Annotated in this window: 58 protein-coding genes (2 of these 58 cut by a window edge); 45 read left to right on the forward strand and 13 right to left on the reverse strand. The window is 44.4% G+C overall.

The annotated features are described in order from the left end of the window. Positions 1-343 carry the beginning of a 2-dehydropantoate 2-reductase gene (panE, locus tag AACV32_RS17095; RefSeq protein WP_170895508.1) on the reverse strand. Its footprint begins 548 nt before the window's first position, so the window shows 343 of its 891 coding nt (coding positions 1-343); its start codon is at positions 341-343; its stop codon lies beyond the left edge, outside the window. 104 nt (positions 344-447) lie between these two features. Beyond that, positions 448-1,236, reverse strand: a complete 789-nt coding sequence (locus tag AACV32_RS17100) for a nucleoside-specific channel-forming Tsx family protein (protein WP_170895509.1) — start codon at positions 1,234-1,236, stop codon at positions 448-450. 329 nt (positions 1,237-1,565) lie between these two features. Here AACV32_RS17100 and AACV32_RS17105 point away from each other — a divergent pair, with 329 nt between their 5' ends. The 3 genes from AACV32_RS17105 (at position 1,566) to AACV32_RS17115 (ending at position 3,586) form a co-directional block, all read left to right on the forward strand. Beyond that, entirely contained in the window at positions 1,566-2,141 is a 576-nt protein-coding gene (locus tag AACV32_RS17105) for an LON peptidase substrate-binding domain-containing protein (protein WP_170895534.1), read from the forward strand. A 162-nt stretch (positions 2,142-2,303) separates the two neighbouring features. Further along, positions 2,304-2,906, forward strand: coding sequence for an RNA polymerase sigma factor (locus AACV32_RS17110; RefSeq protein WP_013856164.1), 603 nt, complete (start codon positions 2,304-2,306; stop codon positions 2,904-2,906). Then, a complete protein-coding gene (locus tag AACV32_RS17115) occupies positions 2,903-3,586 on the forward strand; it encodes a ChrR family anti-sigma-E factor (protein WP_019282325.1) in 684 nt (227 codons plus the stop codon). The genes AACV32_RS17110 and AACV32_RS17115 overlap by 4 nt, the downstream gene beginning before the upstream one ends. Positions 3,587-3,641: 55 nt before the next feature. Here AACV32_RS17115 and AACV32_RS17120 read toward each other — a convergent pair whose 3' ends face one another. From AACV32_RS17120 to AACV32_RS17135, 4 genes are all read right to left on the reverse strand, one after another. Then, positions 3,642-5,033, reverse strand: coding sequence for an AmpG family muropeptide MFS transporter (locus tag AACV32_RS17120; RefSeq protein WP_026029152.1), 1,392 nt, complete (start codon positions 5,031-5,033; stop codon positions 3,642-3,644). A gap of 83 nt (positions 5,034-5,116) precedes the next feature. Continuing rightward, positions 5,117-5,662 carry a peptidylprolyl isomerase gene (locus AACV32_RS17125; RefSeq protein ID WP_013856167.1) on the reverse strand — a complete coding sequence of 182 codons (546 nt, stop codon included), beginning with the start codon at positions 5,660-5,662 and terminating at the stop codon, positions 5,117-5,119. Next, positions 5,662-6,231 carry a YajG family lipoprotein gene (locus AACV32_RS17130; RefSeq protein WP_026027920.1) on the reverse strand — a complete coding sequence of 190 codons (570 nt, stop codon included), beginning with the start codon at positions 6,229-6,231 and terminating at the stop codon, positions 5,662-5,664. The genes AACV32_RS17125 and AACV32_RS17130 overlap by 1 nt, the downstream gene beginning before the upstream one ends. Positions 6,232-6,255: 24 nt before the next feature. Then, a complete protein-coding gene (locus tag AACV32_RS17135; RefSeq protein ID WP_170895510.1) occupies positions 6,256-7,386 on the reverse strand; it encodes a methyltransferase in 1,131 nt (376 codons plus the stop codon). Positions 7,387-7,547: 161 nt separating this feature from the next. Between AACV32_RS17135 and AACV32_RS17140 the strand changes: the two genes are divergently transcribed. The 13 genes from AACV32_RS17140 (at position 7,548) to AACV32_RS17200 (ending at position 20,797) form a co-directional block, all read left to right on the forward strand. Further along, positions 7,548-7,856, forward strand: a complete 309-nt coding sequence (locus tag AACV32_RS17140; protein WP_026027643.1) for a BolA family protein — start codon at positions 7,548-7,550, stop codon at positions 7,854-7,856. A gap of 495 nt (positions 7,857-8,351) precedes the next feature. Then, on the forward strand, positions 8,352-9,692 hold the full coding sequence (locus AACV32_RS17145) for a Na(+)-translocating NADH-quinone reductase subunit A (RefSeq protein WP_170895511.1): 1,341 nt from the start codon (positions 8,352-8,354) through the stop codon (positions 9,690-9,692). A 5-nt stretch (positions 9,693-9,697) separates the two neighbouring features. Continuing rightward, the gene (locus AACV32_RS17150) at positions 9,698-10,942 is read left to right on the forward strand and encodes an NADH:ubiquinone reductase (Na(+)-transporting) subunit B (protein WP_013856172.1); all 1,245 of its coding nucleotides are present in this window, start codon (positions 9,698-9,700) and stop codon (positions 10,940-10,942) included. Then, positions 10,932-11,705 (forward strand): Na(+)-translocating NADH-quinone reductase subunit C, encoded by a 774-nt coding sequence (locus tag AACV32_RS17155; protein WP_094147720.1) that lies wholly within the window; start codon positions 10,932-10,934, stop codon positions 11,703-11,705. The genes AACV32_RS17150 and AACV32_RS17155 overlap by 11 nt, the downstream gene beginning before the upstream one ends. Beyond that, entirely contained in the window at positions 11,705-12,337 is a 633-nt protein-coding gene (locus AACV32_RS17160) for an NADH:ubiquinone reductase (Na(+)-transporting) subunit D (protein WP_013856174.1), read from the forward strand. The genes AACV32_RS17155 and AACV32_RS17160 overlap by 1 nt, the downstream gene beginning before the upstream one ends. 7 nt (positions 12,338-12,344) lie before the next feature. After that, positions 12,345-12,941, forward strand: coding sequence for an NADH:ubiquinone reductase (Na(+)-transporting) subunit E (gene nqrE / locus AACV32_RS17165; protein WP_013856175.1), 597 nt, complete (start codon positions 12,345-12,347; stop codon positions 12,939-12,941). A gap of 33 nt (positions 12,942-12,974) precedes the next feature. Beyond that, positions 12,975-14,198 (forward strand): NADH:ubiquinone reductase (Na(+)-transporting) subunit F, encoded by a 1,224-nt coding sequence (nqrF, locus tag AACV32_RS17170; protein WP_013856176.1) that lies wholly within the window; start codon positions 12,975-12,977, stop codon positions 14,196-14,198. A 178-nt stretch (positions 14,199-14,376) separates the two neighbouring features. After that, complete coding sequence (locus AACV32_RS17175) at positions 14,377-15,384, forward strand: FAD:protein FMN transferase (RefSeq protein ID WP_017046581.1); 1,008 nt, start codon at positions 14,377-14,379, stop codon at positions 15,382-15,384. A gap of 8 nt (positions 15,385-15,392) precedes the next feature. After that, entirely contained in the window at positions 15,393-15,626 is a 234-nt protein-coding gene (gene nqrM / locus AACV32_RS17180; protein WP_013856179.1) for a (Na+)-NQR maturation NqrM, read from the forward strand. Between the two features lie 116 nt (positions 15,627-15,742). Beyond that, a complete protein-coding gene (dinB, locus tag AACV32_RS17185) occupies positions 15,743-16,807 on the forward strand; it encodes a DNA polymerase IV (RefSeq protein ID WP_170895512.1) in 1,065 nt (354 codons plus the stop codon). 142 nt (positions 16,808-16,949) lie between these two features. Further along, the gene (locus AACV32_RS17190) at positions 16,950-17,693 is read left to right on the forward strand and encodes a YggN family protein (RefSeq protein WP_088729108.1); all 744 of its coding nucleotides are present in this window, start codon (positions 16,950-16,952) and stop codon (positions 17,691-17,693) included. Positions 17,694-17,758: 65 nt separating this feature from the next. After that, positions 17,759-19,315: a diguanylate cyclase gene (locus AACV32_RS17195; RefSeq protein ID WP_050990510.1), complete on the forward strand. Its 1,557-nt coding sequence runs from the start codon at positions 17,759-17,761 to the stop codon at positions 19,313-19,315. A gap of 126 nt (positions 19,316-19,441) precedes the next feature. Then, entirely contained in the window at positions 19,442-20,797 is a 1,356-nt protein-coding gene (locus AACV32_RS17200) for a sodium-dependent transporter (RefSeq protein WP_026029154.1), read from the forward strand. 106 nt (positions 20,798-20,903) lie between these two features. Here AACV32_RS17200 and AACV32_RS17205 read toward each other — a convergent pair whose 3' ends face one another. The 4 genes from AACV32_RS17205 to AACV32_RS17220 form a co-directional block, all read right to left on the reverse strand. Then, positions 20,904-22,001: a succinylglutamate desuccinylase/aspartoacylase family protein gene (locus AACV32_RS17205; RefSeq protein ID WP_088718002.1), complete on the reverse strand. Its 1,098-nt coding sequence runs from the start codon at positions 21,999-22,001 to the stop codon at positions 20,904-20,906. Continuing rightward, the gene (gene rimK, locus AACV32_RS17210) at positions 21,961-22,866 is read right to left on the reverse strand and encodes a 30S ribosomal protein S6--L-glutamate ligase (RefSeq protein ID WP_010320145.1); all 906 of its coding nucleotides are present in this window, start codon (positions 22,864-22,866) and stop codon (positions 21,961-21,963) included. The genes AACV32_RS17205 and rimK overlap by 41 nt, the downstream gene beginning before the upstream one ends. Beyond that, positions 22,866-23,306, reverse strand: a complete 441-nt coding sequence (locus AACV32_RS17215) for an ATP-dependent zinc protease family protein (protein ID WP_017049719.1) — start codon at positions 23,304-23,306, stop codon at positions 22,866-22,868. The genes rimK and AACV32_RS17215 overlap by 1 nt, the downstream gene beginning before the upstream one ends. Positions 23,307-23,601: 295 nt before the next feature. After that, positions 23,602-25,074, reverse strand: a complete 1,473-nt coding sequence (locus AACV32_RS17220) for an aminoacyl-histidine dipeptidase (protein WP_170895513.1) — start codon at positions 25,072-25,074, stop codon at positions 23,602-23,604. 886 nt (positions 25,075-25,960) lie between these two features. Between AACV32_RS17220 and AACV32_RS17225 the strand changes: the two genes are divergently transcribed. The 14 genes from AACV32_RS17225 to pgpA all read left to right on the forward strand — a co-directional run bounded on the left by AACV32_RS17225 (position 25,961) and on the right by pgpA (position 38,394). Further along, positions 25,961-27,256: an NCS2 family permease gene (locus AACV32_RS17225; RefSeq protein ID WP_017046589.1), complete on the forward strand. Its 1,296-nt coding sequence runs from the start codon at positions 25,961-25,963 to the stop codon at positions 27,254-27,256. A 39-nt stretch (positions 27,257-27,295) separates the two neighbouring features. Beyond that, the gene (gene tet(34), locus AACV32_RS17230) at positions 27,296-27,760 is read left to right on the forward strand and encodes an oxytetracycline resistance phosphoribosyltransferase domain-containing protein Tet(34) (protein ID WP_010320141.1); all 465 of its coding nucleotides are present in this window, start codon (positions 27,296-27,298) and stop codon (positions 27,758-27,760) included. 88 nt (positions 27,761-27,848) lie between these two features. After that, positions 27,849-29,096 (forward strand): esterase FrsA, encoded by a 1,248-nt coding sequence (gene frsA, locus AACV32_RS17235; RefSeq protein ID WP_017049717.1) that lies wholly within the window; start codon positions 27,849-27,851, stop codon positions 29,094-29,096. A 100-nt stretch (positions 29,097-29,196) separates the two neighbouring features. Continuing rightward, complete coding sequence (gene crl / locus AACV32_RS17240) at positions 29,197-29,586, forward strand: sigma factor-binding protein Crl (protein WP_026028531.1); 390 nt, start codon at positions 29,197-29,199, stop codon at positions 29,584-29,586. A 122-nt stretch (positions 29,587-29,708) separates the two neighbouring features. Further along, positions 29,709-30,848: a glutamate 5-kinase gene (gene proB, locus AACV32_RS17245; RefSeq protein ID WP_038148735.1), complete on the forward strand. Its 1,140-nt coding sequence runs from the start codon at positions 29,709-29,711 to the stop codon at positions 30,846-30,848. A gap of 10 nt (positions 30,849-30,858) precedes the next feature. Continuing rightward, entirely contained in the window at positions 30,859-32,109 is a 1,251-nt protein-coding gene (locus tag AACV32_RS17250) for a glutamate-5-semialdehyde dehydrogenase (RefSeq protein WP_170895514.1), read from the forward strand. Positions 32,110-32,240: 131 nt separating this feature from the next. After that, complete coding sequence (nrdR, locus tag AACV32_RS17255; protein ID WP_010320136.1) at positions 32,241-32,690, forward strand: transcriptional regulator NrdR; 450 nt, start codon at positions 32,241-32,243, stop codon at positions 32,688-32,690. 6 nt (positions 32,691-32,696) lie between these two features. Continuing rightward, a complete protein-coding gene (gene ribD / locus AACV32_RS17260; protein WP_017047324.1) occupies positions 32,697-33,794 on the forward strand; it encodes a bifunctional diaminohydroxyphosphoribosylaminopyrimidine deaminase/5-amino-6-(5-phosphoribosylamino)uracil reductase RibD in 1,098 nt (365 codons plus the stop codon). A 1-nt stretch (position 33,795) separates the two neighbouring features. Next, complete coding sequence (locus AACV32_RS17265; RefSeq protein ID WP_170895515.1) at positions 33,796-34,452, forward strand: riboflavin synthase; 657 nt, start codon at positions 33,796-33,798, stop codon at positions 34,450-34,452. 88 nt (positions 34,453-34,540) lie between these two features. Then, complete coding sequence (gene ribBA / locus AACV32_RS17270; protein ID WP_170895516.1) at positions 34,541-35,650, forward strand: bifunctional 3,4-dihydroxy-2-butanone-4-phosphate synthase/GTP cyclohydrolase II; 1,110 nt, start codon at positions 34,541-34,543, stop codon at positions 35,648-35,650. 208 nt (positions 35,651-35,858) lie between these two features. Further along, complete coding sequence (gene ribH, locus AACV32_RS17275; protein ID WP_026027639.1) at positions 35,859-36,329, forward strand: 6,7-dimethyl-8-ribityllumazine synthase; 471 nt, start codon at positions 35,859-35,861, stop codon at positions 36,327-36,329. After that, on the forward strand, positions 36,329-36,796 hold the full coding sequence (gene nusB, locus AACV32_RS17280) for a transcription antitermination factor NusB (protein WP_013856197.1): 468 nt from the start codon (positions 36,329-36,331) through the stop codon (positions 36,794-36,796). Before ribH ends, nusB begins: the two co-directional genes overlap by 1 nt. 123 nt (positions 36,797-36,919) lie before the next feature. Further along, on the forward strand, positions 36,920-37,894 hold the full coding sequence (gene thiL, locus AACV32_RS17285; protein ID WP_026027917.1) for a thiamine-phosphate kinase: 975 nt from the start codon (positions 36,920-36,922) through the stop codon (positions 37,892-37,894). After that, positions 37,891-38,394 carry a phosphatidylglycerophosphatase A gene (pgpA, locus tag AACV32_RS17290; protein WP_013856199.1) on the forward strand — a complete coding sequence of 168 codons (504 nt, stop codon included), beginning with the start codon at positions 37,891-37,893 and terminating at the stop codon, positions 38,392-38,394. The genes thiL and pgpA overlap by 4 nt, the downstream gene beginning before the upstream one ends. A gap of 144 nt (positions 38,395-38,538) precedes the next feature. Here pgpA and AACV32_RS17295 read toward each other — a convergent pair whose 3' ends face one another. From AACV32_RS17295 to map, 3 genes are all read right to left on the reverse strand, one after another. Continuing rightward, positions 38,539-38,922 carry a DUF3461 family protein gene (locus tag AACV32_RS17295; RefSeq protein WP_026027637.1) on the reverse strand — a complete coding sequence of 128 codons (384 nt, stop codon included), beginning with the start codon at positions 38,920-38,922 and terminating at the stop codon, positions 38,539-38,541. A 128-nt stretch (positions 38,923-39,050) separates the two neighbouring features. After that, positions 39,051-41,675, reverse strand: coding sequence for a bifunctional uridylyltransferase/uridylyl-removing protein GlnD (gene glnD, locus AACV32_RS17300; protein WP_170895517.1), 2,625 nt, complete (start codon positions 41,673-41,675; stop codon positions 39,051-39,053). Positions 41,676-41,792: 117 nt separating this feature from the next. Next, complete coding sequence (gene map / locus AACV32_RS17305) at positions 41,793-42,635, reverse strand: type I methionyl aminopeptidase (RefSeq protein ID WP_170895518.1); 843 nt, start codon at positions 42,633-42,635, stop codon at positions 41,793-41,795. 384 nt (positions 42,636-43,019) lie between these two features. Here map and rpsB point away from each other — a divergent pair, with 384 nt between their 5' ends. The 15 genes from rpsB to rnhB all read left to right on the forward strand — a co-directional run. Next, a complete protein-coding gene (gene rpsB, locus AACV32_RS17310; RefSeq protein WP_013856204.1) occupies positions 43,020-43,751 on the forward strand; it encodes a 30S ribosomal protein S2 in 732 nt (243 codons plus the stop codon). Positions 43,752-43,879: 128 nt separating this feature from the next. Beyond that, positions 43,880-44,725 (forward strand): translation elongation factor Ts, encoded by an 846-nt coding sequence (gene tsf / locus AACV32_RS17315; protein WP_013856205.1) that lies wholly within the window; start codon positions 43,880-43,882, stop codon positions 44,723-44,725. A 152-nt stretch (positions 44,726-44,877) separates the two neighbouring features. Continuing rightward, complete coding sequence (pyrH, locus tag AACV32_RS17320; RefSeq protein WP_010320123.1) at positions 44,878-45,609, forward strand: UMP kinase; 732 nt, start codon at positions 44,878-44,880, stop codon at positions 45,607-45,609. 35 nt (positions 45,610-45,644) lie between these two features. After that, positions 45,645-46,202, forward strand: a complete 558-nt coding sequence (frr, locus tag AACV32_RS17325) for a ribosome recycling factor (RefSeq protein WP_010320122.1) — start codon at positions 45,645-45,647, stop codon at positions 46,200-46,202. 95 nt (positions 46,203-46,297) lie between these two features. Next, entirely contained in the window at positions 46,298-47,053 is a 756-nt protein-coding gene (locus AACV32_RS17330; RefSeq protein WP_013856207.1) for an isoprenyl transferase, read from the forward strand. Positions 47,054-47,066: 13 nt separating this feature from the next. Then, a complete protein-coding gene (locus AACV32_RS17335; RefSeq protein WP_017047317.1) occupies positions 47,067-47,909 on the forward strand; it encodes a phosphatidate cytidylyltransferase in 843 nt (280 codons plus the stop codon). A 48-nt stretch (positions 47,910-47,957) separates the two neighbouring features. Beyond that, the gene (ispC, locus tag AACV32_RS17340) at positions 47,958-49,166 is read left to right on the forward strand and encodes a 1-deoxy-D-xylulose-5-phosphate reductoisomerase (RefSeq protein ID WP_017047316.1); all 1,209 of its coding nucleotides are present in this window, start codon (positions 47,958-47,960) and stop codon (positions 49,164-49,166) included. After that, positions 49,163-50,521, forward strand: coding sequence for a sigma E protease regulator RseP (gene rseP / locus AACV32_RS17345; RefSeq protein WP_013856210.1), 1,359 nt, complete (start codon positions 49,163-49,165; stop codon positions 50,519-50,521). Before ispC ends, rseP begins: the two co-directional genes overlap by 4 nt. 48 nt (positions 50,522-50,569) lie before the next feature. Continuing rightward, entirely contained in the window at positions 50,570-53,002 is a 2,433-nt protein-coding gene (bamA, locus tag AACV32_RS17350; protein ID WP_017046601.1) for an outer membrane protein assembly factor BamA, read from the forward strand. A 15-nt stretch (positions 53,003-53,017) separates the two neighbouring features. Then, entirely contained in the window at positions 53,018-53,527 is a 510-nt protein-coding gene (locus AACV32_RS17355) for an OmpH family outer membrane protein (protein ID WP_013856212.1), read from the forward strand. A gap of 7 nt (positions 53,528-53,534) precedes the next feature. Then, on the forward strand, positions 53,535-54,566 hold the full coding sequence (lpxD, locus tag AACV32_RS17360) for a UDP-3-O-(3-hydroxymyristoyl)glucosamine N-acyltransferase (protein ID WP_013856213.1): 1,032 nt from the start codon (positions 53,535-53,537) through the stop codon (positions 54,564-54,566). A 116-nt stretch (positions 54,567-54,682) separates the two neighbouring features. After that, a complete protein-coding gene (gene fabZ, locus AACV32_RS17365) occupies positions 54,683-55,114 on the forward strand; it encodes a 3-hydroxyacyl-ACP dehydratase FabZ (RefSeq protein WP_026027636.1) in 432 nt (143 codons plus the stop codon). A gap of 1 nt (position 55,115) precedes the next feature. Further along, positions 55,116-55,904 carry an acyl-ACP--UDP-N-acetylglucosamine O-acyltransferase gene (gene lpxA / locus AACV32_RS17370; protein ID WP_026027915.1) on the forward strand — a complete coding sequence of 263 codons (789 nt, stop codon included), beginning with the start codon at positions 55,116-55,118 and terminating at the stop codon, positions 55,902-55,904. Positions 55,905-56,009: 105 nt separating this feature from the next. Next, positions 56,010-57,158 carry a lipid-A-disaccharide synthase gene (gene lpxB, locus AACV32_RS17375; RefSeq protein WP_170895519.1) on the forward strand — a complete coding sequence of 383 codons (1,149 nt, stop codon included), beginning with the start codon at positions 56,010-56,012 and terminating at the stop codon, positions 57,156-57,158. Between the two features lie 17 nt (positions 57,159-57,175). Beyond that, a protein-coding gene (gene rnhB / locus AACV32_RS17380) for a ribonuclease HII (RefSeq protein ID WP_017049708.1) crosses the window boundary here: on the forward strand, positions 57,176-57,671 show its 5' portion. The gene runs 146 nt beyond the window's last position; the window shows 496 of its 642 coding nt (coding positions 1-496); the start codon lies at positions 57,176-57,178; its stop codon lies beyond the right edge, outside the window.

A 57,671-nucleotide genomic window follows, 5' to 3' on the forward strand; every position in this document is an offset into this window, starting at 1 on the left:
TTGAAAGCACAATAGGAAAGTCATTCAGTGGATCCTGCATCGAATCAAGCGCGCCCATGCCGTTGTGCATAAATAGCAAAATGGTGTCACGATTGAGTGTATTCAGCAGCGGAGTGAGCGCTTGCTCGACTTGCCAAGCCTTAACAGTAATCAGTAAGAGATCGGCATGGCAGAGCGCGCTGTGATCATTGTAGGGCAGGGTAATAGACGCCTGTTTATCTAAAGCAATGGAAAGTGAAGATTGAGGTTGTCTGCCCCATAATGAAACGCGGTGTCCAGCAGCATGCAGCTTTGTCGCCCAAAGCAACCCAACCGCGCCCGGCCCAAGCACGACGATATTCATAACACCTCTCCATTGTTGACTTTGCGCCAAGGATAATGAGGTAGAAATGGAAAGCAATAAAAATGGCGCTCGAGAGCGCCATTTAGCCAAAAACTTAGGTTCGATTAGAACTTGTAAGTCACAGCTAGGTAGTGACCAAAGCCAGTTGACTTAAAGCCATCAGTATCTTTGATACCGTAGATATCTTTGTAACCTTTTAGACCGTAACCCACAGCAAAGCGGTCTGAGTGCCAGTAGATACCGTTAAACATAGCACCGCCATCGCTAGATGTTGCGTATCCTTTGCCTGTTTCCATACCAAATTGGTAATCGATGTAACCTTGGTAAGAGATAAATGAGCCGTTTTCAAAGAAGTAAAAAGGCTTGAACCAGTTGGTTGAGATTTGGAAACCATTCCAATCTTTCTTATTTGAATCGTAAGTACCGTACAGGTTTAAACCTACTTTACCTAGCCAAGGCACATTCACATCAGAGCCAAGGCCCACTTTTTGAGTGTTAACGCCAGACTTACCACCCCATTCCATTAGCGTAGAGACATACAACTCTTGCACTGGCCCGAAAGACAAATCTTTACCTGTAAGTGCATCTAGTGACATACGAGGTGCAAATTTCATAAAGATTTTTTCTTTACCTTCTTTGTCACTGCTTGGGTTGCTTAGCAGGTTAAAGATATCAACGTAACCGTACAGATCAAAAATCCCTGAGCGGCCGCCAAATTCCATCTCTAAGTAATCATGTGATGACTCACCTGGTAATTCATCGATTGCAGCCATTAGGTTAAATTGCATCCATTTGTAATCGTTTTTATGGATGTCGCCATCTGAATAGTCAGCGGCCATAACTGGAGCAGAAGTTGCAGCCATTAGGCCTAGAGCTAGAAGTGATTTACGCATAAGGGGGACTCTCTATGTTTTGTCATAATTCAGCACACGTATATTTCTGATGTGCGTTCAATTGGCCCGAATAATAACGATAAAAATCTCAATTAAAAGTGATTGCGAATGCAAAAGTGAACAAATTTGGTGACCGAAGTCACGATAATGAATATTTGCGCGGAACTAAATTAATATTTCGTTCGTTTGCATCTTTAATGTGATTTTAATCACTTAAACGTTTGCTTTGGTGTTGTTTTATGCAAATCGATAAACCAACATTTTTAGTTAGTGATCGTTTTGTAATCTTCAACGTATTTATTGACGGGCATGATGAAGAGTGATGAATGATGAAGAAATTGATGCTGTTTCCTTTAGCTTCAATCGTTTTACCAGAAGGGAAAATGAAGCTACGGATCTTTGAATCAAGGTATAAGAGGATGGTCACTCAATCCAGCAAGTCTGACTCTACATTTGGCATTTGTTTGATTGATAACAAAAAAGGCAATAAAGCAAATCAGTTATCTAAATTTGGGATGTTGGTTAAGATTGTTGATTTTGAAGCGCTCGACAATGGGATGTTAGGATTAACCGTGATGGGAATGGAGCGCTTTAAAATAGAGTCAGTAGTGAGCGAATTTGATGGCCTACGAGTTGCTCAGGTCACGTCATTGCCCAGTTGGCCAGTAAGAGATTTAGAACCTCAAGAATGGTATTTAAGCCATCAGCTACAAGCGGTTTATCAGCAATTCCCTCAGCTTGGCGAGCTCTATTCGCACTGTTTTTTTGATGATGCCAGTTGGGTGGCGCAGCGATGGCTAGAGCTGCTCCCTATCTCGATTCAACAATTTGATGATTTAATGAGGCAGGATGACGCGCACAGTGCGGTTGACTTTTTATTGCAGGTAATCGAAGTCTCACACTAACTTTGAAAGCGTGCAGTAAACTTAAACGAGAAGTCGCTCTGTAGTAGTGGCTCTGCATAAAAAAGAATACGACGAGTGATCGATGTATGCATTACTCACGTATAAAGGTTCATGGCTACTGTATGCCAATAACAACGGTTACTCCTAAAGGAAGAGCGCAGCATGAGCAGTGATTCTCAGCATAGTGTGTCGCTAAGCCCAAGCTACACCAAGCAAGACTGGGCTGAATGCATGGAACGTGTCAAGCAACGTGATAAGCAGGCGTTTGCCTTAGTGTTTCGTTATTTCTCTCCTCGCTTACAACAGTTTGCGTTTAAGCATGTAGGCAGTGAGCAAGTGGCGTTAGAAATGGTGCAAGAAACCATGACCACGGTGTGGCAGAAATCTCACCTATTCGATAACCGAAAAAGTTCGCTTTCGACGTGGGTTTACACGATTGCACGCAATTTGTGTTTTGATCTCCTGCGTAAGCAGCGCGGACGAGAATTACATGTTTATGCCGATGATATTTGGCCAACTGACTACTGCCCACCTGATTTGGTTGAACATTATTGTCCTGAACATGACATGTTAAAAGAGCAAATATTAAAGTTTGTGGCGTTGTTGCCTGAAGCTCAGCAAGCCATCGTGAAGGCGGTGTATCTTGAAGAACTGCCCCAGCAGCAGGTTGCGGAGATGTTCAATATTCCTCTCGGTACTGTCAAATCGCGTTTACGACTAGCCGTTGAAAAACTTAGACATTCTATTCAAGCGGAGCAATTATGAGCCACCATCCAAGCAACGAAGTACTGCAGCAGTATGCCAATGGTTCAATTGATGCGGCGCATGGCATTATGATTGCCACTCACCTTGAACTTTGTACTCAGTGTCGTCAACAGGTTCAATACTTAGAAACTCGGGCCGCCGAAGCATTGCTGAGCCAATCGTTGCCGCAACAAAGAATAGCCGTTTCTAATGATGATCATTTAAACCAGATGTTTGAAACGATCACGGCGCTGGATACTCTACACCCATCGACCTTGCGTAAGCCTGAGCCGATAGAAATTAAAGTCAATGATCGCGTTGTGATGCTGCCTAGTACACTGAGCCAACTGATTCGTTTTAAAGGCGAGTGGCGCAGCTATGGTGGTAAAGTTTTTAGTGCCCATCTAGATATTGCTGAAGACTCTCGCATGAACCTGATGTACATCAATCACAACGTGCAGATCCCTCAGCATACACACAAAGGGGTTGAGTCGACCTTGGTGCTCCATGGTGGCTTCAGTGATGAAGATGGGCATTATAAAGTGGGTGATTTCATTCAAAGAGATGCGAGTATTAAACACAGCCCTTTTACCAAAGTGGATGAAGATTGTTTATGCTTAACGGTGCTAACTGAGCCGATGCTGTTTACGCAAGGTGTTGCGAGAGTGTTTAACTTATTTGGTAAAGGTCTCTATCCGTAGTCCATAGCAGGCACATCAAATTAAAAAAGGTCGTATTGTACGACCTTTTTTTCATCTAACGCTTATCAATGCCTTGCTTGGCAATATCATCGATGTCTCTCTGCCGAGCTTTTTGCAGTAAATCAGCAAAATAATGGCGCAGTGAGTAGAGCATGATAAGGCTTGGTACTACCATCAGTGCGGTAATAATAAAGAATAGTGACCAATTATTGAGATAGTCGACCAACTCCCCGCTAAAGGAAGCCAGCGTGGTGCGGCCAAAGTTTCCTAGAGAGGCCAATAGCGCATATTGCGTTGCTGAAAATGCCTGCCCTGTTAACACAGTAAGAAACGAAACAAAGGCCACGGTGGAAAACGCAGTGGTAAAGTTATCGACAATTATGGTCGCCAAAAACAGATGCTCATTAGGGCCAACTTGAGCGATCCACGAAAACATCAAATTACTGGCAGACATCGCGATGCCACCAATCATCAAGCCGCGAACAATACCAAATCGCACGTTAAACATACTGCCAATCAAAGTGAAGAATAGGGTTGCTCCCCAACCAATTAACTTCGAGTAGTGGCCAATTTGTTCGTTGCTAAAGCCAATTTCTTTGTAAAATGGAATCGACATTCGGCCAAGAAAAGCTTCGCCAATCTTGAATAAAAAGACAAACAACAGCAGGGTTAGTGCTACTTGCGCGCCATTGCGTTTGAAGAAATCGAGAAATGGTTCGATTACGGTAACGGTGAACCACGCGACGACTTTCGAACCAACTACCTGATTGTGTCGCAGCTCCGCTTGATGCTGTAGTGCTTCGCGATGTGTTTTTGGTTCTCCCACCAAGAGCGTGAAAAGCATTAACAGCCCGACACAGAGTGCCATGCCATAATAAACGGCATTCCAACCGATACTATCGGCGTTTACAAAAGCGAGATAGCCTGGCAGAGAATATCCAGTCCACCACCCCATGATGGCCATGGCGGAGGCTTGTGGCAGCTTATTGGCTTGTGATTTGGGGAAAGTATCGATACGAAAAGCATCAATCGCGATATCTTGAGTGGCAGAAGCGATCGCAATGCCCAAGGCAAGCATTGAGGTAAACATCAAATTTTGGGCTGGATTGACACCCGCAATCAGCAACGTACAGATCAAAATGATCGATTGGCACAAAAATACCCAACTGCGGCGTTGACCTAATAATGGCGTCAGAATGGGTAATTTGACGCGATCCACCAATGGGGCCCATAGAAAATTAATCGCGTAAACTGCGAAGACACTGCCAAAATAACCAATAGCAGCGGTGGTTAAGCCTGCATCTTTTAGCCATCCTGACATATTTGAACCAATCAAAACCCACGGGAAACCGCTCGAACACCCCATCATAAATACCCACAATAGGCGTTTATCAAGATAGCTACGGATAGTTTCCATCCAAGTGAGAGAGGAGGAGGTTGATGGCATACAGCGAATCCTTGTCAGTAAAGTAGCTTAGGTCGAAAGGCGACCCAATAAAATCAAACGCCGATAAATCGGCGTTGGTATGGTTATTGTTCTAGTGTGACATTCGTAATAACGATTGGTTCGATGGGGACGTCTTGCATTCGCCCTTTCGTGCTGGTCGGCTGTTGAGCCATTTTTTGCACAACATCAAACCCTTGCGTGACTTTACCAAAGACGGCATAACCCGGTGGGCGAGCGTTGTAGTTGAGAAAATCATTATCGACCAAGTTAATAAAGAATTGGCGAGTAGCCGAGTTAGGATCATTGGTACGGGCCATTGCGATCGTCGCGGTGTCATTGGTCAACCCATTGCTCGCTTCATTTTTGATGGGAGCGTAAGTGGTGAGTTGTTTTAAATCCGCATCAAATCCGCCGCCTTGTGCCATAAACCCTGGGATAACGCGGTGGAACTGGCTGCCAACATAACTGCCATCTTCAACATATTTTACGAAGTTTGCGACAGTCGTTGGCGCTTTCTCTGTATTAAGTTCAACAGTAAATGACCCTAAGTTCGTCTCAATTAGGACGTTGGGCGCCGAAAACGCAGTGCAACTGACGAGCGCTAATGTCGTAACGAGAGAACGTAACATTAAAAGCGCTCCTGTAAATAACCATTAAGTTCGCTGTCATTGGCAATTTCTTTAAGTACCAAGTTCATGACATCGTTGAGTACCATTTCAATCTCATCATTTGAAGCGCTGAGTGTACCGGAACGTTTTGCCGTTCCGTTGAACGTTTTCACCAATTTGCCTTTTGGTGTTTCCGCGGTGATTTCAAGCGTGACACTGCCATCCATTTCATTCGACATGACGCTGTGTTTTACCGTCACTAGTGCTTCTGCAATTTCAACGGTGACATTGTTTTCGCTGTTCACTGTTAAGCGATAGCCTTGAGAGCTAAATTGTTCTGCCAACGCATTCTCAACCGCAATGCGAACATTTTGTTTGGCATGAATTGGCTCAATATTAGAGCGGCCACTATCCACTAAAGCCACATATTGCGCCGATCGAACATCTTTGCTAACCAGAGTAAAGGCTTTATTGTTAACGACCGTATTTTTGCTGGTCGTTGCAGTAGGCATAAAGTTGATTTGCTGTTGCTGAGGTGCGGCACAAGCGGTGAGTAATGCGATTGAGGCTGCGAGAACCAGTTTTTTCATGGTCATTTCCTTTCTTATCCTTGCCTATTTAGTTGCTTGTAAGATAACAAATTTATGGTTGGTCGCGACAGTTTTTACCTGCCCTTGGCCAAATAATCTTGCTAGTTTTACATCGTAGCCGAGGTGGCGATTGCCGATCACTAATAATCGTCCCCCTTTTTTAAGAACATGCTTTGCATCACAGAACATCTGCCAAGCAATGTGATCCGTGATAGCTTGTTGTTGATGGAATGGTGGGTTACATAATACTAAACAGCTACTCTCTTGTTGAAAACCATCTAAGCAGTTATTCGCAATGCATTGAATATTGCGATCTTCTCCTAAATTCTCCAGCAAATTTAGCTTTGCAGACTCGACGGCCATCAAGCTTTCATCAACGCAGGTCATGCGTACTTGAGGATTGAGTTGGCCCATCTTGATTGATAACACCCCGTTGCCGCATCCAAGGTCGATGATGTGCTGTAACTTAGGATCTTGTGGAAGATGCTGTAGAAAAAAGCGTGCGCCGAGATCCAATCCCTCACCTGAGTAGACATTCGGCAGATTTTTTAGACGGATGGATTCGCTTTCTACGGCCCATTCAGTTATGGGTTCCACCGTTTCAATCGGTGATACGTTCGCTGCTGAAAAAACGAGGCGGTGTTTTTTCCATGCAAGAGAAGTGCTTGTTGAACCTAAATACTTTTCAAATAAATTTAAGGTTGATGTGTGGATCTCTTTCGCTTTGTTGACCGCTATCACAGGGCAATCTTGTGCAAGGGATTGACGGAGTTGGCTTAATTGCCAAACCAAGTGGCGATTGCTCTTGGGCAATTGAAAAAGCACCAGATCGACCGATTCAGGGATGGCATCCATTGTTGAGAGCAATTGCACGTTGCGGCACTGATTGCGCTGAAGATTGTTTAACGTACCTTGTTGCGAAATAAAAGAGTCGCTCATCATGGTGACGTGATGCTTATCTGCAAACCAACACGATAGAGCGCCAAAGTTATCGTTTAAAATAAGGATGCGTTTGCCTATTGCTAAATTCAACGCTTCAATATGATTAATCACATATTCATCGCCCGCATCCCAAGCTTGTAATGTTTCGTTTGAACGATGTGGGAAACGGTGCAAGCTCAACGTTCGATCATGCAGTGCCAACTCTGTTTTCATAATTTTTTATAGGTCGTAGTGAGAATTACGGATGCATTGTCTCAAATGGCGTAGAAACAAGGAACCAAAACCTTTCGCTATTCTATAAGGCTAGTTAAACTTAAATCTCTTTACACTCGTATATGTTCTCATGCTCTTATTTGAGGAAGAAAGGCAACGGTATGATCCAACCCATAATCGAACAAAAATTGCATCAAGCATTTCACCCTGATTATTTGAAAGTCGAAAATGAAAGCTACATGCACAATGTGCCTTCAGGATCGGAAAGCCATTTTAAAGTCATTGTGGTGAGTGACAGTTTTGAAGGAATGCGTTTGATCGGCCGTCACCGACAAGTTAACCAAGTGTTGGCAGAAGAGTTAGCGAACCACATTCATGCACTCTCGATTCATACCTACACACCACAAGAGTGGCAGGCGCAAATTAGTGGCGTACCTGATAGTCCTATGTGTATGGGCGGTGGAAAATAACTCGTTCAGAACCGTCTGAATATGCCGTTCTCTTGTTCTGTTTTTGAGCGGAATGTTAACAGTATTTAAACAAATTGACGAGATGAACAAGTTGAGAGAAATTGTTTTAGGTAGTGAATAAAAATAAATACTCATAAGGGGTAAGGAATAGGTTATTTGTGCGATGCTTCAAAGTTATGACTATTCGCTAGCCTTTATGATTCAAATCCTTCCAAATAAAACGACTTATCAGAGGATTGGTCATGGCATCAGGTTCCGAAAAAATGCTAGACTATTGCACCTAATGGATCTCATACCATACTTGTGATGAGGTTATTAAAAGGATGTTGCGGTTCTGGCGTTTAAAACAAGCCAAAATCGGACACAGAAATGTCGTGTCTAAGGCTGGTTTAACTTTCATTTGGCCTCTTATCAAGAACGACCATGAAAGATAAACAAGCCTTGAACTTACGCAATTAAAAGAATCTTTTTCCCGATAAAATAGTGCAAGTGCGTATGATTACAATAAAAAGGGGTTTGGACCTTCCTATTGCAGGAACTCCTTCCCAGGTGATTAATGATGGTAAGACCATCACTAAAGTCGCCTTGCTTGGCGAAGAGTACGTTGGCATGCGTCCTACCATGCATGTTCGCGTAGGCGATGAAGTAAAGAAAGCTCAAATTCTTTTTGAAGATAAAAAGAATCCGGGTGTTAAATTTACTTCACCAGCAAGCGGTAAGGTTATCGAAGTCAATCGTGGCGCCAAACGTGTCCTACAATCCGTTGTGATTGAAGTGGCAGGTGATGAGCAAATCACGTTCGATAGCTTTGAAGCTAGCCAACTAGCAAGTGTTGACCGTCAAACGGTTAAAACTCAGTTAGTTGAGTCTGGTCTTTGGACTGCGTTGCGTACTCGTCCGTTTAGCAAGGTTCCAGCAATTGAGTCTTCAACTCAGGCTATTTTTGTGACAGCAATGGATACCAATCCATTAGCGGCAAAACCTGAGACGATCATTAATGAGCAATCTGAAGCATTCGTCGCTGGTCTCGATATCCTTTCAACTCTGACTGAGGGCAAGGTTTACGTCTGTAAATCTGGTACTAGCTTACCACGCTCTTCACAGCCAAACGTTGAAGAACATGTGTTTGATGGCCCACACCCTGCAGGTCTTGTAGGGACTCACATGCATTTCCTCTATCCAGTAAATGCAGTCAATGTGGCGTGGAGCATCAATTACCAAGACGTGATTGCGTTTGGTCAATTGTTCTTAACCGGTGAGCTATACACACAACGAGTGGTGTCGCTTGCAGGACCCGTAGTCAACAAACCTCGTCTTGTCCGTACTCAGATTGGTGCTAGCCTCGAAGAGTTAACGGATAACGAATTGATGCCGGGCGAAGTTCGTGTCATCTCTGGTTCTGTACTTTCTGGTGTGAAAGCGGCGGGGCCTGTAGCTTATCTTGGTCGTTACCACCTCCAAGTATCGGTTCTGCGTGAAGGTCGTGACAAAGATTTTCTTGGTTGGGCAATGCCTGGCAAGAACAAATTTTCAGTCACTCGCTCTTTCCTTGGTCATCTATTCACAGGTCAGTTGTTCAACATGACAACCACAACCAATGGTAGTGATCGTGCGATGGTACCTATTGGTAACTATGAAAAAGTGTTGCCACTAGATATGGAACCAACGCTCCTACTTCGTGACCTATGTGCAGGTGACATCGATAGCGCTCAACGTCTCGGTGCCCTTGAACTGGACGAAGAAGATCTCGCATTGTGTACCTTTGTATGTCCTGGTAAATACGAATATGGTCAGCTACTTCGTGAGTGCCTAGACAAGATTGAGAAGGAAGGGTAATTTTCATGGGCCTTAAAAAGTTTCTTGAAGACATCGAGCATCATTTTGAACCTGGCGGCAAACATGAAAAATGGTTTGCCTTGTATGAAGCAGCCGCAACGCTTTTTTATACGCCTGGTTTAGTTACAAAACGAAGCTCACACGTTCGTGATAGCGTTGACCTCAAACGCATCATGATCATGGTTTGGCTAGCGGTATTCCCAGCGATGTTCTGGGGTATGTATAACGTTGGTCACCAATCGATTACTGCACTTAACCATCTGTATTCTGGCGCTGAATTGGCGACAGTCATCAGTGGTAACTGGCACTATTGGCTAACTGAAATGCTTGGCGGTACATTAAGTACGCAAGCCGGTTGGGCAAGTATGATGCTGCTTGGTGCGACTTACTTCCTACCTATCTACGCCACGGTATTCTTGGTCGGTGGTTTTTGGGAAGTGCTGTTTTGTATGGTGCGTAAGCATGAAGTTAACGAAGGTTTCTTTGTAACTTCAATTTTGTTTGCTCTGATTGTTCCACCCACACTGCCTTTATGGCAAGCCGCTTTAGGGATTACCTTTGGCGTGGTTGTTGCCAAAGAAATCTTTGGTGGTACCGGGCGTAACTTCCTAAACCCAGCATTAGCCGGTCGTGCTTTTCTATTCTTCGCCTACCCAGCACAGATCTCTGGTGACGTTGTTTGGACAGCTGCAGATGGTTTTTCTGGTGCAACGGCGCTAAGCCAATGGGCTCAAGGTGGTAACGGTGCTCTGATCAATAAGGTCACTGGCGAAGCCATTACTTGGATGGATGCATTTGTTGGTAACATTCCTGGCTCTATCGGTGAAGTATCGACGTTAGCACTGGCGATTGGCGCGGCATTTATTGTCTACATGGGCATTGCTTCATGGCGCATTATTGCGGGTGTTATGGTAGGTATGATTGCCATATCAACGCTGTTCAATGTTATTGGTTCAGACACAAATGCAATGTTTAATATGCCTTGGCATTGGCACCTAGTACTTGGTGGCTTTGCGTTTGGTATGTTCTTCATGGCAACCGACCCAGTATCGGCTTCATTTACTAACAAAGGTAAATGGGCATACGGTATTTTGATTGGTGCAATGTGTGTGATGATTCGTGTGGTTAACCCAGCTTACCCAGAAGGTATGATGCTGGCGATCTTATTTGCGAACCTATTTGCACCTTTGTTTGACCATATTGTGATTGAGAAGAACATCAAGCGGAGACTAGCACGCTATGGCAAGTAATAACGATAGCATTAAAAAAACGCTGTTTGTTGTTATCGCATTGAGCTTAGTGTGCTCAATCATCGTATCGACAGCAGCGGTTGGCCTGCGTGACAAGCAAAGAGAAAATGCGGCGCTGGACAAGCAGAGCAAAATTCTGCAAGTCGCTGGCATTGAAGCGAAAGGCAGTAAACAAATCGTTGAGTTGTTCAATAAAAGTATTGAACCACGTCTGGTTGACTTCAACACGGGTGACTTTGTTGAAGGCGATGCAGCTAACTACGATCAACGCAAAGCAGCGAAAGAAGCCTCTGAATCGATCAAGCTGAGCGCTGAACAAGATAAAGCGAAGATCCAACGTCGTGCAAATGTTGGTGTGGTTTATCTGGTGAACGACGGCGATAAAACCAGCAAGGTGATTCTGCCTGTACACGGTAATGGTTTGTGGTCAATGATGTACGCATTTGTGGCTGTAGAAACCGATGGTAATACCGTTTCCGGCATTACTTACTACGAACAAGGTGAAACTCCGGGATTGGGTGGTGAAGTTGAAAACCCATCATGGCGTGCTCAATTTGTTGGCAAGAAATTGTTTGATGACAACCACCAACCTGCAATTAAAGTTGTGAAAGGTGGCGCTCCTGCCGGATCTGAGCATGGCGTTGATGGACTTTCTGGCGCAACACTGACCAGTAACGGTGTTCAACACACTTTCGACTTCTGGTTAGGTGATATGGGCTTTGGTCCATTCCTAGCAAAAGTTCGTGACGGAGGTTTGAACTAATGTCTAGCGCAAAAGAGATTAAAAAGAGCATTCTAGCGCCAGTGTTGGATAACAACCCAATCGCACTTCAAGTGCTTGGTGTCTGTTCTGCCCTTGCGGTAACCACTAAGTTGGAAACGGCGTTTGTTATGACGCTAGCCGTTATGTTTGTAACGGCTTTCTCTAACTTATTCGTTTCGTTAATTCGTCACCACATACCTAACAGTGTGCGTATCATCGTTCAGATGGCGATCATTGCTTCATTGGTTATTGTTGTTGACCAGATCCTACGTGCTTACTTATACGATATCTCGAAACAGCTATCGGTGTTCGTAGGGTTGATCATTACTAACTGTATCGTAATGGGCCGTGCTGAAGCATTTGCAATGAAGTCGGCACCGATTCCTTCCTTTATCGATGGTATCGGTAATGGTCTGGGTTATGGTTTTGTATTGATCACTGTTGGTTTCTTCCGCGAACTTCTTGGTTCAGGCAAGCTATTTGGAATGGAAGTTCTACCTCTTGTGAAAGATGGTGGCTGGTATCAACCTAACGGTTTGATGCTGCTAGCACCTTCGGCATTCTTCCTAATTGGCTTCATGATTTGGGCGATTCGCACGTTCAAACCTGAACAACTAGAAGCGAAGGAGTAAGGGCGTTATGGAACATTATATCAGTTTGCTTGTTCGATCGATTTTTATCGAAAACATGGCACTCTCTTTCTTCTTGGGTATGTGTACATTTCTTGCTGTATCTAAGAAAGTAAAGACATCGTTTGGTTTAGGGATTGCGGTTACTGTTGTTCTGACCATTTCAGTACCAGTGAATAACTTGGTTTATAACTTGTTACTTAAACCGGGTGCATTGGGTGAAAATATTGATCTTACATTTCTAAATTTCATTACCTTTATCGGTGTTATTGCCGCATTAGTACAGATCTTAGAGATGATATTGGATCGTTTTTTCCCACCTTTGTATAACGCGTTGGGCATTTTCTTACCTTTAATCACAGTGAACTGCGCCATTTTTGGTGGTGTATCTTTCATGGTTCAGCGTGATTATAACTTTGCTGAATCCGTCGTTTACGGTTTCGGTTCGGGTGTGGGTTGGATGTTAGCGATTGTCGCTCTTGCCGGTATCCGTGAGAAAATGAAATATTCAGATGTACCTCCGGGTTTACGTGGTTTAGGGATTACCTTCATCACGGCGGGTCTAATGGCGTTAGGCTTTATGTCTTTCTCTGGTGTTCAACTGTAAGTCGGGTAAACCGCAACAATTAAGGAATAGTCAATGGACATTATTCTTGGTGTAGTGATGTTTACCCTGATTGTTCTAGCACTCGTTTTGGTAATTCTATTTGCTAAATCTAAGCTAGTTCCAACAGGCGACATTACAATTTCAATTAACGGTGATGCAGATAAGTCTATTGTGACTAATCCAGGTGGTAAGCTACTGAGCGTACTTGCAGGTTCTGGTGTCTTTGTATCATCGGCGTGTGGTGGTGGCGGCTCTTGTGGTCAATGCCGTGTAAAAGTGAAATCTGGTGGTGGTGATATTCTTCCTACTGAACTTGATCACATTACTAAAGGTGAAGCTCGTGAGGGTGAACGTTTAGCGTGTCAAGTGGCTGTGAAAACAGACATGGATATTGAACTTCCTGAAGAAATTTTTGGTGTTAAAAAGTGGGAATGTACCGTTATCTCTAACGACAACAAAGCCACCTTCATTAAAGAGCTTAAACTTCAGATCCCTGATGGCGAGTCAGTACCTTTCCGTGCTGGTGGTTACATTCAGATCGAAGCGCCAGCACACCACATCAAATATTCAGATTTTGACGTGCCAGAAGAGTATCGTGGCGATTGGGACAAATTTAACCTGTTCCGCTACGAGTCAAAAGTTGATGAAGATATTATTCGTGCTTACTCAATGGCGAATTACCCTGAAGAGTTCGGTATTATTATGCTAAACGTGCGTATTGCTACGCCGCCGCCTAATAATCCCAATGTGCCACCGGGTCAGATGTCTTCTTACATTTGGTCACTGAAAGAAGGTGATAAATGTACTATTTCTGGTCCATTTGGTGAGTTCTTTGCCAAAGATACGGATGCAGAAATGGTCTTTATCGGTGGTGGTGCGGGCATGGCTCCAATGCGCTCACACATCTTCGATCAGCTTAAGCGTTTAAAATCTACCCGTAAGATGTCTTATTGGTATGGTGCGCGCTCTAAGCGTGAGATGTTCTACGTTGAAGATTTTGACGGCCTTGCAGCTGAAAACTCGAATTTCGTATGGCATTGTGCGCTTTCTGATCCAATGCCTGAAGATAACTGGGATGGATACACAGGTTTCATCCACAATGTATTGTATGAAAACTATCTGAAAGACCATGAAGCGCCTGAAGATTGTGAATACTACATGTGTGGACCACCGATGATGAATGCGGCTGTGATTGGCATGCTGAAAAACCTTGGTGTAGAAGATGAGAACATCCTTCTTGATGACTTCGGTGGTTAATTCACTGAAGTAAGTAAAACCTATGGCTGGCTCTGATGAGTCAGCCATTGTTTTTTTAGTTTTAGTTTTGCCTTGTGGCTTTGAATTCCAACTCAGTTAACATAGAAAATAGGTGTAGGAATTTCTTTTCTATAACCACTTCTTTTCTATATTCACTTTCATTTTTAGGAGTAAACAAGTGAAAAAATGGCTTGTTGCGTTAGCTTCTCTATTCATCTTGGCGGGTTGTGAAAAATCGGTTGAGCAAGTTCATCTCAGTGGCCCTACTATGGGCACGACTTACAATATTAAGTACCTGAAAGCTGAAGGGATCCCTAGCTCGGAGGCTCTCCAAAAGGAAGTTGATCGGTTATTGGAAGAAGTGAACGATCAAATGTCGACCTATCGTAAAGATTCTGAGCTCAGCCGTTTTAATCAATATCAAGGAACGGAACCTTTTACGGTTTCTTCTCAAACCGCAACCGTGGTGAAAGAAGCGCAGCGTCTTAACGGTCTTACTTTAGGTGCATTGGATGTCACTGTTGGTCCTTTGGTTAACCTATGGGGTTTTGGCCCTGAAGCTCGTCCTGATGTGGTGCCAAGCGATGCTGAATTGGCTGAGCGTAAAACCAACATAGGCATTGAGCATCTTAGCGCAACCGACACTACGTTAAGTAAAGATCTTCCTAATCTCTATGTGGACCTTTCAACTATTGCGAAAGGATGGGGAGTCGACGTGGTTGCTGACTACATTCAATCACAAGGCATTGCCAATTACATGGTTGAAGTCGGTGGTGAGATGCGCTTAAAAGGCGTAAATCGAGAAGGCGTACCTTGGCGAATCGCTATAGAAAAACCGACAGTTGATGAACGTACCGCTCAAGAGATCATTGAACCTGGTGATCTGGCAATTGCCACTTCAGGTGATTACCGTAATTATTTTGAGCAAGATGGTGTGCGTTATTCTCACATTATCAATCCAATCACTGGCAAACCCATCCATAATAAAGTGGTATCAGTTACCGTTTTGGACGCATCTTCAATGACGGCAGATGGCCTAGCGACTGGATTAATGGTACTAGGAGAGACGAAAGGTATTGAGGTTGCAGAGCAATACAATATTCCTGTGTTCATGATTGTGAAAACAGAACAAGGTTTTGAAGAGATTGCCTCCAGCGCATTTAAGCCATTTCTAAATAAAAAGTGAGTTAAGTTATGAATACTTTTTTCATTACATTCAGTGTATTTCTGTGTGTCATTGCCGCGATGGCGGTTGGCTATGTCTTTCAAAAGAAAGTAGTCAAAGGCAGCTGTGGTGGATTAGGTGCTGTTGGCATTGAAAAAGTGTGCAATTGCCCAGAGCCTTGTGATGCACGTAAAAAACGCGAAGCTAAGGCCGCAGCAAGAGCTGAAAAGTTAGCGCATTGGGAAAAAGATCGTATCGCCTGAGCTACGATTAAAGAGCCTGTTTTGTGCAGGCTCTTTAATTTTTAAAAGCAATTCATTTCAATCCATAGAAACCAAGAATATACTGTTTATGTATACAGTTTTTTGATGGTTTTGAATTGGAAAATAAAATCAAAAAAATTATCCATATTGATATGGATTGTTTCTACGCTGCGGTAGAAATGCGTGATAACCCCGAATATAGGCATCGCCCTCTAGCCGTTGGTGGTCATGAAAAGCAGCGTGGTGTGTTAAGTACTTGCAATTATGAAGCGAGGAAATTTGGCGTTCGTTCCGCAATGCCGACCGCTCAAGCCTTAAAATTATGCCCCAATCTGCTGGTCGTTCCGGGGCGAATGTCGGTATACAAAGCTATTTCCACTCAAATCCGACAGATATTCGAACGTTATACTTCCATTATTGAGCCGTTATCATTAGATGAAGCATTTCTTGATGTGAGTGATTCATCGCTATGTCAAGGAAGCGCAACATTGATAGCTCAAGCCATTCGCCATGATATTCACAACGAACTTCAACTGACCGCCTCTGCAGGTGTAGCACCTGTAAAATTTTTGGCTAAAGTGGCCTCTGATATGAATAAGCCTAACGGCCAATTTGTAATACCACCCGATAAAGTACAGCAGGTGGTCGATTCATTGCCGCTAGAGAAAATACCCGGTGTCGGTAAGGTTAGTCTGGAAAAGTTGCACCAAGCGGGTTTTTATAAGTGTGAAGATATCAAGCTAACGGACTATCGAGAGCTACTTCGTAACTTTGGCAGATTAGGCGCTTCACTATGGAAGAAAAGTCATGGAATTGATAATCGCGAAGTCGTGACAGAGAGGGAGCGCAAATCATTAGGTGTCGAAAGAACATTTAGTCAAAATATCTCAAGTTATGAAGAGTGCTGGCAGGTGATTGAACATCATCTCTATCCAGAGATAAAAGCGAGGTTAGACAGAGCGAGTGTTGATGGGGCGATTGTCAAACAAGGGATCAAAGTCAAGTTTGCCGATTTTCAACTTACGACGATTGAGCATCTTCATCCACAGTTAGAGCTCAATGATTTTCGAACCCTTTTGGAGAATATTTTGTTGCGGCAAAATGGGCGAGAAATTCGCTTACTTGGTTTACAAGTGATGTTAAAGCCAGAAATGCTCAATAAGCAGCTCAGTTTTTTTTAAATTAGTGAAACAAACTAACATTTATGTCATTAAATTGACGGTTTTTAGGTCGAAATCATTTATATTGCTAGCGAGAAATACTAACTCATCAAATATCCACACCTGATATGGTTAGTCATAAAACGATCGATGAGAGAAAACAATGAAAAAAGTAGTGTTAGTCACTTTAATGTTGTTGAGCTCCCCTTTGTGGGCAGCGCAGTGCCGAGTTGATGTGAACCATGAAGTTCACCTTGATGGTGATAAGGTTGAAATTCTCAAAACGAGCACCGACACTGTTTTGATGGATACACAGAACAATCTTTATATCCGTGGTGAAAAGATGGAGCTCGACAGTGACCAGAAAACGGCCCTTGAGCAGTATAGAGAAAGCATGAATGCTTCATTGCCTAAAGTAAAACAGATGGCGAGTGATGGCTTAGCGTTGGCGAATGATATTTTGGATGATGTTGCGAAAAGTATTGAATCTCCCAACGCCTTCGATAGCGCCAAGCAATCCATAGCAGCTTTTTTTGCCAATATTGAATCTCGTTATTACAAAAATGGTGAGCTGGTTCTCCCTGCGCAGACTTTTGAATCAATGACGCAAACTTGGGCCGATGATTTTGAAAAAGCGAAAGCTTTATTTAACAAAGAGTTTATATCCGGCGCCTTCGATGCCCTTTCACTGAAAATGAGAGAAGAGGGTGGCTTAAACATCACAAAATTGACCGATACCATGGCGGACTTAAAAGTTAAGTTAGCCGAGCGAATTCAAGAAAACGCCGCCACAATTCAAAAAGAGAGTCGTGATTTTTGTGAGTCTCTTAATGATATGGTTGAGCAGGAACAACAACTGCACCAAAAAATACCAGTATTAAAAGATTATCAAGTCTTTACCATCTAAACTTAAAGAGCACATTCGGTGCTCTTTATTTGTGTCTATGATGTTAGGTTAATTTACTGGTATGGATGTTGTTTAATAATTTTAGCTTGAGACGGTTAACAGCATTAGTTTCAATAGCCTTCGTTGTGCTGTTTATTTTGTGTTATCTGCTATTTAAGTTTATGTGGTCTTATGATCGCGCCGTTGAAGATGCTCTTTCCTTGCAACGAGGTGAGGTTAACCGAGTTCGAACTGTTCTTAATATGCAAAAAACGGACATGGGGGCATCATTGGCTGATTATGCCGCATGGAATGAAATGGCCGATTTTATTGCTAAGCCTAATGATGATTTTATTCGCGACAGTATTGGTACTCACACCTTTGAATCCAAGTCATTAGACGGTATTTTTATTTTTAATCCAGATGTGCAATTAGTTTGGGGCCAGCGCTACGACTATGAGACTGGCCATGAAGCCAGTTATGATGCGATTCGATATAATTTTGGTGATATTTTAGCGGACGCGATGAAAGCACCAAAAGATTTCATCAAACCGAATCTCAGTTTTATCGTGATAGACGACAAACCTTTTATCGTTGCAACCTCTCGGGTTTGTAATAGTGACGCAAAGGAGTGCGACAAAGGTTATTTACTTTTTTTAAAAAGGATCAGTGGACAGTTTATCAATGAGCTTGTGATTGCAACTGGGGTGAATGTGGAAGTGATGCTGATCAAAAGTCTTAATGATCAAACCGTTGCCGCGCCACATGAAGATAATATCTCTTACCTTGAAATGCTTGATTATCGCAATCGTCTTACTGTGTTGATTAAAGTAAGTCATACCGTTAAAGTCCCACCGTTTATTCAATGGCAGGAGCTGTCTGGGCTTGCTTCATTCTCTATCCTAATGTTTTTCTTGAACTTAGTTGTAGCGAATAAAGTAGTCAAGCCAATCAATGATGCCAATCAAGTACTGGATCAATTTAAAGCATCGGGTGGAAAGATGCCTAGTGAGCGATCCTTCATATCGAAGGAAATGAAAGAGTTTTCGCGTACGATGAACCAAATAGTATGGGAGCTGGAAACCAGTCGGCGTGAACTAAAATGGCAATCAGAGCACGATCCACTCACACGTATTGCGAACCGCCGTCGTTTAGAAAAGGTCTTTAAAAGCTATATTGTTGATTATCAATTTAGATATATCGTATTGTTTTTAATCGATATTGACTATTTTAAATTGTTCAATGATCACTACGGCCACTTAGAGGGTGATGAAGCATTGAAATCTGTTGCGACTAGCTTAAAAAAATTGGATTTTGGCGGTGAAAAACTGGTTGCTCGCTTTGGTGGAGAAGAGTTTTGTGTAGTTTTGGCGAGCGACATCGAAATTGATGGTCAAGCTTATGCTAAACGACTGATCGAATCGGTTGAATCACTGCGCATTACCCACCAATTTTCCCCGGCTAAGAAGACGCTTTCAATTAGTGTTGGAGGGGTTGAAATTGATACCCCACAGTTGAATCACTATCTAGATTTCTTTCATGTGGCTGATAGAGCACTTTATGCAGTCAAAGCACAAGGAAGAGGTCGTTATCTCGTGCAAAAATTCACCTCTAATCTCCCGTTAACATTGCCTGTTCAATAATCTTTACGCAGTAAATTCTGTTTATTTTTGCAATGCTTGTTTAATAAATAAGCAGTGGAATTGCTCTATTTGATTGCCTGTATTACCGTACTAGCTAACTAGTCTATTGATATTTGTGTGAGTGGTATGACACAGCCTGATTCTCGTGAACATTTTGGTTCACGTCTTGGTTTTATTCTTGCGGCGGCGGGTGCGGCAGTTGGCCTAGGTAATATTTGGGGCTTTCCAACCCAAGCGGCAAGCAACGGCGGCGGCGCATTCTTATTGGTTTATTTGGTGATGATCATGGTCGTTGCCTTCCCTATGTTAGTGGTTGAAATGGCGATAGGCCGTTTTGGGCAAGCAAACCCTGTTGATAGCATGCGCTCATTAACGCCTCATCCACTAGGTAAAATGGTCGGTGGCTTTGTCGGTTGGATTGGTTTGAGTGTTCCGAGTGCGGTACTGGCGTTTTACAGCATCGTCGGTGGCTGGCTAATCTGCTTTTTACTCGGTGCGATGACAGAGTTATTGGGTTTTGTGGAAATCACAGCTTGGTTGAAAGGGTTTAGTGTTGAGCGTAACTTATTCGGAACCTTAGTGTTTTATATTTTGACGATTCTAATCGTGCAAGGTGGTGTTAAAGACGGGATTGAGAAATGGTCAACGCGTTTAATGCCTGCATTGTTTGTACTGTTTGGTGTGCTGTTTGTTTACATCATGATGCAAACTGGTGCGATGGAAGGTTTACAACACTATTTGGTCCCTGATTTTTCAAAGGTGTTTGACAGACATCTTTTACTGGCGGCAATGGGACAAGGCTTTTTTTCATTAACCATTGGTGGCTGCTCGATGTTGATTTACGGCTCTTATCTGAGTAAGCAAGAAAACCTGCCGAAGATGGCACTAAATGTGACTTTAGTTGATACTGCCGTGGCTTTCATTGCTGGCCTTGTTGTGTTGCCTGCGATGTTTGTTGCGATGCATAAAGGGGTGGAAATCTATGCCGCTGACGGTTCTTTACTAAATTCAGATACGCTCGTTTTTACCGTGTTGCCATTGATGTTTGATAGCCTTGGTTGGATGGGGCAGGTGTTTGCTATCGTATTTTTCACTTTACTGACGATCGCCGCGTTAACCTCTTCTATCTCTATGCTGGAATGCCCTGTAGCCTTAGTCAGCGAGCGTTTTAATACGAAACGCGCACCAACAAGCTGGGTATTAGGCGCGTTAATTGCGCTAGTCAGTGTCGTTATTGTTTATAATTTTGGTGCGCTATTTGGCTTAGTGGCAACGGTTGCGACGCAATATTTGCAGCCGACAGCAGCGCTGATGTTCTGCCTATTTGGCGGTTGGGTATGGCGTCGTCACGCGAAAGTCAAAGAGTTAGAACAAGGTTTCCCTGAGTTCCAATTGGGTTGGTTTGGTAAAATCTGGCCTTGGTATGTGAAATTTGTCTGCCCTGTATTAGTGGCTACGGTGATTTGGGCTTCGTTCGGTTAATGAGTTACTTTCTTCATCCCACTCACGCTTAAACAGCATAAAGCCCTTTGAATAAGGGCTTTATTATTGAACTTATGTGTCTCTATTGTTTAGACTTATCGACAATTTAGACCATCGACGGTGGCATCAAGTGTCCCGTGGTCAGAGGTTCTAAATCGCTGTCTGCGACCTCTTCAATAAAATCGCCCACGACTTGCTCAACCATCTCATCGCTTTGCGAGAAGTAGGCGAGATGGAATACGGCATCTCCTTCATTAACAAGAGGCAGAGTTTGTTGGCCAATCACAATACCCCCCTTATTGGCTCTTAATTCGACTTCGACATGACCAAGCGGTGAGTTGATATAGGCAAGCACTTGTCCTTTTTCGACCTTGTCACCAAGCGTCACCACAGTGCGCAAGATGCCATCGCTTTCGGCTCTGAGCCAACTGGTTGATTTTGCGATGATCGATGTCGGTACGGCCTTGCGACTTTTGCGCATCATACCAATGGCTTGCATGGTGCGTTTCACACCGACAATACCCGCATTGATGGCAATAGGTTCAAATTTTAGCGCTTCACCTGCTTCATAAGTTAATACTGTAATGCCTGATTTCTCTGCTTCACTTCTGAGCGAGCCATTACGCAGTGGAGAGTCGATGATCACTGGGGTTGCAAATGCTTGGGCAATACGCAAGGTTTCAGGATTAGTGAGATCGGCGCGGATTTGTGGCAAATTCGTGCGATGAATAGCACCAGTATGCAGGTCAATGATGTAATCACAACGTAAAGCGACTTGGGAAAAGAAAGTATGTGCAATGCGAGAGGCGAGGGAGCCAGTTTCACTTCCAGGGAAGCAGCGATTGAGATCGCGTCGATCAGGAAGGTAGCGAGATTTATGAATAAAGCCAAAGGCATTGACGATGGGGACAACAATCAGTGTCCCTTTTAGTTTTTGCGGGTCGATGGAGTTGATCAGTTGACGGACTATTTCAACGCCGTTCAGTTCATCACCATGGATGGCGGCATTGACCATTAAGGTTGGGCCAGTGGATATTCCATTAATGATTTCGATAGGGATAGAGAGTGGCGAGTGTGTATAAAGCTTAGCCGCTTCTAGCTCCATTGCCTTGCGCGTTCCTGGGGGAACTGAATCCCCCAGGAAATGAAATGCTGTGTTTTTCCTAACCTTTGCCACGTGTTTTTGTCCCTTTCGTTGCCGCATTTTTTTCAATAAATTCGACAATCAACCCGGCGATATCTTTACCAGTAGCGGCTTCAATACCTTCAAGACCTGGCGATGAATTGACTTCCATCACTAATGGGCCACGTTCCGATCGCAAAAGATCCACACCCGCAACATTGAGACCCATAATCTTCGCCGCATCGATAGCCGTCTTACGTTCTAGAGGGGTGATTTTTACCAAAGAGGCCGTTCCGCCGCGGTGTAGGTTAGAGCGAAACTCACCATCGGCACCTTGCCGTTTCATGGCTGCGATAACTTTGTCGCCAATAACGAAACAGCGAATATCGGCGCCACCAGCCTCTTTGATGTACTCTTGCACCATGATATTGGCTTTCAAGCCCATGAACGCTTCGATCACACTTTCTGCTGCTTTGCGTGTTTCCGCTAACACTACACCGATGCCTTGAGTTCCTTCAAGTAATTTAATTACTACCGGTGCTCCTCCGACCATGTCGAGTAAGTCTTTGACATCATCGGGTTTGCTGGCGAAACCAGTAATTGGCATACCAATGCCGCGACGAGACAATAGCTGCATTGAGCGAAGTTTATCTCTGGAACGGCTAATAGCCACAGATTCATTGACGGGATAAACCCCCATCATTTCAAATTGGCGTAATACTGCAGTACCGTAAAACGTAACGGATGCACCAATACGAGGAATGACTGCATCAAAACCCGCTAACTCTTCACCTTTAAAGTGAATTTCGGGTTTTTCAGAATTGATATTCATATAGCAACGCAGCCCATCAATCACTTTGACTTGGTGGCCACGGCTTTTACACGCTTCAATCAGACGCTTGGTTGAATACAACGAAGCATTACGTGACAGAATACCAATTTTCATTATTTGCTCTCCTCGAAAGCGATTAAAAACGATTTAGTTGGATTAACTAAAATTCGACGGTGCATTGCGGTGCGACCTAATAGCATACGAAAACCCATATTTTCGCGATTGGTTAACGTTATTTCAATGGGCCAAGTTTGGCCGCCCAAACTGACGTCTGATTGAATAACGTAACGTGACTCTTCATGGCCACCGGAATCACGGACGATTCGTTCATCAATGACTTTAGCTTCGCACACTGTGACCTTGTCATTATTGCGCTGCACAGGGTGGATCCAAAAGCGAACCCAAAGAGTCTCTTCCTTGGTGAAGCTCTCTACCTTAAATGCGTGTAAGCACGACGTGCGGGCTCCGGTATCGACTTTGGCATTAATTTGCTCAATACCTAACCCTGGAAGGCTGAGAGTTTCTCGCCATCCGACAATCATTTTTTCTTTCATCGCAGTTTCAATATTTTTGGAGAATGTAAGACGCCGCTAAGGAGTAGCCGCATCCCCGATACAACTTTTAAATGGTGTTATCGCTTGAAGAGAGTGTGGTGAATAACTCTAGGAACTTCAAGGGGGCGAACTCTAGCAGTCACAAAAAATGTGCGCTAATGAAATTAATTTGCCTTATCGATAAAATTAATTGATAGAAAAAGAGGTAAGGATTGATGCCGAATTCCGCTGCCAAAGCAAGATATTCATCAACTTGCTATTACACGCTGGTTGAAGAATTCGACATCAGAGTGGGTTAAGCTTTCGCTGGAATATGCTCTAGTAGGGCAACCATTTGCTCCCAGAAAAGGTCGACTGTGTCGATCTTCACTTTCTCATCCGGTGAGTGAGGGAATTTAATGGTTGGGCCAAACGAAACCATATCCATTTCTGGATAAGGTTTTTTGAAAAGACCACATTCTAGGCCAGCATGGATCACCATTATATTCGGTTTATGACCGTAAATACCTTGGTACATGTCTCTGAAAATAGCCATGATCTCTGAATCGGCATCTGGTTTCCAGCCCGGATAAGCACCAGTAAAGGCAATTTCCGCATTCGCTAGCTCAGCAACGGATTTGAGCATGCTTTCAACCTGTTGGCGACCTGAATCAATCAGAGAACGAATAAGGCATAACACAGTCACAGAGTTTTCTTGTGTAGTAATCACACCGACATTCAATGAGGTTTCAACCACGCCTTCAATTTCATCGCTCATCCGGATCACACCGTTTGGACACGCGTTTAATGCGGCAATAAAACGTTGTTGATCAACAAGAGCGAAGACATTTTCTGCATTTTCTTGCGGGTTGTTGAAAGTGACGATTCCTGTTTCGACGCGTCCAAGCTCTTCTTTCACTAGCTGGGTATAGGAGCTAAATAGCTCATCCAGTTTTACCCCATTTTCGGCAGGAATGGCCACGGTGACAAACGCTTCTCGAGGAATGGCGTTACGTAGGCTACCACCGCGAAACTCGATCAAACGTAAATCAAGTTCTTGTGCATGACTAGCAAGAAAGCGAGCCAGTAGCTTGTTAGCATTCCCACGGCCAGTATGGACGTCACACCCAGAGTGACCTCCTTTTAACCCTTTCAAAATCAATTGATGTGTTACGTAACCAGCAGGCATGGCTTGTCGTTGGATATTAAAAGTCATTGTGCCATCAATACCACCAGCACAGCCCATATATACTTCGCCCTCTTGTTCTGAATCAGTATTGAGCAGGATCTCTCCTTCTAACCAACCAGCTTCAAGGCCGAAAGCACCTGTCATACCCGCTTCTTCATCAATCGTCAGCAACACCTCAATAGGACCGTGCTTGAGCTCTTTTGACGCGAGAACAGCCAAACATGCTGCCATACCCATGCCGTTATCGGCACCTAAAGTGGTTCCTTTGGCTGTTACCCATTCGCCATCGATATACGGTTGGATAGGGTCCTTAGCAAAGTCGTGTTGCGTGTCTTCGTTTTTTTGCGGCACCATATCAATATGAGCTTGTAGAACCACACCTTTCTTGTGTTCCATGCCAGCTGTCGCTGGTTTTTTTATGAAAACGTTGCCGGTTGGATCTCGGCGTACCGCTAAACCCTGCTCTGTCGCCCACTGGATGATGTGCTGGGCTAAGGCTTCTTCATGCTTAGACGGGTGAGGAATGGAACAGATTTTATCGAAAAATTGCCATACGGGTGCCGATGACAATTTACTGATTTCAGAATAGAACTCAGACACGGAATACTCCTTTTATTCGAGCTTGCCAGATCATGAACAGGCGAAATGTTTCTTTGGTAGCGATATCGACTAGATCTGAGCATGACTTGTAGTGGTGGACAGCATACCACTCTCGACAATCAGCGAGTAGCCTCACCGCTTGAGAATTGTTTTATTGGTGTCACATTAAATCGACTGTAGCGTATAGAAGAGATGACACAATCGGCGATGAGATTCTTCCCCTTACCGCCTAATAATCATTTTTTGCTGATATTTGTGTAATTTAATTACCTAAATCTGTTGATGTAGATCATTAAAATAAAATTATGTGATTTTTATCACGCCAAATATTGTAATTTAATTTCTTGGTGGTATATTTGTAACCAACTTCGAAAGCGAAGAAAAAATGCTCAAAGGATGAGTCCGTTTATCGCCTCCATGGAACCGAGAAATCAAATTTATGTTCAATTGATTTTATAAGGTGATAGTTATGAAAGGTTTACCATCAGCAATGTTCTGGACAAACAAGTCTGTTTACACTGGCAACTTTGCTTACCCAACAAGCTTTGGTTATTAAGACTTTAAGCATGTTATTTGAACTGTATGTTCACCCCCTAGATATTGGAATTTTTTTGTAGTCAGTTTGGCTAAAATGATTCGCCGCCACCTCAGATGAGGTGGCGTTTTTTTATCTCAATGTTCAACACTTCCTTTACGGCTCAACGGCAATACGATATGGAAATCCGCTTTTTCTTTTTGAAGAAATGAAGCGCGACTAGGTTCATAAGCCATTAATAAAAGCATATTACAGCCTTAATTCTATCTGGAATTTGTGATCTGATCTCTCTATAATCCACAGCCAATCGATTACGCAACCGTTTACTTTTTACCCTTATAGGACTCGATCATGCTCGAAAGGCTATTTAAACTTAGTGAATATGGCACAAACGTGCGCACTGAGGTTATCGCAGGAATAACGACATTTCTCACGATGGCATACATTATCTTTGTTAACCCTGCGATCTTAGCGGATGCCGGCATGGACCGTGGTGCAGTATTTGTTGCTACGTGTCTTGCGGCGGCTATTGGCTGTTTCATCATGGGCTTTGTTGCCAACTACCCAATCGCGCAGGCTCCGGGTATGGGGTTAAACGCATTTTTTACTTACGCCGTTGTGCTCGGCATGGGGTATACATGGCAAGTTGCGCTGGCGGCGGTATTCGTTTCTGGTGTGCTGTTCATTTTCCTTAGTATCTTTAAAATCCGTGAGTGGATCATCGGTTCGATTCCGATGTCATTACGAACGGGGATCTCGGCCGGTATTGGACTTTTTCTTGCCTTTATTGCCCTGAAGAATGCAGGCATTGTGGTTGATAACCCTGCAACTTTGGTTTCTGTCGGCGCAATTACTTCTCTTCCTGCTGTACTCGGTGCGATAGGTTTCTTCCTGACGATTGCTTTGGTTCATCGTGGTTTAAAGGGTGCCGTAATGATCGCGATTCTTGCGGTTACTGGCCTTGGTTTAGTGTTTGGTGACGTTCAGTGGCATGGCATTATGTCGGCACCACCAAGTATTGCGCCAACTTTTTTGCAGCTTGATTTCTCCGCCGTTTTTGAAGTGGGTATGATCTCAGTGGTGTTTGCGTTTCTGTTTGTCGATCTATTTGACACGGCTGGCACCTTAGTTGGCGTGGCGCAAAAAGCAGATTTGATTGGTAAAGATGGTAAAATTCCACGTCTAAATAAAGCATTGCTTGCCGATTCTACTGCTACGTCAGTCGGTGCCCTGCTAGGTACATCAAACACAACCTCTTACATTGAAAGTGTGGCGGGTGTTGCTGCTGGCGGGCGCACAGGGCTGACTGCAGTCGTTGTTGGCATTTTGTTCTTACTTGCATTATTCTTCTCGCCATTAGCTGGAATGATCCCTGCGTACGCTACGTCTGGTGCATTATTTTACGTGGCAATTTTGATGCTTTCTGGTTTGGTCAGTATTGATTGGCGCGATTTAACAGAAGCGGCTCCTGTCGTCGTTACCTGTTTATTAATGCCGCTGACATTCTCTATCGCAGAAGGTATTTCTCTTGGTTTCATTGCTTATGCGGCTATCAAACTATTTAGTGGCAAAGGGCGCAGTGTATCGATAAGTGTGTGGGTGATGTCAGCCATCTTCATCTTTAAGTATATCGCCTCTGCAATGTAATGAACGACACAGATTATTTAAATAATTAGGTTTACAACAATGAGCAATAAATTCGTTATCACTTGGGACAACATGCAGACTTACTGTCGTCAATTGGCAGAAAAACAGATGCCTGCAGAGCAATGGAAAGGTATTTGGGCGGTGAGCCGTGGTGGTCTGGTTCCTGGTGCCATATTGGCGCGTGAATTAGGTATTCGCCATGTCGATACGATTTGCATTTCAAGTTACGATCATGATCATCAGCGTGACATGACAGTGATCAAAGCACCTGAAGGTGACGGCGAAGGTTTCTTAATTGTTGAAGATTTGGTCGATAGTGGTGATACCGCACGTAAGCTACGTGAAATGTATCCTAAAGCGAAATTGATTGCGGTGTGTGCGAAGCCTTCTGGCGTAAGCTTGTTAGATGATTATGTTGTGGATATTGCTCAAGATACGTGGATTGAGCAGCCATGGGATATGACGATTCAATACGCAGAACCGATTAACCGTAAACAAAAGTAATGCTTTTCTTGCGTTTATTTGAAAATGGCCCTTTATCGGGCCATTTTTTTTATTACTATTAGAGCACCGCTCTCAATTGAATCGACTTATGTCTGAATCTAACAGCCAAAATCTTTCTGAAACCTTGTTCCAGAAACACAAGCAAGCTCAAGAAACCTCGGCATTAATTCGCTATATGCCAAGTAGCCAAGAAATTTTGGATCTTAAAAAACAACAAGAAGGGTACGTTTGGTATCGAAATCTCAGGCGTTTACAGTGGATATGGCAAGGTGTTGATCCTGTAGAGCAAGAAGAAGTTCTCGCCCGCATTGCCTCTTCGAAACATTCGCGAACCGAAGCGGATTGGTTAGATACGGTTATGGGCTATCACAGTGGTAACTGGGCATACGAGTGGACTAAGCTGGGGATGCGTCACCAAAAGCGCGCTAATGACAAGCAAGACGAAGAGGCAGCCAATGAACTTTTTTCCGCGTCGCTCTGCTTTAGCATTGCTGGTTATCCGCATCTAAAAAATGATAATTTATCCTTGCAGGCGCAGATACTGTCAAACAGCGCTTATAACGAAGCGGCCAAATTGACTCGTTATGTGATTAAGCAAGTTGAAGTACCCTATAAGAACAAAAAAATAGTCGCTAATTTGCATTTGCCCAATACCGATAGGCCTCATCCGGTCGTTTTGGTTAGCGCCGGTTTAGACAGTTTGCAGACGGATATGTGGCGTTTGTTTAGAGATTATCTCGCGCCTAGAGATATTGCGATGTTAACCATTGATATGCCCTCCGTAGGTCATAGCTCCCATTGGCCTTTAACTGAAGATTCTTCATGTCTGCATCAAGCCGTACTCAATGAACTGGAAAGCTTGCCTTGGGTTGAGCATCGAAAAGTGGGGCTTGTTGGATTTCGATTTGGTGGTAACTCCATGATCAGGCTCTCTTTTCTAGAGCAAGATAAAATCAAGGCTTGTGTTTCATTAGGCGCACCTATCCACGATATTTTAGCTTCGCCAGAAAAATTGAAAAAAATGCCCAAAATGTATATTGATGTGCTGGCGTCTCGTTTAGGTAAAGACGTGGTGGATATTAATAGTCTTGCTGGGTTGATGCGAGCGTGGTCACTGAAAGTGCAAGGCTTTTTAACCAGTAGGCGAACTAAAGTTCCGATTTTGGCTTTAGGATTAGAAGGTGATCCCATTTCACCCTATTCAGATAATCAATTAGTTGCAATTTTTAGTGAATATGGCAAAGCGAAACAGATAAAAAGCAAAACAATTACACAAGGATATGAGCAATCCCTCGATTTAGCGATAAAGTGGTTAGAAGATGAGCTATTTAGGTGACTTTTCTACTAAATTAGTTAAGCATGATATTGGTATGCGGTAACAAGCATATGATTAATAAAAATAATGATCGTTCTTAACATTGAAATGGAGAGTCAATATGTCAGAAATGACCCACACCCCGACTCATTATCGCTTATTGTCTGCTTTAAAAGCTATTGGACCTTATTTACGAGAAGGCCAATGTCGTGAGGATCACTACTTATTTGATTGCCTTGCGTCTTGCGTTAATGACAAAAAATCCCCAGAAAAACGAGAGTTTTGGGGCTGGTGGCTGGAACTTACTAAGAAAGAATCAGGGTTTGAGGCTAAGTATCATACAGGACGTTACAACTTAGCTGGCACGTGGGATGCCGACGCGATTCCTAAATCCGTATTTTCTGAAGTCAAACGTACCCAAGAAGAGTTTCATGCCAAACTGGTAGCGAGTCTCTATGAGCGCTTTGAATTGAGTGTTGAGATTGCACAAGATTCCGCTGAATTCGTCTGATTTTCGTTATCCCCTTATCCTCGTGATGAAAAAGGTGCTTTTTAGCACCTTTTCTACTTGTGAATTATTGCTTTGATTGCTAAAACATCAGCTCTTATGTGTTTTCCATTTCAGAAGAAATCATGACAACGAATCAACAAAGCGGAAAAGCGGTGCAACTTCAAACAATCGTTGTGAAGCTAGGAACCAGTGTATTAACCGGTGGTACTTTGGCGTTAGATAGAGCTCATATGGTTGAGCTTGTCCGTCAATGTGCTGAACTGAAAAAGCAAGGCCACTCAGTGGTGATTGTATCGTCGGGCGCAATTGCCGCTGGTCGAGAACACTTAGGTTACCCCGCACTCCCCAACGCAATGGCTAGCAAACAGTTGCTTGCTGCGGTTGGGCAGAGTCAACTGATTCAAGCATGGGAATCTCTTTTTGCCATCTATGGGATTAAAATAGGTCAAATGCTACTGACTCGTGCCGATCTAGAAGATCGTGAGCGTTTTTTGAATGCGCGAGATACCATTAATGCTTTGGTCGAGCACGATATTATTCCTGTGGTCAACGAAAACGATGCAGTGGCAACCAGTGAAATCAAAGTGGGCGACAACGACAATTTGTCAGCCTTGGTCGGTATCTTATGTGGTGCCGATAAACTATTGCTGCTCACTGATCAAAAAGGGCTCTTCACCGCAGACCCGCGTAAAGATCCTAACGCTGAACTGATTAAAGAAGTCAAAACCATTGATGATACCTTGCGTAAAATCGCTGGGGGTAGTGGTACCACGCTTGGCACCGGAGGTATGGCAACTAAGCTTCAGGCCGCTGATATTGCTCGTCGTGCAGGGATTGAAGTCATTATCGCCGCAGGGCGTGCCAGCAACGTTATTTTTGACTCTTTAAGTGATGCGCCACAAGGCACCCGTTTCTTGCCATGTACCGAAGCGTTAGAAAACCGCAAACGCTGGATTTTAGCGGGTCCTGCCGCTTCTGGTGACATTGTCATTGATGGCGGAGCCGTCAACGCTGTAGTTGCGAATGGCAGTAGCTTATTAGCGAAAGGGGTAGTGAATGTCAGTGGTACTTTTGCACGTGGTGAAGTGGCGCGAGTAACCGATAAACAAGGCGTATTAATTGCCCGTGGCATTGCCGCTTATTCCAGCCAAGACTTAGCCAAAATCGCGGGTAAACACAGCAAAGATATCGGAGGCATTTTAGGTTACGATTATGGCTCAGAAGTAATTCATCGCGATGATCTTGTTGTGATCCAAGAATAAGGAAAAGAAAGTGGATTTAACCATAATGGGTAAAGCCGCCAAACAGGCCGCTTTCCAGCTCGCTACCGTTTCAACGACACAAAAAAACAATGCATTAGCGATCATTGCCGATGAACTGGAGGCGCAGAGCGCCGTGATTTTAAAAGCGAATGCTCAAGATATCGAACTGGCCCGAGAAGCCGGGTTGAACGATGCCATGCTTGATCGCTTATTGCTCAATGAATCGCGCCTGCAAGCCATTGCTAATGACGTGCGTAATGTGATTAATCTCAATGACCCTGTCGGTAGTGAAATCGATAGCCGAGTGCTTGAAAACGGATTGTCATTGTCTCGCCGCCGAGTACCGTTAGGTGTGGTGGGCGTTATTTATGAAGCGCGTCCGAATGTGACCATTGATATTGCGGCATTGTGTTTAAAAACGGGTAACGCCAGTATTTTACGGGGAGGGAAAGAGACCTTTTTCTCCAATATGGCGCTAGTCAACGTTATTCAATCGGCGCTAGAAAAAGCACAACTACCAGCGGCTGCGGTGCAGTATATTGAAAAACCGGATCGCGAACTGGTTTCACAGCTGCTCAAGCTGGATGAATATGTTGATATGATCATTCCGCGCGGCGGCGCTAGCCTACATAAAATGTGCAAAGAAAACAGCACCATTCCAGTGATTATTGGTGGTTTTGGCATTAGCCATATTTTTGTTGACCAATCGGCGGATCTAGACAAATCAGTCGAGGTAATTGAAAACGCCAAAATTCAGCGCCCTTCTGCGTGCAACGCACTGGATACTTTGCTGGTTCATCAAGCGATTGCCAGTGAGTTTTTGGCAAAACTGGTGCTACGACTTAATGATCAAGTGACCTTCGTTGTAGAGCCAAAAGCCCAAACCTGCATGAGCCATGCGAAACAGTTGAGAGAGGCCGTTGAAGGCGATTTTGACACCGAATGGCTAAGTTACACTTTGGGCGTCAAAGTGGTCGATGACGTGCAGCAAGCGATTGAACATATGCGTGAACACAATGCAAGCCATTCGGATGCGATCATGACAAATGACCTATTTAATGCAGAGCTGTTTATTAATTCAGCGGGCTCTGCTGCAGTGTATGTCAATGCTTCGACGCGTTTTACCGATGGGGCTCAATTTGGTTTAGGTGCTGAAGTGGCCGTTTCGACCCAAAAATTGCACGCTCGCGGGCCGATGGGCTTAGAAGAGTTGACCAGTTACAAGTGGGTTGGCAAAGCCAATTACTTATCACGCCGTTAAGTTCTTTTCGTTATGGATAACGCAAAGTGTGGTTGTTAACAAAATAGAGATTGAAAAGGGGCTGATGCCCCTTTTGCGTTCAACTTGCGTACTAATTCCGGTACACTGATGCTCATTGCTATGGAGGTGATATGCATTGTCCTTTTTGTTCAGAGAACGATACCAAAGTGATTGATTCTCGTCTTGTCGCTGATGGCCATCAAGTGCGCCGTCGCCGTCAATGTTTGGCATGTAATGAACGTTTTACCACGTTTGAATCGGCCGAGCTCTTGATGCCAAGAGTCATCAAATCAAATGGAAATCGTGAACCGTTTAACGAAGATAAAATGGTCGGTGGTATACAGCGAGCATTAGAAAAACGCCCCGTCAGCGCCGATGCGATTGAGCTTGCAATCAGTATGATTAAATCTCAGTTGCGAGCTACTGGTGAGCGAGAAGTCCCAAGTAAAATGATTGGTAACTTGGTGATGGAGCAGCTCAAAGTACTCGATAAAGTCGCTTACATCCGCTTTGCCTCCGTGTATCGCAGTTTTGAAGATATTCGTGAGTTTGGTGAAGAAATCGCGAAGCTGGAAGATTAATCGCTTATGTTTACTCCTTTTGATTATCAAATGATGTCGCGAGCCATTGAGCTTGCCAAAGGTGGCGTTTTTACCACTCAACCTAACCCCAATGTCGGCTGCGTGATCACTCAAGGAGAGCAGATTGTTGGTGAAGGTTTTCATGTTCGTGCTGGTGAGCCGCATGCCGAAGTGCACGCCTTACGCATGGCAAACGAGCAAGCGCAAGGTGCTACTGCTTATGTCACTTTAGAGCCTTGCTCGCATCATGGCCGTACACCGCCTTGCGCTGAAGGCTTGATTAACGCCAAAGTGGCGAAAGTGATTTGCGCAATGCAAGATCCGAATCCTCAAGTCGCTGGGCGTGGTATTCAAATGTTGCGTGACGCTGGGATTGAAGTCGAAGTCGGTTTGTTAGAAGCGGATGCCATCGCGCTCAATCCGGGTTTTATTAAACGCATGACAAGTGGGATGCCCTTTGTCCAATTGAAAATGGCCGCAAGTCTTGATGGACAAACAGCACTCAATAATGGTCAGAGTCAATGGATCACTTCAGCGGCCGCGCGGCGAGATGTGCAAAAATTTCGCGCCAAAGCGGGTGGGATTTTATCGACCAGCAAAACAGTGATTGAAGATGATGCTTCATTGACTGTGCGTTGGGATGAACTGCCTCCATCAGTGCAAGTGAACTACCCACAACATCAGTTACGCCAACCAGTGCGAGTTATTCTTGACAGGCAAAACCAACTCCATGATGGTCTAAAGCTGTATCAACATTCCGGTGAAGTATTGGTGCTTGGCACTGAACATACGTCATTGCTCAATAGCAACCAGACACAATTTGAGTTAGCGGATACCTTAGCTTATTTAGCTGAGCAGTCACAAATGAATCATCTCTGGGTAGAAGCTGGTGCCACACTGGCTCGTTCACTGATCCAAGCCCAATTGGTCGATGAGATCATTTTGTACTTAGCGCCTAAAATCATGGGTAGTGATGGTCGGGGGCTATTTGGTGCTTTGGGGCTATCTTCCATGGCGGATACGCTAGAGTTAATCATCAAAGATGTACGACAAGTTGGGCCGGATATTCGGATCATTGCCGTACCTAAAATAAAAGATAAATAGCATGTTTACAGGAATTATCGAGGCGGTAGGTACACTTGCCGCGATTACGCCCAAAGGTGAAGACATCAGCGTGACCGTGAAAGTCGGTCATCTTGATATGAGCGATGTCAAACTTGGTGACAGTATTGCCACAAATGGTGTCTGTTTGACCGTGGTAGATTATAACAGCACTCAATATACCGCGGATCTCTCACTAGAAACGCTCAACAAAACCGGGTTTGCTCACTATCAAGTTGGTGACAAGGTCAACCTAGAAAAAGCCATGTTGCCGACCACTCGTTTTGGTGGACACATTGTTTCTGGGCACGTTGACGGTGTTGGTGAAATCATTGAACGTAATCCTGTTGGTCGTTCGATAGAGTTTTGGGTAGCGATCCCACCGGCATTGAATAAATACGTGGCTGAAAAAGGCTCAATTACAGTAGATGGTATCAGCCTCACTGTGAATGATTTAAGAAAGAATGCCTTTAAGCTGACCATAGTGCCTCACACTTCTGCCGAAACGACCATTGATGCATTTCATGTTGGGCGTAAAGTGAATTTGGAAGTGGATGTGCTCGCGCGTTATATGGAGTGTTTGCTGCAAAACCAGCAAGATGAAGAGACACCAGAGTCAAAAATTAGCTTAGCATTTTTACAACAAAATGGTTTTGCGTAAACCGCGCATTGTCCCATGCCACCACGGTCGTGGATAAATCTAAGTCAGGGACTGTGCGGAAAATAGTTCAGCGATAGGAAAATAGAGTATGCCAATAAGTACCCCGCAAGAGATCATTGAAGATATTCGTCTTGGGAAAATGGTCATCTTAATGGATGACGAAGATCGTGAGAACGAAGGTGACTTGATCATGGCCGCCGAGCACGTTACTCCTGAAGCTATTAATTTTATGGCTAAATTTGGTCGTGGCCTGATCTGCTTAACCATGACTAAAGCTCGTTGTCAGCGTTTAGGCTTGGCTCCTATGGTGCAGGATAATAATGCTCAATACACCACCAATTTTACCGTCTCGATTGAAGCGGCCGAAGGCGTAACCACCGGCATTTCAGCGGCCGATCGCGCCGTGACGGTACAAGCTGCGGTGGCGAAAGAGGCGAAAGCTTCAGACTTAGTGCAACCTGGGCACATTTTCCCACTGGCTGCGCAAGAGGGGGGCGTTTTAACTCGCGCTGGGCATACGGAAGCCGGTTGTGATTTGGCGCGCCTTGCGGGATTAGAACCCGCCTCTGTGATCGTCGAAATTTTAAATGATGATGGCACCATGGCGCGTCGCCCTGATCTTGAAGTGTTTGCCGAGCAACATGGTTTAAAACTCGGTACGATTGCTGATCTGATTGAATATCGTAATAACACAGAAACGACCATTGAGCGTGTTGCACAGTGCAAGTTGCCGACAGAATACGGTGAATTTGAACTGATCACTTACCGCGACGTGATTGATAATCAGATCCATTACGCATTGCAAAAAGGAGCATTGGATGGTCAAGCGCCATTGGTGCGAGTTCATCTGCACGATACCTTTACCGATTTGCTGCGCAGTGATCGCAATGCTGAACGCAGTTGGACGTTAGATAAAGCGATGCAGCGTATCGGCCAAGAGGGCGGCGTATTGGTCATTTTAGGTAATGAAGAGTCGAGCGACTTATTGATCCATCGCGTTAAAATGTTTGAGCAACAAGACAAAGGCCAAGCGCCTACTTTAGCGAAAAAACAAGGTACTTCACGCCGTGTGGGGATTGGTTCACAAATTCTGGCGGATTTAGGTGTTCGTGACATGCGTTTACTCTCTTCAGCCAATAAAAAGTATCACGCTTTAGGCGGTTTCGGCTTGAATGTGACTGAGTATGTTTGCCAATAACGTCATCTCGTTTTAGCGCTTAGAACCTAACGTCACATTTAAAAATACACCGTAATAAAACCAATAAAGGAAGCCCAACGCTTCCTTTATTATTTCGCTGATTAGCCGCTTGGTTTGCCGTCTAAGCCGAATTTCCATTAGATATTGCTCACAAAATTGTGCTAGAATCCGGCGATTCTCACTTGTGTATATAGTTAAAGGAAGGCTTATGAAAGTGATCGAGGGTGGTTTCCCCGCACCAAATGCAAAAATTGCTATCGTTATTTCTCGTTTCAACAGTTTTATTAACGAAAGCCTGCTTTCTGGTGCAATCGATACTTTAAAGCGTCACGGACAAGTTAGCGATGACAATATTACTGTTGTTCGCTGCCCTGGTGCTGTCGAATTACCTCTTACTGCTCAACGCGTAGCAAAAACGGGTAAATACGACGCTATCGTGTCTCTTGGCACTGTGATTCGTGGTGGTACGCCACACTTTGATTATGTGTGCAGTGAATGCAATAAAGGTTTGGCGCAAGTGTCTCTGGAATACAGCCTTCCAGTAGCATTTGGTGTTCTAACTGTTGATACCATCGATCAAGCCATTGAACGCGCGGGAACCAAGGCTGGTAACAAAGGTGCAGAAGCTGCACTAAGCGCGCTTGAGATGATTAACGTTCTTTCAGAAATTGATTCCTAATGGGGGCCAGTGTGAAACCAGCCGCACGTCGTAATGCACGTCAATTTGCGCTACAAGCAATTTATTCTTGGCAAATTACAAAAGAAAATGTTGCCACTATCGAAGAGCAATTCCTCTCGGGTGGTAAGTATGATGAAGAAGAGCATCATGCTGCTGAGCCAGCGTTAGCGGCTCCAGAAACCGACGTTGCATATTTCCGTGATCTACTCACGGGTGTAGTGCTAAGCCACACAGAGCTAGATAGCAAATTGCGTCCTTTCGTGTCTCGTCCAATGCAAGACTTAGACATGATGGAATTGGCGTTACTTCGTTTAGCCATGTACGAAATGACTCGTCGCGATGATGTGCCATATAAAGTGGTCATCAATGAGGCGATTGAGTTAGCAAAGGTATTTGCTGCTGAAGATAGCCATAAATTTGTGAATGGCGTGCTTGATAAAGCCGCCCCACATGTACGCAAAAAATAATAAGTCGTTTTAAAATAAAAGGTCAGCATTCGCTGACCTTTTTTATGACGGATCTTTCTCCGCGAAAGCCCTAAGCGATGAGAAATGATGTACATAATAAAAACTCAGGGCAGGGAATTTTTTATGTTCGGTGAATTCAATTTAATCGATACCTATTTCTCTAACCGTCAGTCACAACGTAAAGATGTCTCTCTTGCTCTAGGAGATGATTGTGCATTGGTCAAAGCACCAGAAAATGTTCGGATCGCCATCAGTACCGACACCTTAGTCGCAGGCACTCATTTTTTAACCGATGCGAATCCGGCTTGGGTGGCTCATAAAGCATTGTCATCTAACATCAGTGATCTGGCTGCGATGGGGGCAACGCCTGCTTGGGTATCGCTCGCACTCACTCTACCCAGTGTCGATGAAGCATGGCTAAAACCCTTTTGTGATGCTTTTTTCGAACTTGCGAATTACTACAATATTCAGCTAATTGGTGGGGATACAACCAAAGGACCACTGAGCATTACCTTGACAGTACAAGGTTTTGTGCCACAAGAATTGGCGCTGCTGCGCAGTGGAGCCAAAGTGGGAGATTGGGTTTACGTCACTGGCGAGCTTGGTGATAGCCAAGCAGGGCTCGATGTGATTCTTGACCCAAGCTTACGCCATAAACCTTTTGCCCAAGAGCTTGAAAAGCGTCACTATCTCTCAACGCCAAGAATTCTTGCTGGCCAAGCATTGCTTCATTTGGCTTCTTCTGCAATTGATATTTCCGATGGTTTAGTGTCTGATCTCAAACATATTTTGCATCGTTCAAATGTTGGGGTGAGTTTAGATGTCGGTGCGTTGCCTATCTCGCAAGAGCTGTTGCAGTTTGTGGGCGAGAGACAAATAGCCCAGCAATATGCACTAACCAGCGGTGAAGAGTATGAGTTGTGTTTCACTGTTCCAGAGCATAACCGAGGTTCCATCGAAAGTGCGCTTGCTCATTGTGGTTGTAAGGTGAGTTGCATTGGCCAAATTCGCCCGCAGGGTATTTTTGAGCTCCAGCATCAAGGGAAAAAACTCAATTGGCAGTTAAGCGGCTATGATCATTTTAAGGTGAACGGATGACAAACCCTATCGCATTAATCTCATTAAAGAACCCTTGGCATCTTTTGGCCACGGGTTTTGGCAGTGGCCTATCGCCTATCGTGCCCGGCACAATGGGAACGCTTGCCTCAGTGCCTTTTTATTTGCTGTTAGTACAGCTACCTCTCACTGTATATTGTGCTGTGGTTGTGCTGGCTTGTTTGGTGGGCGTGAAAATTTGCCAAGTGACTTCTGACGACATGAAAGTGCATGACCACGGTTCGATTGTGTGGGATGAATTTGCCGGTTTTTGGATAACAATGCTAGTCGTGCCACTGTTTGAATTGCCCAGTTTAGATTGGAAATGGCTGGTGGCTGGATTCGTACTGTTTCGCTTTTTCGATATGCTCAAACCGTGGCCGATCAGTTGGTTAGATAAACGAGTGCATGGTGGTTTGGGGATTATGCTCGATGATATCGTGGCAGGTGTTGTATCCGCGATTGCGCTGTATTGGGTCGGCTTTTGGGCGGGTTGGTTATAACATGGTCAGCGTTCAATATTGATTGACGGCTTAGACTTAGCAACAAAAAAGGTTCCTTTGGGAACCTTTTTTGTCAGTGAAGAGTTATCTGAAACAGGGTTATTCGATGCTCTGGGTATCTAAAGTTACTTTACCGTCTTGAGACTATTTTAGCTTCTCTAAGTCAGCTTCAATTTCAGCGATTTTGCTCGTGACCACTTTTTCCAAATGGCGCAAGTCAGTCAATATTTTTTGCTTCAGATCGAGATCACTCATAGGAACCGGCTTAGTGATTTTATTTAGTTCATCAATCACCAAAGTTAAATTACGGTTGATCTCCGTCACCTCTTTGTATTGATGGCTGCCGCTATCGACCAATACATTTTTTACTTGTCGAGGGTATTTAAATTTCACGCTTTTAGCGAACAGCTCGCCTTTCTGCTTATGAAAGTAAATCTTCAACACATCTTTATGGGCTTCTTGACGAAGTGAATAGCGCTCAATCTGTTTAGGATCTTGAATGCCTAAACCGGTGAGGTAGGGATACATAGGCAACCTCTATTGTATTTTGTGACACATCAATGAACCATTTCAATGTAGCAGTCCATGCTCGCCCGAGATAGTTCATCGTGATATCAATGGTTCAAGTTGTGGACCAGATCGCTTTCCTTTTCCGTTTAATTTGGCGCGAGTTCAGAAACATTTTTAATCAGCATTTCACGTAACGTGCACTCTTCTTCTTCACTCAATTTTCCGCCTTGTGAACCGGTGAGAATAAACAAGTCTTCTGCTCGTTCGCCAATGGTGGTGATTTTTGCACCATGCAGGTTAATGTTTAAGTCAGCAAATGTGGCTCCGACCGTTGCTAGCAGTCCCGGAGTATCAAGTGCGACTAATTCCATTAAGGTTCGTTTATTGCTTTTGGTGGGTAAAAAATCGATTTTAGTTTTGACTTTAAAATGTTGCAAGTTACGTGGTGTGCGGCGCAATTTCAGTTTGTTCTGCCAACCCGTTTCTAGCCCACTGAGTAGGTGTTTGATCAACGATGGGTGACACTCTTCGTCAATTGCATGGCCGTTTTGATCCAGTACCATGAAGGTATCAAGGACGTAGCCATCTTTACTCGACATGATCTGCGCATCATGAACATTGAGATTTCGACGGTCTAGTTCAGCAACCACAGTTGCAAAGAGGGCGGGTTGATCTTTAGTATAAACAAACAATTCAGTGCCGCCACGAGTGGCTTTTTTGCTCATCAGGATCAGCGGTTGGCTTGGGTCGCTATGTTTGAGTAGGTGCTCACAATGCCAAGCGATCTGCTTGTGAGTGTGACGCAAAAAGTAATCGGCTTTAAAGCGCTGCCAAAGCACTTCAATTTCACGTGCGCTGTAGCCTTCTTTACGAAGCAATGCGGATGCCATTTGTTGGTTGTGGCGAATGCGATCGCGCACATCTACCGGGTTTTCAAGCCCACGCCTAAGTGCCCGCTGTGTTGAGTGATATAGCTCTGCCAGCAAGGTGCGTTTCCAACTGTTCCAAAGCTCAGGGTTAGTAGCGCAGATGTCCGCGACAGTTAGGCAAACAAGATGTTCGAGATACTCTTCATCGCGCACTTTTTTTGCAAATTCGGTAATGACATCTGGGTCGTAAATGTCGCGTCTTTGCGCCGTTACCGACATCAAGAGGTGGTTTTGTACCAGCCAAGAGACTAATTTTGCTTCAGGTTTTGATAAACCGTGTTCAATACAAAAATCATAGGCTTCTACCGCACCGATTTCAGAGTGATCGCCGCCACGCCCTTTGGCAATGTCGTGAAAAATAGCGGCCAGAATCAGCATCTCCTTTTTCTGGAGACGTGGGTAGACTTCGCAACAGATGGGGTGTTTATCGTGATTTTGTGCGTAGCTAAAGGTATTGATGTGTTTGAGAAGACGAATGCTGTGTTCATCGACCGTATAAACATGGAATAGGTCGAACTGCATTTGTCCAACAATTTGGCTCCATTGGGGAAGATAAGCGGCGAGCACGCCTAATTTATGCATCAGGCTGAACGCACGATGTAGTGCGTTAGGGTGACGTACCAATGCCATGAATTTTTCACGCGCTTCGGGAATGGTGTGTAGGAATTTATTGAGCCGCCTTCTGGCTGTACGCAACTGGCGCATGGTTGTGGGCGCAACGCTTTCGATGCTGGAATCATTGGCGATATGAATAAACATATCTAAGATCGTTTCAGGGCGAGCTTGGAAAAGCGCTGGTTTACGAGCTTCTATTAAGTTGCCACGACGTTGAAAATCATCATCTAAAATTTCTGCCACGGCTTCTTCGCCGTTATTGAGTATGGCTTGATCAAACAGACGCAAGAGCATTTTGTTGAGTTCCGCAACACGACGTAGAGTACGGTAGAACTCTTTCATCATCATCTCGACTGCGCGATTTCCTTCACCAGTAAAGCCCAGATGTTCTGCCACTTGAGCTTGATGAGCAAAAATAAGCCGATTGTCATAGCGTTTTAATTCAATGTGCAGCGCAAAGCGCACACGCCATAAAAAGTCTTGGCACTCTACTAGCTCACGATATTCAGCATCAGTTAAAAAACCAAAACGACTCATTTCAAGCAGTGATGTTGCACCAAAGTGGCGTCTAGCCACCCAGCTTAAAGTATGAATGTCTCTTAAGCCTCCAGGAGTCGATTTGATATCGGGTTCAAGGTTATAAGTGGTGTCATGGTAACGAGCGTGTCGGTCGCGCTGCTCTTGAATTTTGGCGCGGTAAAAGGTTTCGCTTGGCCAAAACGATTCGGAATGAATCAACATCTTGAGTTTATAAAATGTCTCTTCGCTACCACATAATAGCCGAGCTTCTTGTAAGTTTGTCGCGACGGTTAAATCTTCACGGCCAATTTCAGCGCACTGCTGCACGGTACGCACGGCATGGCCCACTTCTAAACGCAAATCCCACAACAAGGTAATGAATTCGCTAATTTTACTGCCGAGTTCAGCGGGTAAAGTATGATTGGAGACGACCAGAATATCGATATCTGAAAGAGGATGAAGTTCACCGCGGCCATAGCCTCCGACGGCCACTAAACTGATGTCTGGAACCTGCGAAAATGAATAATGTTCCCATAACCTGTAGAGCAGTTGGTCCATATATTCAGAGCGGCCTAATACCAGGTCGTTGACCGGATGGTGGTGCAAAAATTGATGTTTCTGATACTGAGTGAACTGTTCAAGTTGTTGTTTAAGCTCGCCGATAGTGAGTTGTGTGTCAGTAAAGGTGAGGGGAGACTGAAAAGGCATAACGGCAATCCATGCTAGTGATATGTCACAACGTAGACTGACTGTATCAAATCACTGCAGATAAAAAAATATCCCTGCAAGAGGGATATTAATTGATAAGGTTTTGGTTCGATGTAATTAGGCGTTATGCATCAGACGTGGAATGGTTTCTTCTTCACGCAGCGTCAGCACTTCACAGCCAGTGGCGGTAACCAAAATGGTGTGTTCCCACTGCGCTGAGTTTTTGCCATCGGCGGTGTAAACCGTCCAATTGTCTTCATCATCAAGGCGGCAACCAAATTTACCCGCATTAATCATTGGCTCGATAGTGAAAATCATCCCTTCACGCAGTACGGTTCTGTCGCCGTTTTTATAGTGAACCACTTGTGGTTCTTCATGAAATTGATCGCCAATACCGTGGCCGCAATAATCTTTCACAATCGAAAATTTAAGGCGTGGGTTATTTTTATTATTGGTTTTAATGTGTTTTTCGATCGCAGTACCAATCTCACCCAATTGAACTCCGGGTTTGACCTTCTTCATGCCGATATAAAGACACTCTTGCGCAACAAGACATAGGCGCTTATCTGCTGGCGACACTTCACCGACAAAGAACATCTTTGAGGTATCACCGTGGTAGCCATCTTTAATAACCGTGATATCAATGTTCAGAATATCACCCTCTTTCAGTACCGCTGGACGCTGTAATTGCCCATACTGCGTATCTTGAGTTGCCGGAATACCGTGACAAACAATGTGATTGATAGAGGTACAGATCGATTTAGGAAAACCGTGGTAATTCAATGGTGCTGGAATAGCTTGCTGTACTTCAGTGATGTACTTGTGGCAGATCTGGTCAAGTTCTTCAGTGGTGATGCCCACTTTTACATGCGGTTCAATCATCTCAAGGACATCGGCAGCCAGTTTACCCGCGACGCGCATTTTGGCTATTTCTTCAGCAGTTTTGATTTTTACAGACATCGGCTTTCTCTATGCATTAATTCTTAAGCACTTAACTGTGCGAATGGGCGTTATTCTAGCAGTGCATGGATGAATCGCAAGGGATCCCTGTCGGTAAGTAAGAATTGTTTGCATAACTACAGCTTACCTAAGCCATGATGTGTCGTATTTTTTTCTAGCCAGAGAAGGGCTAAATATGGTATAAAGCGCGCCGGAATCGAAGTGCGTTTTCTTCTGAAATGACGAAGCCCACCTTCCTTTCTAAACACATTATCTTTAAATCACACACATTCCGACACGTGTTCCGGGGTGCTCCAACAATAAAACTATCGGCAACAACCGAATAGATGTTAGGGGTCGGATACATGGGGAATGTGGAGGCCTAACCCCATAGAGGATTTTTAAATGGCAACTGTATCAATGCGCGACATGCTAAAAGCTGGTGTTCACTTCGGTCACCAGACTCGTTACTGGAACCCAAAAATGAAGCCATTCATTTTTGGTGCTCGTAGCCGTGTTCACATCATCAACTTAGAAAAAACTGTTCCTATGTTCAACGAAGCTCTAGCTGAGCTACAAAAAGTTGGCGAGAAAAAAGGTAAAGTTCTTTTCGTTGGTACTAAACGCGCAGCATCTGAAGCTGTTAAAGAAGCGGCTATCGCAAGCAACCAATTCTACGTTAACAACCGCTGGTTGGGCGGCATGCTAACTAACTGGAAAACTGTTCGTCAGTCAATCAAGCGTCTAAAAGAGCTTGAAATTCAAGCAACAGATGGCACTTTTGATAAGCTAACTAAGAAAGAAGCTCTAATGCGTACTCGTGAAATGGAGAAGCTAGAGAAATCTCTTGGTGGTATCAAAGATATGGGCGGTCTACCTGACGCACTATTCGTTATCGATGCAGATCACGAGCACATTGCAGTTAAAGAAGCAAACAACCTAGGTATCCCAGTTTACGCTGTTGTTGATACTAACTCTAACCCAGATGGCGTTGACTACATTATCCCTGGTAACGACGACGCAATCCGTGCAATCCAGCTTTACCTAAATGCTGTTGCAGAAACGGTTAACGAAGGTCGTAACAAAGATGCAGCTGCACTTGCTGCTGCAAAAGACGGTTTCGTAGAAGCAGAATAATAGCGGCTCTGAGTCACACTTGATTATATGTGTCACACGATTGATGCATTGAACAAGTTATAGTTAGCATCAGGGGCCAAACAATCGGCCCCTGATTTTTACCACCAGAATCAACTGAGGAATAGAGAATGGCAACTGTAACTGCTGCTCTAGTAAAAGAACTGCGCGAGCGTACTGGCGCAGGTATGATGGAATGTAAAAAAGCGCTTGTAGAAGCAAACGCTGACATCGAACTAGCAATTGAAAACATGCGCAAAAGCGGCGCAGCTAAAGCAGCGAAAAAAGCAGGTAACATCGCAGCTGAAGGTACTATCCTAATTAAAGAAGCTGATGGTTTTGCAGCACTTCTAGAAGTGAACTGCCAAACTGACTTCGTAGCAAAAGACTCAAGCTTCCTAGCGTTCGCTAACGAAGTTCTAGCGGTTGCACTTGCTGAGCGTCTAGATATCGCAGCACTTCAAGCTAAATTTGAAGAAGCGCGTATTGCTCTTGTTGCTAAAATTGGTGAAAACATCACTATCCGTCGCGTTCATTACATCGAAGGCGCTAAAGTAGGTTCATACCGCCATGGCGACCGTATCGGTGTTGTGGTTGCTGGTGAAGCGGATGAAGAGACCATCAAACACGTAGCAATGCACGTTGCTGCTGCAAAACCTGAGTACGTGAACCCTGAAGATGTACCAGCAGAAGTTGTGGCTAAAGAGCGTGAAATCCAAATCGAAATCGCAATGCAATCTGGCAAGCCAGCAGCAATTGCTGAGAAAATGGTTGAAGGCCGCATGACTAAGTTCACAGGTGAAGTATCACTTACTGGTCAAGCGTTCATCATGGACCCTTCTCAAACTGTTGGCGCAATGCTGAAAGCTAAAGGCGCAACCGTTACTAACTTCGTACGTCTAGAAGTTGGTGAAGGTATTGAGAAAGCTCAAGAACTTAGCTTCGCTGAAGAAGTTGCAATGGTTCAAAAAGGTTAATCCTAGCGATTTTGCCTAAAAAGAGACCGTAGCCAAGGCTGCGGTCTTTTTACGAATGGCATATTGAGACTAATTGTGATGATTTAGAATTCAGTATTCAGTTTTAAATCATGACTGTTAATTAACAACTCTCTATTTGGAAGGTAAGCTCCATGACTACGAACCCTAAACCAGCCTATCAACGTATCCTGTTAAAACTTAGCGGTGAAGCGCTACAAGGCGAAGAAGGTTTTGGTATTGATCCTGCGGTGTTAGATCGCATGGCACAGGAAGTAAAAGAACTGGTTGAACTGGGTGTTCAAGTGGGTGTTGTCATCGGCGGCGGTAACTTATTCCGTGGCGCAGGTCTTGCTGAAGCGGGCATGAACCGTGTTGTGGGCGACCACATGGGAATGCTGGCAACCGTAATGAATGGTTTGGCAATGCGTGATGCTTTGCACCGTGCTTATGTGAATGCGCGCGTGATGTCTGCCATTCCTCTTAAAGGTGTGTGTGACGATTACAATTGGGCCGATGCTATCAGCCAACTACGTCAAGGCCGTGTTGTGATCTTCTCTGCGGGTACTGGTAACCCATTCTTCACAACTGATTCTGCTGCCTGTTTGCGCGGTATTGAAATTGAAGCGGATGTGGTTCTAAAAGCGACAAAAGTAGATGGCGTATTTAGTGCAGACCCAGTGGCAAACCCAGACGCAGAACTGTATGATAAGCTGTCTTATACAACCGTGCTTGAAAAAGAGCTAAAAGTGATGGACTTGGCCGCGTTTACGCTAGCGCGTGACCATAAAATGCCAATCCGCGTATTTAATATGAACAAACCGGGCGCACTACGTCGCGTGGTAATGGGTGAAGCGGAAGGTACACTAATTAGCACCGCTGACTAATCACTCCAAAACAAAAAAACAAGTAGGTGATATTTGTGATTAACGAAATCAAGAAAGACGCTCAAGAGCGTATGGATAAGAGCGTAGATGCCCTGAAAAACAACCTTTCTAAGGTACGTACTGGTCGCGCTCACCCAAGTTTACTCTCCGGCATTTCTGTCGATTACTATGGTGCTTCGACACCGCTGAATCAAATCGCTAACGTTGTAGCTGAAGATGCACGTACTCTCGCGATCACTGTTTTTGATAAAGAGTTGACGCCAAAAGTTGAAAAAGCGATTTTGATGTCTGATTTGGGTCTAAACCCAATGTCTGCAGGTACGGTTATTCGTGTACCACTGCCACCACTGACCGAAGAACGTCGTCGTAATTTGGTGAAAATTGTTCGTGGTGAAGCCGAAGGTGGTCGCGTTGCGGTTCGCAACATTCGTCGTGATGCCAATGGCGACTTAAAAGCTCTACTGAAAGATAAAGAAATCTCTGAAGACGAAGATCATAAAGCGCAAGAAGAGATTCAAAAACTTACCGATGTAGCGATTAAGAGAATTGATGAAGTTCTTGCTGCAAAAGAAAAAGAGTTAATGGAAGTTTAATTCGCTCTTTTTAGCCTTTCTAAAACGCTGTGCTCACAGTGCAGCGTTTTTTTATGCTATTTTGCCCTATCAGTTTGGTAATCAATTAATTTCTTATGCAAAACTCATCCCTCTCATCTGATGTATTACCTCAGCACATCGCAATCATTATGGACGGAAATGGCCGTTGGGCTAAAGCGCAAGGTAAGCCTCGTGTATTTGGCCATAAGAATGGTGTAGCAGCGGTCCGAAGAACGATTTCCACTGCAGCGAAATTGGGTATTAAAGCCGTTACTCTGTTTGCCTTTAGTAGTGAAAATTGGCGGCGTCCGGAAGCTGAAGTAGGCGTGTTGATGGAGTTATTTATTACTGTGCTATCCACAGAAGTAAAAAAGCTGCATAAGAACAATCTGCGTCTTAGAGTCATTGGTGATAAAACACGTTTTAGCTCACGCTTACAAACAAAAATAGCTCAGGCAGAAGAGTTAACCTCATCAAACAGTGGCATGGTCGTTAATATCGCCGCAAACTATGGCGGAAAATGGGATATCACAGAAGCAATGCGCTCTATCGCGGTTAAAGTGGCGAGCGGTGAGCTTTCTCCTGATCAGATTGACGAGACGCTGATTACACAGTCGCTAACGATGTCTGATATTCCTGAAGTGGATTTGCTCATTCGTACCAGCGGTGAATGTCGTATTAGTAATTTTATGTTGTGGCAATTGGCCTATGCAGAGATGTACTTTACGCCGATTTACTGGCCTGAGTTTGGTGAAGAAAGTTTAATTGAAGCAGTGACTTGGTTTGTTAACCGTGAACGCCGTTTTGGCTGCACAGGGGAACAGGTTAAGGCATTGATGGAACAGAAATAAAGGATCCATTAGTTTGAAGCAACGAATTATCACGGCGCTCATATTAGCTCCACTGGTGATGCTGGGCATTTTTGAACTGCCACTCCCCCTATTTATGGCCGTTTTGGCCCTTGTGGCGCTCGTCGGTGTATGGGAATGGACGCAGTTTATCGATTCGACATCTAGGTATCTGGCGCTGTTACCCGCCATTATCATTGGTGGAGCAAGTTACCTACTGATTTCCCCTGATGCCGTTAGCCTAGCCAACATGAACTCGAATCACTATGTGATATTAAGTGTTGGGGTGGCTTGGTGGCTGTTTTCTAGCTTTTTAGCTATTACCTATCCTAAATCCCGTCCATGGTGGGAAAAATCCAATCTACTTAGGCACCTTTTTGGTGTGCTTACGCTACTTCCTTTTTTCTGGAGCGTCCTTTTTTTACGCGCAGAAGCCTTTTTGAGTGAGCCATACCACGGTGCTAAGTTGGTGCTATTTGTCTGCTTAATTGTTTGGGCTGCAGACAGTGGCGCTTATTTTGCGGGCAAAAGTTTTGGTAAGCACAAAATGGCACCAGCAGTCAGTCCAAATAAAACCATTGAAGGGTTGATTGGTGGCATTATTACGGCATTGATTGTGGCGTGGTTTACTGCTGATTGGTTTGATATCCGGTTTACAAACACGCTGTCGATGGTTGGTATTACATTAGCGACTGTGATTATCTCTGTGCTCGGTGATCTGGTCGAAAGTATGTTTAAGCGCGTTTCAGGAATTAAAGACAGCAGTAATATTATTCCTGGGCATGGTGGCGTTTTGGATCGTATCGATAGCCTGACGGCTGCATTTCCTGTTTTTGCTCTACTGTATTTCATTTTCTAATGCTTGGGTTAAGCTGTCTTACCCCAATCTTAATTCACGGTTGTTGCTATGCGTAAGTTAACGATTCTCGGGGCCACAGGTTCAATTGGGGCAAGCACATTAAAAGTCGTGGCTCAAAATCCCGAACACTTTTCCGTTGTGGCTTTAGCCGCGGGAAATAATGTCAATAAAATGCGTGAGCTATGCCAGCGTTGGCAGCCAGTTTATGCGGTAATGGCAAACCAAAAGGCGGCGGATGAGCTTTTAGCTCAATTGCAGTCATTGAACTTAAAAATAACCGTATTATTTGGTGAAGACGCCATGTGCCACGTCGCCGCATTAGATGAGGTGGATACGGTGATGGCGGCGATTGTTGGTGCGGCAGGTTTGTTACCAACCATGGCTGCGGTAAAGGCGGGCAAGCGTGTTTTGCTGGCAAACAAAGAAGCCTTGGTGATGTCTGGCCAATTGTTTATTGATGCGGTCGAAAAATACGGTGCTGAATTGCTCCCTGTCGATAGCGAACATAACGCGATTTTTCAATGCTTACCCCCTGAAATTCAAGGCTCTTTGGGTCGCTGTGATTTACAAGAACATGGTGTGCAACATATTCTGCTCACGGGTTCTGGTGGCCCTTTTCGCTACAGTGATTTATCCACGTTAGCTGATGTTTCACCACAGCAAGCGATTGCTCATCCTAACTGGTCGATGGGGCCGAAAATTTCGGTTGATTCCGCTACCATGATGAACAAAGGTTTGGAATATATTGAAGCTAAGTGGCTGTTTAATGCATCGAAACAGCAATTAAAAGTGTTAATCCACCCACAGTCGGTGATCCACTCTATGGTGCAGTACCGAGATGGTTCGGTGCTTGCGCAAATGGGGGAACCCGATATGTCCACGCCAATTGCTTTAACTCTCTCTTATCCAGAACGCATTACTGCGGGTGTTCCGGCACTGGATTTTACCAAATTAAGTAATTTGAGTTTTATGGATGTGGACTACGAGCGTTATCCTTGTTTGGGGTTGGCGATTGATGCTTGCTATCAAGGGCAACATGCCACCACCTCTTTAAATGCAGCCAACGAAATAGCCGTTGAAGCTTTTTTAAATAAGCAAATTCGTTTTACCGATATCGCACAAGTTAATGAACGTGTATTGTCAAAAGTGTGTGCAGCACATACTCAGTTACATTGCTATGACTTGGAAAGCTTGTTAGAGCTCGATAGAATGGCGCGCACTATTGCCCAGCAAATCATACAAGAGCATTTATTATGAGTGGTATTTTGTGGAATTTCGTCTCTTTCATCATTGCGTTAGGTATATTGGTTGCTGTGCATGAATTTGGTCATTTTTGGGTAGCACGTCGCTGCGGAATTAAAGTCGAAAAATTTTCCATTGGCTTTGGTAAATCACTTTGGAGCCGAGTAGCCAAAGATGGCACCGAGTACAACCTATCAATTATTCCTCTCGGCGGCTACGTTAAAATGCTCGATAGCCGTGTTGATGATGTTCCAGCTGAATTAAAACCCTTAGCTTTTGACCAAAAACCATTGTGGAAACGTGTCGCTGTCGTGAGTGCTGGGCCTGCTTTTAACTTTTTCTTCGCCATTTTTGCCTATTGGCTCGTGTTCTTAATTGGTGTTCCAGCGGTAAAACCTGTGATTGGCGAAATTGCCCCGCAATCGATCGCCGCTCAAGCGGGTTTAGAGTCAGGAATGCAGATCAAAGCAGTCTCAGGAGTGAATACCTTAGATTGGGAATCGGTCAATATGGGGCTGATTAGCCATATTGGTGATGAACAATTAACGCTCACCGTCGGAACCAATAATGAAATTGGTGTGGATGAAATCAAAACATTAGATATCCGTTCTTGGAACTTTAACCCAGAAACAGAGTCTGCTATGGGAGCGTTAGGTTTTAAACCATTTGTTCCTGAAATATCGCTGACGCTAACCAATGTTTCTCAAGGCAGCGCCGGAGAGAAGGCCGGGTTAGAAGTTGGCGACACCTTGATCGAAGCCAACGGTGCGAAGATAAACCATTGGCAGCAAGTTGTGGAGTTGATACAAAGCCATCCCAATCAGCCAGTTTCATTGGTTGTTGTGCGTGATGAACAACGCTTGACTATCGAGCTTACGCCTGACGTTCGTGAGTTACCGCAAGGCAAAACGATAGGTTTTGCGGGAATCGCTCCTAAAGTCGCAGAATGGCCGGAAAGTTATCGATTTGAGCTGCAATATGGTGTATTTGAATCAGTCGGAAAAGCGGTTGAAAAAACACAGCAAGTGATCAACCTAACCGTCAGTATGTTGAAAAAACTGGTGGTCGGTGATGTGGGGTTGAATAATCTGAGTGGGCCAATTTCGATTGCCAAAGGAGCTGGAACCACCGCTGACTATGGTTTGGTCTATTTCTTGGGTTTTCTGGCTCTGATTAGTGTCAACTTAGGCATTATCAATCTAGTACCACTGCCAATGTTAGATGGCGGACACTTACTGTTTTTTGCAATTGAAGCCGTTATTCGTCGTCCTGTCCCAGAGAAGATTCAAGAAATGGGATACCGAATTGGTGGGGCGATCATCTTTTCTTTGATGGCTGTGGCAATATTTAATGATTTTAGTCGCCTGTGATTTGTAACCATTAGGCAGAAGTTGTAGCAAGGAATAACAAGAATAAATATGGCAATGAAACAGATCCTTTTCGCGACACTATTGGCAACCAGCCTCTCAGCACATAGTGCCGAGAATTTCGTAGTGCAGGATATTCAAATTGAAGGGCTTCAACGCGTTGCGCTCGGCGCCGCATTGCTTAAAATGCCCGTTCGAATTGGCGATACCGTTGATGCACAAGATGTCGCGGATATTATCAAAGCACTTTACACTTCGGGCAACTTTGAAGACATCAAAGTATTACGAGACAACAACGTTCTGATCGTTCAGGTTAAAGAACGTCCAACCATTGCAAGTGTTTCCTTCTCTGGAAATAAAGCGATCAAAGAAGAGCAGTTGCAGCAGAATCTTGATGCATCCAATATCCGCATCGGTGAGGCGCTTGATCGTACGACCTTGAGCAACATTGAAAAGGGGTTGGAAGATTTTTACTACAGCGTGGGTAAGTACAACGCGACCGTAAAAGCGGTGGTGACACCTTTACCTCGCAACCGTGCTGACCTTAAATTTGTGTTCAGTGAAGGGGTTTCTGCGAAAATCCAGCAAATCAACTTTATTGGCAATGAAGTGTTTAGTGACCAAGATTTACTGTCACGCTTCAATTTGAATGTCGATGTGGCGTGGTGGAATTTCCTCTCTGATGATAAATACCAAAAGCAGGTCTTAGCCGCTGATATTGAAGCTTTGCGCTCTTTCTACCTCGACCGTGGCTACTTAAAGTTTCAAGTCGATTCCACGCAAGTTGCTATTTCTCCTGATAAAAAAGGCGTTTATATCACTTTAGGCATTAGCGAAGGTCAGCCTTATAAAATCAAAGACGTTAAATTCCGCGGAGAGCTGATTGGCAAAGAGGCTGAATTTACCGCTTTAATCCCGTTTGAAGCCGAGGAAACCTATAACGGCTCACTGGTGACCAAGCTTGAAGAAGATGTAAAACGAGTATTGGGTGAAGCTGGCTATGCTTATCCTCAAGTTCGAACCATCCCAGAATTTAATGATGAAACGCAAGAAGTTTCCTTGGTTGTTCATGTGGAAGCGGGTAAGCGTATCTATGTCCGTGATATTCGCTTTGTCGGTAATAACTCAACCAAAGATGAAGTTTTGCGCCGCGAAATGCGTCAAATGGAAGGCAGTTGGCTGAGCTCTAAAGCGATTGATACAGGTAAGAGCCGTTTGAACCGTCTTGGCTTCTTTGAAACAGTGGATGTGCAAACCGTACGTGTACCTGGTAGTGAAGACCAAGTCGATCTGGTGTACAACGTGAAAGAGGCCAACTCAGGTAGTGTTAACTTTGGTGTCGGTTATGGTACAGAATCAGGCGTGAGTTTTCAGGTTGGTTTACAACAAGACAACTTCATTGGTTCAGGTAATCGAGTTGGCATCAATGCCATGATGAACGACTATCAAAAGAACATCAGTTTAGATTACCGTGATCCCTACTGGAACCTTGATGGTGTCAGTTTGGGTGGTAAGATTTTCTATAACCAGTTTGAGGCTTCTGAAGCAGGTATTGTTGATTATACCAATGAAAGTTACGGCACAAGTTTAACGTGGGGTTTCCCATTTGACGAATTAAACCGTTTTGACCTCGGTATCGGTTACACGCACAACAAGATCGGTAATATCGATGAGTATGTGCAAGTTAGTCAGTTCTTACAGTCTCAAGCGAGTAATCGTAGCGATGATGGCAGTTTGATCACCAATGACTTTGACGTCAACATCTCATGGACGCGCAATAATTTAAACCGAACCATTTTCCCAACGGCGGGGAATCACCAACGCGCTTTCTACAAGATGACCGTGCCGGGCTCAGACGTAAAGTATTTCAAAGCGCAGTACGATGTCCGCCAGTATTTCCCATTAACCAAAAAACATGAGTTTTCACTCTTGCTAAGAGGACGCTTAGGGTATGGTAATGGTTACGGGAAAACGGATGGTAACGATAACTTGTTCCCATTCTATGAAAACTATTATGCAGGTGGCTTTACCACTTTGCGTGGTTTTGGATCTAACTCGGCTGGACCGAAAGCGATTTATAACGATGCGACAGGCTGTAATGGCAATAATGGTGGCAACAACCGCTGCTATAGCGCAACAGATGACTCTGTCGGTGGTAACGCGGTCGCGCTGGCCAGCGTAGAGCTGATTGTACCGACGCCATTTGCCTCTGATGAAACTCGTAGCCAAATTCGCACCAGCATCTTCTTCGATATGGCCAGCGTTTGGGATACAGAGTTCGATTACAAAGATGGGAAACTCGGTTATGGTGATCAGTATTATTACGATTACTCAGATCCAATGAATTACCGTTCCTCCTATGGTGCGGCACTACAGTGGATGTCACCTATGGGGCCATTGGTATTTTCAATTGCCAAACCTATTAAAATTTATGAAGGTGATAATGAAGAGTTCTTCACTTTCACGATCGGCAGAACATTCTAATTAGAGGAAAGTATTTTGAAAAAAGCGATTCAAGCGGCAGGATTGGGCCTAGTTGTACTGAGTTCATCATTTTTTGCGCAAGCCGCTGAGGCGGCGCAGAAAGTAGGTTACATTAATACCGCGCAAGTATTCCAAGCATTACCTCAACGAGAAGTTGTGCTGCAAAAATTACAAGAAGAGTTTAAAGATAAAGGGGCAGAGCTACAGTCAATTCAAGCTGAAGCAAAAACCAAAATTGAAAAACTTAAACGTGATGGCGAACTGCTAGGTCAAGATGAGATCGAGAAGCTGCGTATTGAAATTGGTCAATTAGACAGCAAGTACAAAATCAAAGCGCAAGCGTTAGAGCAAGCCTCAGCGCGTCGTGAGAGTGAAGAGAAGCAAAAACTCTTCATGGTGATTCAAGACGCTGTGAAGAAAGTTGCGGAAAAAGAAGGTTATGACATCGTTGTTGACGTGCAAGCTATGCAATATGGTAAGCCGGACTACAACCTATCAGAGAAAGTAATTAAACAACTAAAATAATATTATTATGGCAAAACTGACTTTAGCCGAATTGGCAACCATCACCGGGGGAGAGCTGTTTGGTGATGGCTCTGCGACAGTTTCCGCTGTCGCACCTATGGATAAGGCGCAGGAAGGTTACGTAACTTTCCTCTCTAATCCCAAATATAACAAACACCTTGGTCAATGCCGCGCAACGGTGATTATGGTCAAGGCTAGTGAACGTGAATTGTGTACAACCAATGTATTGGTCGTCGCTGATCCATACGTTGCTTTTGCAAAGGTGGCGCAAGCGCTGGACACTACACCGCGACCTGCGAGTGATATCAGCTCTTCTGCGGTTGTTGCACCGGATGCCCAGCTAGGGCAGAACGTTTCTATTGGTGCAAACGCGGTCATTGAGACGGGCGTGCAGCTGGGCGATAACGTCTCCATTGGTGCTGGCTGTTTCATCGGTAAAAACGCCAAAATTGGCGCTAACACCCAGTTGTGGGCAAATGTCAGCGTTTACCACGAAGTGGAAATTGGCTCGGCGTGCCTTATTCAGTCAGGTGCCGTGATTGGTTCTGATGGTTTTGGCTATGCCAATGAGAAAGGTGAGTGGATTAAAATTCCGCAAATTGGCACTGTCCGGATCGGTAATCGAGTTGAAATCGGTGCCTGCACGACAATTGATCGTGGCGCATTAGATGACACGATTATTGAAGATAACGTCATTCTCGATAACCAATTACAGATTGCACATAACGTCTGTATTGGCTACGGCACTGCAATTGCTGGCGGTACCATCATTGCTGGCAGCACCCACATAGGCAAATATTGCATTATTGGTGGTGGTACTGTCATCAATGGCCATATCGAGATTGTCGATGGGGTCACCATTACTGGCATGGGGATGGTGATGCGTAGCATCACCGAGAAAGGCATGTTCTCTTCTGGTATTCCGTTGCAACCGAACAAAGAATGGCGTAAAACTGCCGCTCGCGTTCACCGTATCGAAGATATGCACAAGCGACTTAAAGCACTTGAAAAGTACTTAGAGCAGGAAGCGGAATCCTAATTCTACTTTTTCCCGATTAGGCTCGCCAACTGCGAGTCTTTTTCGTCTATAATGCCAAATAATTTTTGAAAGTTTTACTGTATAGGAATATGACTTTGACGACTGAAACGAAAACGATGCACATCACTGAAATTCAGAGGCTGCTTCCTCACCGTTACCCATTTCTGTTGATTGACCGTGTAATTGACTTTGAAGAAGGCAAATACCTTGTTGGCTTGAAAAATGTGTCAGTTAATGAACCTCAGTTCACTGGTCATTTTCCGCAGTTACCTATTTTTCCAGGTGTACTGATTTTAGAAGCAATGGCACAAGCAACGGGCCTACTTGCATTCAAAACCTTTGGTGCACCGAAAGATAACGAATTGTATTACTTTGCTAGTATTGATAATGCGAAGTTTCGTAAGCCTGTAGGTCCTGGCGACCAACTGATCATCGAAGTGCAGTTCATTAAAGAGCGTCGTGGTATTGCGTTGTTTAATGGCGTAGCGAAAGTTGATGGTGAGGTTGTGTGTTCAGCTGAAATGAAATGTGCTCGTAGAGAGTTTTAATATGATTCATGAAACTGCACAAATCCACCCAAGTGCGGTGGTTGAAGATGGCGCTACCATCGGAGCTAACGTCACTGTTGGTCCATTTACTTACATCACCTCTGGGGTAAGCATTGGCCAAGGTACGGAAGTGATGTCGCATGTGGTCATCAAAGGAAACACCGTCATTGGTGAAGAGAACCGTATTTTCCCTCACGCCGTCATTGGCGAAGAGAACCAAGATAAGAAGTATGGTGGTGAAGATACACGAGTCGTCATTGGTGATCGCAATGTTATTCGTGAAGCGGTGCAAATTCACCGTGGTACGATGCAAGATAAAACACAAACAGTTGTTGGCAACGACAACCTATTGTGTGTGAATGCCCATATTGCGCACGATGTGATTGTTGGTAATCATACGCACATTGGTAACAACGCAATTCTTGGCGGCCATGTGACGGTCGGTGACTATGCCGGTGTTATGGCGTTGTCGGCGATTCATCCTTTCTGTAGCGTTGGTGCTTATGCCTATATCGGTGGTTGTTCTGCTGTTGTGCAAGATGTCCCTGCTTACGTGTTAGCACAAGGTAACCATGCTTCACCATTTGGCCTTAACCTTGTTGGTTTGAAGCGAAATGGTTTTGAAAAAGCCGAAATTCGCGCGCTACAAAAAGCGTATAAAGAGATTTACCGATCAGGTAAAACGCAAGCAGAGGTCTTACCTATATTGGTTGAGATGGCGAAAGAGTACCCATCGATTCAGCGTTTTACTGATTTACTAGAAAAAACTGAGCGTGGCATTATTCGTTAGTTCGCCACTGAGTTTTGATTAATATCCGAAGATCGCTACTTGTTTAGCGATCTTTTGTCTTTTTGATGCCGCATAACGGCTGAGCGGATTCTGTTAGGAAACGATATGCACTCACATGAAAATCCCCTAAGAATCGGTATTGTTGCCGGAGAGCTTTCTGGCGATACATTAGGAGAAGGCTTCATTCAAGCCATCAAGCAGCAATATCCCAATGCACAATTTGTCGGTATTGGTGGCCCTAAGATGATTGCTCAAGGTTGTGAATCTTTATTTGATATGGAAGAGCTAGCCGTGATGGGTCTGGTTGAGGTGCTTGGCCGCTTACCGCGTTTACTGAAAGTTAAAGCGCAGTTGGTGAAGTATTTTAAAGCCAATCCGCCGGATGTGTTTGTTGGTATTGATGCACCAGATTTTAATTTACGACTAGAGCTTGATCTCAAAAAAGCGGGCATCAAAACCGTCCACTACGTGAGCCCATCTGTATGGGCATGGCGTCCCAAACGTATTTTTAAAATCGATGCGGCGACCGATCTAGTGCTGGCATTTCTTCCGTTTGAAAAAGCGTTTTACGACAAGTATCAGGTTGCGTGCGAATTTGTCGGCCATACACTGGCCGATGCCATTCCACTGCAACCCGATAAAATTGCCGCTCGTGAACTGTTGAAATTAGAGACAGATAAACAGTGGCTGGCTGTGCTACCCGGTAGCCGAGGGGGAGAAGTCGGTTTAATTGCCAAGCCATTTATTGAAACATGTCGACAAATCAAACAGAAATACCCTGATATTGGTTTTGTTGTAGCTGCCGTCAATCCCAAACGTAAACAGCAGTTTGAAACCATTTGGCAGGAGATCGCCCCAGAGCTCGATTTTGTTATTATTGAAGACACCGCGCGTAATGTCATCACGGCTGCAGATGCTGTGCTGCTTGCCTCTGGCACAGTCGCACTGGAATGCATGTTGCTCAAACGGCCGATGGTGGTGGGATACAAAGTGAACTGGCTTACCGGATGGTTGGTTCAGAAGCTTGCGATAACCAAATTTGTTTCACTGCCCAATATTTTAGCCGGAGAAGAACTGGTTCCTGAGTTCATTCTTGATGAATGCGACCCGCAACATCTGTTTCCTGCGGTCGATAGCATGCTCAGTCGTGATAATTCCTCTTTAATTGAACGTTTTACTGAAATGCATCACTGGATCCGCAAAGGTGCGGATCAACAAGCCGCCAAGGCGGTTTTAAGCTTGATTAACCATTAACGATTAAGAAAGAGCGATTGAAAAATAACGAGAGGAAAATAGACAAGATGGCAGAACAAACACTGACTCCTTTTGAATACCCTAAGGGCTATGTTTTGATTGCAGGAGTGGATGAAGTTGGCCGAGGTCCATTAGTGGGCGACGTAGTGACTGCCGCAGTAATCTTGGATCCGAATAATCCGATTAAAGGTTTAGCCGACTCGAAAAAGTTATCAGAAAAAAAACGCCTAGCGCTTTTTCCTGAAATTCAACAAAAGGCGCTCGCTTGGTCTGTTGGCCGCTGTTCACCAGCTGAAATTGATGAGCTTAATATTCTTCAAGCGACTATGGTGGCGATGCAACGCGCGATTGCAGGTCTAGCGATTCAACCTGATTTGGCTTTAATTGATGGCAACCGTGTCCCACAATTACCGATGCATGGTATCGCAGTCGTCAAGGGTGATATGCGTGTGGCGCAAATCAGCGCCGCCTCAATCATTGCCAAAGTGGTACGCGATAAAGAGATGGAAGCGC

Source organism: Vibrio sp. B7, from assembly GCF_963888765.1.
Lineage (GTDB): Bacteria > Pseudomonadota > Gammaproteobacteria > Enterobacterales > Vibrionaceae > Vibrio > Vibrio anguillarum.

Bases quoted from the DNA above. Each gene is read 5' to 3' on its own strand.
- AACV32_RS17100 (WP_170895509.1), bottom strand. From the start codon at position 1,236: ATGCGTAAATCACTTCTAGCTCTAGGCCTAATGGCTGCAACTTCTGCT.
- AACV32_RS17105 (WP_170895534.1), top strand. From the start codon at position 1,566: ATGAAGAAATTGATGCTGTTTCCTTTAGCTTCAATCGTTTTACCAGAA.
- AACV32_RS17110 (WP_013856164.1), top strand. From the start codon at position 2,304: ATGAGCAGTGATTCTCAGCATAGTGTGTCGCTAAGCCCAAGCTACACC.
- AACV32_RS17115 (WP_019282325.1), top strand. From the start codon at position 2,903: ATGAGCCACCATCCAAGCAACGAAGTACTGCAGCAGTATGCCAATGGT.
- AACV32_RS17120 (WP_026029152.1), bottom strand. From the start codon at position 5,033: ATGCCATCAACCTCCTCCTCTCTCACTTGGATGGAAACTATCCGTAGC.
- AACV32_RS17125 (WP_013856167.1), bottom strand. From the start codon at position 5,662: ATGTTACGTTCTCTCGTTACGACATTAGCGCTCGTCAGTTGCACTGCG.
- AACV32_RS17130 (WP_026027920.1), bottom strand. From the start codon at position 6,231: ATGAAAAAACTGGTTCTCGCAGCCTCAATCGCATTACTCACCGCTTGT.
- AACV32_RS17135 (WP_170895510.1), bottom strand. From the start codon at position 7,386: ATGAAAACAGAGTTGGCACTGCATGATCGAACGTTGAGCTTGCACCGT.
- AACV32_RS17140 (WP_026027643.1), top strand. From the start codon at position 7,548: ATGATCCAACCCATAATCGAACAAAAATTGCATCAAGCATTTCACCCT.
- AACV32_RS17145 (WP_170895511.1), top strand. From the start codon at position 8,352: ATGATTACAATAAAAAGGGGTTTGGACCTTCCTATTGCAGGAACTCCT.
- AACV32_RS17150 (WP_013856172.1), top strand. From the start codon at position 9,698: ATGGGCCTTAAAAAGTTTCTTGAAGACATCGAGCATCATTTTGAACCT.
- AACV32_RS17155 (WP_094147720.1), top strand. From the start codon at position 10,932: ATGGCAAGTAATAACGATAGCATTAAAAAAACGCTGTTTGTTGTTATC.
- AACV32_RS17160 (WP_013856174.1), top strand. From the start codon at position 11,705: ATGTCTAGCGCAAAAGAGATTAAAAAGAGCATTCTAGCGCCAGTGTTG.
- nqrE (WP_013856175.1), top strand. From the start codon at position 12,345: ATGGAACATTATATCAGTTTGCTTGTTCGATCGATTTTTATCGAAAAC.
- nqrF (WP_013856176.1), top strand. From the start codon at position 12,975: ATGGACATTATTCTTGGTGTAGTGATGTTTACCCTGATTGTTCTAGCA.
- nqrM (WP_013856179.1), top strand. From the start codon at position 15,393: ATGAATACTTTTTTCATTACATTCAGTGTATTTCTGTGTGTCATTGCC.
- AACV32_RS17190 (WP_088729108.1), top strand. From the start codon at position 16,950: ATGAAAAAAGTAGTGTTAGTCACTTTAATGTTGTTGAGCTCCCCTTTG.
- AACV32_RS17195 (WP_050990510.1), top strand. From the start codon at position 17,759: ATGTTGTTTAATAATTTTAGCTTGAGACGGTTAACAGCATTAGTTTCA.
- AACV32_RS17200 (WP_026029154.1), top strand. From the start codon at position 19,442: ATGACACAGCCTGATTCTCGTGAACATTTTGGTTCACGTCTTGGTTTT.
- AACV32_RS17205 (WP_088718002.1), bottom strand. From the start codon at position 22,001: ATGCGGCAACGAAAGGGACAAAAACACGTGGCAAAGGTTAGGAAAAAC.
- rimK (WP_010320145.1), bottom strand. From the start codon at position 22,866: ATGAAAATTGGTATTCTGTCACGTAATGCTTCGTTGTATTCAACCAAG.
- AACV32_RS17215 (WP_017049719.1), bottom strand. From the start codon at position 23,306: ATGAAAGAAAAAATGATTGTCGGATGGCGAGAAACTCTCAGCCTTCCA.
- AACV32_RS17225 (WP_017046589.1), top strand. From the start codon at position 25,961: ATGCTCGAAAGGCTATTTAAACTTAGTGAATATGGCACAAACGTGCGC.
- frsA (WP_017049717.1), top strand. From the start codon at position 27,849: ATGTCTGAATCTAACAGCCAAAATCTTTCTGAAACCTTGTTCCAGAAA.
- crl (WP_026028531.1), top strand. From the start codon at position 29,197: ATGTCAGAAATGACCCACACCCCGACTCATTATCGCTTATTGTCTGCT.
- proB (WP_038148735.1), top strand. From the start codon at position 29,709: ATGACAACGAATCAACAAAGCGGAAAAGCGGTGCAACTTCAAACAATC.
- nrdR (WP_010320136.1), top strand. From the start codon at position 32,241: ATGCATTGTCCTTTTTGTTCAGAGAACGATACCAAAGTGATTGATTCT.
- ribD (WP_017047324.1), top strand. From the start codon at position 32,697: ATGTTTACTCCTTTTGATTATCAAATGATGTCGCGAGCCATTGAGCTT.
- AACV32_RS17265 (WP_170895515.1), top strand. From the start codon at position 33,796: ATGTTTACAGGAATTATCGAGGCGGTAGGTACACTTGCCGCGATTACG.
- ribBA (WP_170895516.1), top strand. From the start codon at position 34,541: ATGCCAATAAGTACCCCGCAAGAGATCATTGAAGATATTCGTCTTGGG.
- ribH (WP_026027639.1), top strand. From the start codon at position 35,859: ATGAAAGTGATCGAGGGTGGTTTCCCCGCACCAAATGCAAAAATTGCT.
- nusB (WP_013856197.1), top strand. From the start codon at position 36,329: ATGGGGGCCAGTGTGAAACCAGCCGCACGTCGTAATGCACGTCAATTT.
- thiL (WP_026027917.1), top strand. From the start codon at position 36,920: ATGTTCGGTGAATTCAATTTAATCGATACCTATTTCTCTAACCGTCAG.
- pgpA (WP_013856199.1), top strand. From the start codon at position 37,891: ATGACAAACCCTATCGCATTAATCTCATTAAAGAACCCTTGGCATCTT.
- AACV32_RS17295 (WP_026027637.1), bottom strand. From the start codon at position 38,922: ATGTATCCCTACCTCACCGGTTTAGGCATTCAAGATCCTAAACAGATT.
- glnD (WP_170895517.1), bottom strand. From the start codon at position 41,675: ATGCCTTTTCAGTCTCCCCTCACCTTTACTGACACACAACTCACTATC.
- map (WP_170895518.1), bottom strand. From the start codon at position 42,635: ATGTCTGTAAAAATCAAAACTGCTGAAGAAATAGCCAAAATGCGCGTC.
- rpsB (WP_013856204.1), top strand. From the start codon at position 43,020: ATGGCAACTGTATCAATGCGCGACATGCTAAAAGCTGGTGTTCACTTC.
- tsf (WP_013856205.1), top strand. From the start codon at position 43,880: ATGGCAACTGTAACTGCTGCTCTAGTAAAAGAACTGCGCGAGCGTACT.
- pyrH (WP_010320123.1), top strand. From the start codon at position 44,878: ATGACTACGAACCCTAAACCAGCCTATCAACGTATCCTGTTAAAACTT.
- AACV32_RS17330 (WP_013856207.1), top strand. From the start codon at position 46,298: ATGCAAAACTCATCCCTCTCATCTGATGTATTACCTCAGCACATCGCA.
- ispC (WP_017047316.1), top strand. From the start codon at position 47,958: ATGCGTAAGTTAACGATTCTCGGGGCCACAGGTTCAATTGGGGCAAGC.
- rseP (WP_013856210.1), top strand. From the start codon at position 49,163: ATGAGTGGTATTTTGTGGAATTTCGTCTCTTTCATCATTGCGTTAGGT.
- bamA (WP_017046601.1), top strand. From the start codon at position 50,570: ATGGCAATGAAACAGATCCTTTTCGCGACACTATTGGCAACCAGCCTC.
- lpxD (WP_013856213.1), top strand. From the start codon at position 53,535: ATGGCAAAACTGACTTTAGCCGAATTGGCAACCATCACCGGGGGAGAG.
- fabZ (WP_026027636.1), top strand. From the start codon at position 54,683: ATGCACATCACTGAAATTCAGAGGCTGCTTCCTCACCGTTACCCATTT.
- lpxA (WP_026027915.1), top strand. From the start codon at position 55,116: ATGATTCATGAAACTGCACAAATCCACCCAAGTGCGGTGGTTGAAGAT.
- lpxB (WP_170895519.1), top strand. From the start codon at position 56,010: ATGCACTCACATGAAAATCCCCTAAGAATCGGTATTGTTGCCGGAGAG.